Origin of the sequence: Comamonas sp. BIGb0152, assembly GCF_024809975.1 — a bacterium.
Lineage (GTDB): Bacteria > Pseudomonadota > Gammaproteobacteria > Burkholderiales > Burkholderiaceae_C > Comamonas.
Genome location: NZ_JANUDY010000016.1, coordinates 1 through 41,980, shown reverse-complemented (window position 1 = coordinate 41,980; position 41,980 = coordinate 1). Strand labels below are relative to the sequence as shown.

50 protein-coding genes, 5 tRNA genes, 1 pseudogene and 1 riboswitch are annotated in these 41,980 nt (G+C 61.5%); of the genes and pseudogenes, 15 read left to right on the top strand and 41 right to left on the bottom strand.

What is annotated here, in order from left to right:
- The 7 genes from M2375_RS22075 to M2375_RS22045 form a co-directional block, all read right to left on the bottom strand.
- Positions 1 to 149: GTP-binding protein (locus tag M2375_RS22075; protein ID WP_259170423.1), on the bottom strand; the 149-nt coding region annotated here is incomplete at its 3' end.
- 66 nt (positions 150 to 215) lie between these two features.
- Positions 216 to 290 (bottom strand) — tRNA-Thr (locus M2375_RS22070).
- A 39-nt stretch (positions 291 to 329) separates the two neighbouring features.
- Positions 330 to 403, bottom strand: a tRNA-Gly gene (locus M2375_RS22065).
- 53 nt (positions 404 to 456) lie between these two features.
- Positions 457 to 542: transfer RNA gene (locus tag M2375_RS22060), tRNA-Tyr, on the bottom strand.
- Positions 543 to 694: 152 nt separating this feature from the next.
- Positions 695 to 771: transfer RNA gene (locus M2375_RS22055), tRNA-Arg, on the bottom strand.
- 295 nt (positions 772 to 1,066) lie between these two features.
- Positions 1,067 to 1,142: transfer RNA gene (locus tag M2375_RS22050), tRNA-Arg, on the bottom strand.
- A 124-nt stretch (positions 1,143 to 1,266) separates the two neighbouring features.
- Positions 1,267 to 1,902 carry a TetR family transcriptional regulator gene (locus M2375_RS22045; RefSeq protein ID WP_259170416.1) on the bottom strand — a complete coding sequence of 212 codons (636 nt, stop codon included), beginning with the start codon at positions 1,900 to 1,902 and terminating at the stop codon, positions 1,267 to 1,269.
- 230 nt (positions 1,903 to 2,132) lie between these two features.
- Between M2375_RS22045 and M2375_RS22040 the strand changes: the two genes are divergently transcribed.
- The 4 genes from M2375_RS22040 (at position 2,133) to M2375_RS22025 (ending at position 9,196) form a co-directional block, all read left to right on the top strand.
- Positions 2,133 to 3,452, top strand: coding sequence for an efflux RND transporter periplasmic adaptor subunit (locus tag M2375_RS22040; RefSeq protein ID WP_259170421.1), 1,320 nt, complete (start codon positions 2,133 to 2,135; stop codon positions 3,450 to 3,452).
- Between the two features lie 15 nt (positions 3,453 to 3,467).
- Positions 3,468 to 6,686 carry an efflux RND transporter permease subunit gene (locus M2375_RS22035; RefSeq protein WP_259170415.1) on the top strand — a complete coding sequence of 1,073 codons (3,219 nt, stop codon included), beginning with the start codon at positions 3,468 to 3,470 and terminating at the stop codon, positions 6,684 to 6,686.
- Positions 6,679 to 8,118, top strand: a complete 1,440-nt coding sequence (locus M2375_RS22030) for an efflux transporter outer membrane subunit (RefSeq protein WP_259170414.1) — start codon at positions 6,679 to 6,681, stop codon at positions 8,116 to 8,118. Before M2375_RS22035 ends, M2375_RS22030 begins: the two co-directional genes overlap by 8 nt.
- A 193-nt stretch (positions 8,119 to 8,311) precedes the next feature.
- Entirely contained in the window at positions 8,312 to 9,196 is an 885-nt protein-coding gene (locus M2375_RS22025) for a cytochrome c5 family protein (RefSeq protein ID WP_259170413.1), read from the top strand.
- Between the two features lie 51 nt (positions 9,197 to 9,247).
- On the opposite strand, the gene M2375_RS22020 is transcribed toward M2375_RS22025, so the two are convergent.
- A complete protein-coding gene (locus tag M2375_RS22020) occupies positions 9,248 to 9,814 on the bottom strand; it encodes a DUF2946 family protein (RefSeq protein WP_259170412.1) in 567 nt (188 codons plus the stop codon).
- Positions 9,815 to 9,944: 130 nt separating this feature from the next.
- Here M2375_RS22020 and M2375_RS22015 point away from each other — a divergent pair, with 130 nt between their 5' ends.
- The 4 genes from M2375_RS22015 to M2375_RS22000 all read left to right on the top strand — a co-directional run bounded on the left by M2375_RS22015 (position 9,945) and on the right by M2375_RS22000 (position 13,318).
- The gene (locus M2375_RS22015; RefSeq protein WP_259170411.1) at positions 9,945 to 10,547 is read left to right on the top strand and encodes a LemA family protein; all 603 of its coding nucleotides are present in this window, start codon (positions 9,945 to 9,947) and stop codon (positions 10,545 to 10,547) included.
- Positions 10,548 to 10,551: 4 nt separating this feature from the next.
- On the top strand, positions 10,552 to 11,490 hold the full coding sequence (locus M2375_RS22010) for a TPM domain-containing protein (protein ID WP_404979366.1): 939 nt from the start codon (positions 10,552 to 10,554) through the stop codon (positions 11,488 to 11,490).
- Positions 11,490 to 12,008 carry a TPM domain-containing protein gene (locus M2375_RS22005; RefSeq protein ID WP_259170410.1) on the top strand — a complete coding sequence of 173 codons (519 nt, stop codon included), beginning with the start codon at positions 11,490 to 11,492 and terminating at the stop codon, positions 12,006 to 12,008. The genes M2375_RS22010 and M2375_RS22005 overlap by 1 nt, the downstream gene beginning before the upstream one ends.
- A 116-nt stretch (positions 12,009 to 12,124) precedes the next feature.
- Positions 12,125 to 13,318: a DUF1624 domain-containing protein gene (locus M2375_RS22000; RefSeq protein WP_259170408.1), complete on the top strand. Its 1,194-nt coding sequence runs from the start codon at positions 12,125 to 12,127 to the stop codon at positions 13,316 to 13,318.
- A 17-nt stretch (positions 13,319 to 13,335) separates the two neighbouring features.
- Here M2375_RS22000 and M2375_RS21995 read toward each other — a convergent pair whose 3' ends face one another.
- The 6 genes from M2375_RS21995 to M2375_RS21970 all read right to left on the bottom strand — a co-directional run bounded on the left by M2375_RS21995 (position 13,336) and on the right by M2375_RS21970 (position 18,581).
- Positions 13,336 to 13,725 carry a Fur family transcriptional regulator gene (locus M2375_RS21995; protein WP_259170406.1) on the bottom strand — a complete coding sequence of 130 codons (390 nt, stop codon included), beginning with the start codon at positions 13,723 to 13,725 and terminating at the stop codon, positions 13,336 to 13,338.
- A gap of 117 nt (positions 13,726 to 13,842) precedes the next feature.
- On the bottom strand, positions 13,843 to 15,168 hold the full coding sequence (locus M2375_RS21990) for an OprD family porin (protein ID WP_259170404.1): 1,326 nt from the start codon (positions 15,166 to 15,168) through the stop codon (positions 13,843 to 13,845).
- A 32-nt stretch (positions 15,169 to 15,200) separates the two neighbouring features.
- Positions 15,201 to 15,614, bottom strand: coding sequence for a pseudoazurin (locus tag M2375_RS21985; protein ID WP_259170403.1), 414 nt, complete (start codon positions 15,612 to 15,614; stop codon positions 15,201 to 15,203).
- Between the two features lie 48 nt (positions 15,615 to 15,662).
- Positions 15,663 to 16,454, bottom strand: a complete 792-nt coding sequence (locus M2375_RS21980) for an ABC transporter ATP-binding protein (RefSeq protein ID WP_259170401.1) — start codon at positions 16,452 to 16,454, stop codon at positions 15,663 to 15,665.
- Positions 16,451 to 17,518, bottom strand: coding sequence for an iron ABC transporter permease (locus M2375_RS21975; RefSeq protein ID WP_259170400.1), 1,068 nt, complete (start codon positions 17,516 to 17,518; stop codon positions 16,451 to 16,453). The genes M2375_RS21980 and M2375_RS21975 overlap by 4 nt, the downstream gene beginning before the upstream one ends.
- 40 nt (positions 17,519 to 17,558) lie before the next feature.
- Positions 17,559 to 18,581, bottom strand: a complete 1,023-nt coding sequence (locus M2375_RS21970; protein WP_259170399.1) for an ABC transporter substrate-binding protein — start codon at positions 18,579 to 18,581, stop codon at positions 17,559 to 17,561.
- 219 nt (positions 18,582 to 18,800) lie between these two features.
- A riboswitch (cobalamin riboswitch) is annotated at positions 18,801 to 19,035 on the bottom strand.
- A 46-nt stretch (positions 19,036 to 19,081) separates the two neighbouring features.
- Here M2375_RS21970 and M2375_RS21965 point away from each other — a divergent pair.
- Positions 19,082 to 19,612, top strand: a complete 531-nt coding sequence (locus M2375_RS21965; protein ID WP_259170398.1) for a GNAT family N-acetyltransferase — start codon at positions 19,082 to 19,084, stop codon at positions 19,610 to 19,612.
- Positions 19,613 to 19,679: 67 nt separating this feature from the next.
- On the opposite strand, the gene M2375_RS21960 is transcribed toward M2375_RS21965, so the two are convergent.
- The 9 genes from M2375_RS21960 to M2375_RS21920 all read right to left on the bottom strand — a co-directional run bounded on the left by M2375_RS21960 (position 19,680) and on the right by M2375_RS21920 (position 26,825).
- Positions 19,680 to 20,096 (bottom strand): F0F1 ATP synthase subunit epsilon, encoded by a 417-nt coding sequence (locus tag M2375_RS21960; RefSeq protein WP_182325889.1) that lies wholly within the window; start codon positions 20,094 to 20,096, stop codon positions 19,680 to 19,682.
- A 68-nt stretch (positions 20,097 to 20,164) separates the two neighbouring features.
- Positions 20,165 to 21,574, bottom strand: coding sequence for a F0F1 ATP synthase subunit beta (gene atpD / locus M2375_RS21955; RefSeq protein ID WP_259170397.1), 1,410 nt, complete (start codon positions 21,572 to 21,574; stop codon positions 20,165 to 20,167).
- A gap of 34 nt (positions 21,575 to 21,608) precedes the next feature.
- Positions 21,609 to 22,481 (bottom strand): F0F1 ATP synthase subunit gamma, encoded by an 873-nt coding sequence (gene atpG, locus M2375_RS21950; protein ID WP_259170395.1) that lies wholly within the window; start codon positions 22,479 to 22,481, stop codon positions 21,609 to 21,611.
- A gap of 18 nt (positions 22,482 to 22,499) precedes the next feature.
- Entirely contained in the window at positions 22,500 to 24,059 is a 1,560-nt protein-coding gene (gene atpA, locus M2375_RS21945) for a F0F1 ATP synthase subunit alpha (protein ID WP_259170394.1), read from the bottom strand.
- Positions 24,060 to 24,100: 41 nt separating this feature from the next.
- On the bottom strand, positions 24,101 to 24,649 hold the full coding sequence (locus M2375_RS21940) for a F0F1 ATP synthase subunit delta (RefSeq protein ID WP_259170392.1): 549 nt from the start codon (positions 24,647 to 24,649) through the stop codon (positions 24,101 to 24,103).
- Between the two features lie 12 nt (positions 24,650 to 24,661).
- Positions 24,662 to 25,132: a F0F1 ATP synthase subunit B gene (locus M2375_RS21935; protein WP_182325894.1), complete on the bottom strand. Its 471-nt coding sequence runs from the start codon at positions 25,130 to 25,132 to the stop codon at positions 24,662 to 24,664.
- 35 nt (positions 25,133 to 25,167) lie between these two features.
- Complete coding sequence (gene atpE, locus M2375_RS21930; RefSeq protein WP_021025615.1) at positions 25,168 to 25,416, bottom strand: F0F1 ATP synthase subunit C; 249 nt, start codon at positions 25,414 to 25,416, stop codon at positions 25,168 to 25,170.
- Positions 25,417 to 25,467: 51 nt separating this feature from the next.
- Positions 25,468 to 26,331 (bottom strand): F0F1 ATP synthase subunit A, encoded by an 864-nt coding sequence (gene atpB / locus M2375_RS21925; protein WP_259170390.1) that lies wholly within the window; start codon positions 26,329 to 26,331, stop codon positions 25,468 to 25,470.
- Between the two features lie 20 nt (positions 26,332 to 26,351).
- Entirely contained in the window at positions 26,352 to 26,825 is a 474-nt protein-coding gene (locus M2375_RS21920) for an ATP synthase subunit I (protein ID WP_259170389.1), read from the bottom strand.
- Between the two features lie 219 nt (positions 26,826 to 27,044).
- Here M2375_RS21920 and M2375_RS21915 point away from each other — a divergent pair, with 219 nt between their 5' ends.
- The 3 genes from M2375_RS21915 to lipA all read left to right on the top strand — a co-directional run bounded on the left by M2375_RS21915 (position 27,045) and on the right by lipA (position 29,239).
- Entirely contained in the window at positions 27,045 to 27,356 is a 312-nt protein-coding gene (locus M2375_RS21915) for a YbeD family protein (RefSeq protein ID WP_259170388.1), read from the top strand.
- Positions 27,357 to 27,413: 57 nt separating this feature from the next.
- Positions 27,414 to 28,118: a lipoyl(octanoyl) transferase LipB gene (lipB, locus tag M2375_RS21910; protein WP_259170387.1), complete on the top strand. Its 705-nt coding sequence runs from the start codon at positions 27,414 to 27,416 to the stop codon at positions 28,116 to 28,118.
- Between the two features lie 140 nt (positions 28,119 to 28,258).
- Entirely contained in the window at positions 28,259 to 29,239 is a 981-nt protein-coding gene (lipA, locus tag M2375_RS21905) for a lipoyl synthase (protein ID WP_259170386.1), read from the top strand.
- 75 nt (positions 29,240 to 29,314) lie between these two features.
- Here lipA and M2375_RS21900 read toward each other — a convergent pair whose 3' ends face one another.
- On the bottom strand, positions 29,315 to 29,905 hold the full coding sequence (locus M2375_RS21900) for a cysteine hydrolase family protein (RefSeq protein ID WP_259170385.1): 591 nt from the start codon (positions 29,903 to 29,905) through the stop codon (positions 29,315 to 29,317).
- A gap of 132 nt (positions 29,906 to 30,037) precedes the next feature.
- Between M2375_RS21900 and M2375_RS21895 the strand changes: the two genes are divergently transcribed.
- Positions 30,038 to 31,030 (top strand): GlxA family transcriptional regulator, encoded by a 993-nt coding sequence (locus M2375_RS21895; RefSeq protein WP_259170384.1) that lies wholly within the window; start codon positions 30,038 to 30,040, stop codon positions 31,028 to 31,030.
- Between the two features lie 18 nt (positions 31,031 to 31,048).
- On the opposite strand, the gene ptsP is transcribed toward M2375_RS21895, so the two are convergent.
- The 4 genes from ptsP to M2375_RS21875 form a co-directional block, all read right to left on the bottom strand.
- Positions 31,049 to 32,809 carry a phosphoenolpyruvate--protein phosphotransferase gene (gene ptsP, locus M2375_RS21890; protein WP_259170383.1) on the bottom strand — a complete coding sequence of 587 codons (1,761 nt, stop codon included), beginning with the start codon at positions 32,807 to 32,809 and terminating at the stop codon, positions 31,049 to 31,051.
- 226 nt (positions 32,810 to 33,035) lie between these two features.
- On the bottom strand, positions 33,036 to 33,305 hold the full coding sequence (locus M2375_RS21885; protein WP_259170381.1) for an HPr family phosphocarrier protein: 270 nt from the start codon (positions 33,303 to 33,305) through the stop codon (positions 33,036 to 33,038).
- A complete protein-coding gene (locus M2375_RS21880; protein ID WP_259170380.1) occupies positions 33,274 to 33,723 on the bottom strand; it encodes a PTS sugar transporter subunit IIA in 450 nt (149 codons plus the stop codon). Before M2375_RS21880 ends, M2375_RS21885 begins: the two co-directional genes overlap by 32 nt.
- A 137-nt stretch (positions 33,724 to 33,860) precedes the next feature.
- Entirely contained in the window at positions 33,861 to 34,406 is a 546-nt protein-coding gene (locus M2375_RS21875; protein ID WP_259170379.1) for a hypothetical protein, read from the bottom strand.
- 137 nt (positions 34,407 to 34,543) lie between these two features.
- Here M2375_RS21875 and M2375_RS21870 point away from each other — a divergent pair, with 137 nt between their 5' ends.
- Entirely contained in the window at positions 34,544 to 35,056 is a 513-nt protein-coding gene (locus M2375_RS21870; protein WP_259170377.1) for a TlpA disulfide reductase family protein, read from the top strand.
- Between the two features lie 114 nt (positions 35,057 to 35,170).
- Positions 35,171 to 35,665, top strand: coding sequence for a GNAT family N-acetyltransferase (locus tag M2375_RS21865; protein WP_259170376.1), 495 nt, complete (start codon positions 35,171 to 35,173; stop codon positions 35,663 to 35,665).
- A 140-nt stretch (positions 35,666 to 35,805) separates the two neighbouring features.
- Here M2375_RS21865 and M2375_RS21860 read toward each other — a convergent pair whose 3' ends face one another.
- From M2375_RS21860 to M2375_RS21800, 13 genes and pseudogenes are all read right to left on the bottom strand, one after another.
- Positions 35,806 to 36,312, bottom strand: coding sequence for a peroxiredoxin (locus M2375_RS21860; RefSeq protein WP_259170375.1), 507 nt, complete (start codon positions 36,310 to 36,312; stop codon positions 35,806 to 35,808).
- A 128-nt stretch (positions 36,313 to 36,440) separates the two neighbouring features.
- Positions 36,441 to 36,710: a 30S ribosomal protein S17 gene (rpsQ, locus tag M2375_RS21855; protein WP_259170374.1), complete on the bottom strand. Its 270-nt coding sequence runs from the start codon at positions 36,708 to 36,710 to the stop codon at positions 36,441 to 36,443.
- An 11-nt stretch (positions 36,711 to 36,721) separates the two neighbouring features.
- Positions 36,722 to 36,919 (bottom strand): 50S ribosomal protein L29, encoded by a 198-nt coding sequence (gene rpmC, locus M2375_RS21850; RefSeq protein ID WP_021025600.1) that lies wholly within the window; start codon positions 36,917 to 36,919, stop codon positions 36,722 to 36,724.
- Between the two features lie 17 nt (positions 36,920 to 36,936).
- Positions 36,937 to 37,353 (bottom strand): 50S ribosomal protein L16, encoded by a 417-nt coding sequence (gene rplP / locus M2375_RS21845; RefSeq protein ID WP_021025599.1) that lies wholly within the window; start codon positions 37,351 to 37,353, stop codon positions 36,937 to 36,939.
- 2 nt (positions 37,354 to 37,355) lie between these two features.
- Positions 37,356 to 38,219, bottom strand: a complete 864-nt coding sequence (rpsC, locus tag M2375_RS21840) for a 30S ribosomal protein S3 (protein WP_182325910.1) — start codon at positions 38,217 to 38,219, stop codon at positions 37,356 to 37,358.
- A gap of 16 nt (positions 38,220 to 38,235) precedes the next feature.
- The gene (gene rplV, locus M2375_RS21835) at positions 38,236 to 38,568 is read right to left on the bottom strand and encodes a 50S ribosomal protein L22 (protein ID WP_259170373.1); all 333 of its coding nucleotides are present in this window, start codon (positions 38,566 to 38,568) and stop codon (positions 38,236 to 38,238) included.
- Positions 38,569 to 38,578: 10 nt separating this feature from the next.
- Positions 38,579 to 38,854: a 30S ribosomal protein S19 gene (rpsS, locus tag M2375_RS21830; RefSeq protein ID WP_027010580.1), complete on the bottom strand. Its 276-nt coding sequence runs from the start codon at positions 38,852 to 38,854 to the stop codon at positions 38,579 to 38,581.
- Positions 38,855 to 38,864: 10 nt separating this feature from the next.
- Positions 38,865 to 39,689, bottom strand: coding sequence for a 50S ribosomal protein L2 (gene rplB, locus M2375_RS21825; RefSeq protein WP_021025595.1), 825 nt, complete (start codon positions 39,687 to 39,689; stop codon positions 38,865 to 38,867).
- A 2-nt stretch (positions 39,690 to 39,691) separates the two neighbouring features.
- On the bottom strand, positions 39,692 to 40,027 hold the full coding sequence (gene rplW, locus M2375_RS21820) for a 50S ribosomal protein L23 (RefSeq protein ID WP_259170372.1): 336 nt from the start codon (positions 40,025 to 40,027) through the stop codon (positions 39,692 to 39,694).
- On the bottom strand, positions 40,024 to 40,644 hold the full coding sequence (gene rplD, locus M2375_RS21815) for a 50S ribosomal protein L4 (protein ID WP_259170371.1): 621 nt from the start codon (positions 40,642 to 40,644) through the stop codon (positions 40,024 to 40,026). Before rplD ends, rplW begins: the two co-directional genes overlap by 4 nt.
- Positions 40,644 to 41,315 (bottom strand): 50S ribosomal protein L3, encoded by a 672-nt coding sequence (rplC, locus tag M2375_RS21810; RefSeq protein ID WP_259170370.1) that lies wholly within the window; start codon positions 41,313 to 41,315, stop codon positions 40,644 to 40,646. The genes rplD and rplC overlap by 1 nt, the downstream gene beginning before the upstream one ends.
- A gap of 233 nt (positions 41,316 to 41,548) precedes the next feature.
- Entirely contained in the window at positions 41,549 to 41,860 is a 312-nt protein-coding gene (gene rpsJ, locus M2375_RS21805; RefSeq protein WP_021025591.1) for a 30S ribosomal protein S10, read from the bottom strand.
- Between the two features lie 25 nt (positions 41,861 to 41,885).
- A pseudogene (locus M2375_RS21800) lies at positions 41,886 to 41,980 on the bottom strand (elongation factor Tu); the annotation flags it as partial.

The following is a 41,980-nucleotide window of genomic DNA, read 5'->3' as shown; positions in this document are numbered from 1 at the left end:
ATCTGGTCGTAAGCCTTGGCTTCGCCGCCGAACTTCTTCGACAGCACGGTTGCGATAGCAGCCGTCAGCGTGGTCTTGCCGTGGTCAACGTGACCGATCGTGCCCACGTTCACGTGCGGCTTGGTGCGCTCGAATTTTCCTTTTGCCATTCTTGACTCCGAAAAAACCTAAACCTAATGGGATATAGCGCAACAAGAACCGTGCGCACTTAAATATGGTGCCCATGGGCAGGATCGAACTGCCGACCTCCCCCTTACCAAGGGGGTGCTCTACCACTGAGCCACATGGGCAATTTTTTCAAATTGCAACAGGATCGCTTTACTGCAGACTGGAGCGGGAGACGGGAATCGAACCCGCGTCATTAGCTTGGAAGGCTAGGGTTCTACCATTGAACTACTCCCGCATCAACCGCGCCATAAGCGCAATTGCTGCAAAGCTTTCTTCTTCAACCATTTCTGGTGGAGGGGACTGGATTCGAACCAGTGTAGGCGTAAGCCAACAGATTTACAGTCTGCCCCCTTTAGCCACTCGGGCACCCCTCCGAAGAAGAACTAGATTGTAGCATCATTTTTGGCTGTTTTTAGAAACTTCCGATTTCTCGTGAATTTCTTCCGGGAACGCAACCCGAACAAACCCCAAACAAAACTACTCTCTATATAAAAAGCCCCGAGACCTGAATCTCGAGGCTCTTATCTGGTGCGGCTGGCAGGAATTGAACCCACGACCCCTTGGTTCGTAGCCAAGTACTCTATCCAACTGAGCTACAGCCGCTAAGCTGCGTATTGTAGGTGGTTTTTTGGTGCCTCGGCCGAGTTTGCGACATTTTTTCCAAGAATCCCGCGTATCGCCTGCGAAACAGCGCCAAAAGCCAGTCCAAAGCCCCGCCGCCGCCCCGGTTTGCAGACAGGATGCCTACGGCCCAGCCCCAGGACGGCATCAGCGGCGGCGCTGTAGGCATGCCGCTGCGGATTACACCGGGCGCGGCATTGCCAGACAGGCAACAAAAAACCCGCCATGTGAATACATGCGGGTGTTGTGCTGCGCGGCAAGCGCGGAGGTGCTGAATTGGTGCGGCTGGCGGGGATCGAACCCACGACCCTTGGCTTCGGAGGCCAATACTCTATCCACTGAGCTACAGCCGCACACGCTGCAGGCGCAGGGCCCACAGATCAGACTCGGCGATTATGGCATGGCTTGGGTACCCCGACTTGCGACTTGCGCACAACGCAGGCACAAGCCGCATGGCCAGCGTGCGACCAGCCTTCCTCAAGCGACAGCAGGGAGCTTGCTTGGCCCAAAGCCCAGGCCAGCCAGATAAGCCTCTACCGCCTTCTCGCCCATGCTGCGCAGCGGAAAGTTACCCTCATTGAGCACCCAGCCATGGATCAAGCCCACAAACAGCGAATGCAAGCCCAGCGCTGCCTCCTGGGGCGTCATCAGCATCTGCACCTGGTCTCGGCTGGCCGCTTCTTCAAGATCGATGGCGAATTTGCGCTGGGAGCAGGCAAAACTCTCGACATGGCCTTCGCGCACACTCTCCAGCTCGCCCACGTATTCGAGCTTGAACAGCGCCGTGTCAAACACCTTGCGGCGGCGTTCATCCCCATCCATACTGTCAAACACTGCATAAATTGATCTGCGAATTCGATCGAGCGGCGCCAGGTCGCCGTACTTGTCGTCACAAATTTCCTCGAAGGGCATGCAAATGCGATCGAGCATCGATGAAAACACATCGACCTTGTCTTTGAAGTGCCAGTACACCGCACCGCGGGTTGCACCTGCGCGCTGGGCGATTTCGTTGAGCGAGGCGCGCGCCACACCCTTCTCGAAGAACACCTGTTCTGCCGCATCCAGCAGCTTGATGCGTGTCTCATCCGCCTCTGCTTTGGTACGTCGTGCCATGGCTTTTTTTTCCGTTCTTGCAAGCACCTGGCCCCGGTTTGTCAACCTAAAGGCCATGCGATATTGATCAAATTACCACAATTATACATTTACGCATGTATGTATAATCGCGCAGCAATTTCATGGGAATTGAGGATCATCCGCGTCCGGATGTGAGACAAGCCCTACAGGAGCCTCCGGGTTCACCATCTTTCCATTTCTCATCTACCGAAGGGACTTTCATGCAGCAGATGTATGAAGCAAACCAATCTACCGGGAACCTCCCAGCCTCTCCCAGCAAGGGCCGCAAAGCCGGCGTGCTGGCTTTGACGCTGGTAGCCGCCCTGGTCTTGACCGCCTGCGGCAACAAAAAGGACGAGCAAGCGCCTAAGCAAGGCGGTGCACCCAAGCCCCCCGAGGTCAGCGTCCTGACGGTGAAGCTGGAGAGCATTCCCGTGGTGTCCGACCTGCCCGGTCGCCTGGAGCCCGTGCGCGTAGCCCAGGTCGGGGCGCGCGTGGCCGGCATCTTGCAAAAGCGCCTGTTCACCGAAGGCTCGGATGTGAAGGCCGGACAGGTTCTCTACCATATCGATAATGCGCCCTACCGCGCCAACTTGGAAAGCGCCCAGGCGACTCTGGCGCAGGCCCAGGCGACCTTGGCCCAGGCCGCATCCACCGCCCGCCGCTACAAGCCACTGGTAGAGGCCAACGCCATCAGCAAGCAAGAATACGATGTCGCCGTGGCCAACGAAAAAGCTGCGCTGGCCCAAGTCGCCGCAGGCAAGGCTGGCGTGACCAATGCCAACATCAACCTCGGCTATGCCGCCGTGACGGCACCCATCTCCGGCCGCATTGGCCGCTCCTTGGTGACCGAAGGCGCGCTGGTGGGCCAAAGCGGTGTGACCGAGCTGGCCGTGATCCAGCAGATCAACCCGCTGTATGTGAACGTGACGCAGTCCTCTTCCGAGATCCTGCGCATGCGTGAAGCACTCAAGACCGGCAAGCTGGCCAAGGCCGGCGAGAACGCGGCCAAGGTCATCGTCTACACCGATGACGGCAAGCCCTACGCCCACCCCGGCAAGCTGCTGTTTACCGATCTGACGGTGGACCCGACCACCGGCCAGGTAAGCGTGCGCGCCGAGTTGCCCAACCCTGAAGGTCTGCTGCTGCCCGGCATGTATGTGCGCGTGCACATCCAAGAAGCCCAGGTGGACAACGCCGTGCTGGTGCCTCAGCAGGCGGTGACCCGCAATGAGAAGGGCAATACCGTGATGGTCGTGGCCGCCGACGGCTCCGTCAGCCCACGCCCCGTGCAGATCAGCCAGTCCAAGGGCACGAACTGGGTGGTGAGCGAAGGACTCAAGGCCGGCGACCAGGTCATGGTCGATGGCTTTATCAAGCTGGGCATGGGCGCGACACATGTGACGCCGGTGCCCTGGAAGAACCCGAGCGACAAGGCCGCAGCGCCAGCGGCGCCAGCAGCAGGGGCTGCGCCCCAGGCTGATGCGGCCGCCGCGGACAAGCCCGCAGCCTCGGCCGAAGCTGCAGGCAACGCCGCCTCCAGCAAATAAACAGGACACAGCGGAATGTCAAAGTTCTTTATCCATAGACCGATTTTTGCCTGGGTGATCGCGATCTTCGTGGTCCTCGCAGGTATCGTGTCCATTACCCGACTGCCGGTGGCGCAGTTCCCGAGCGTGGCGCCGCCTACCATCACGGTAACGGCCGCCTACCCTGGCGCGACGGCGCAAACCCTGACCGATTCGGTGCTGCAGCTGATCGAGCGCGAGATCAACGGCGCCGAAGGCCTGATGTACATGTCGTCTTCCGCCTCTGCCACCGGCAGCGGCGAGTTGACCGTGACCTTCGAGCCTGGCACCAACCCCGATCTGGCCCAGGTGGATGTGCAAAACCGGCTGGCACGCGCCACGCCGCGCCTGCCCAGCATCGTGCAATCACTGGGGGTGCGCGTCGACAAGTCGATGAGCAACTTCCTGATGATTCTGACCTTCCAGTCAGACACCGGCGAGACCTCGCGTGACGAAATCTCCGATTACGTCAACCGCAATGTGGTGCCAGAAATCCAGCGTCTGAACGGCGTGGGCAAGGCCCAGCTGTTTGCGTCCGGCCGTGCCATGCGCGTCTGGGTCGATCCGGCCAAGCTGCAGGGCTACAACATGTCGATCGCGCAGATCAATGCCGCCATTGCCGCGCAGAACCAGCAGATCTCCGGCGGCGCGCTGGGCGATACGCCGAGCCTGCCAGGCACCATGATGAATGCCACCATCGTCGTGCCGGGCCAGCTGTCCACGCCTGAGGAGTTTGGCGAGGTGGTGCTGCGCTCCAACTCGGACGGCTCAACCGTGCGCCTCAAGGATGTGGCCCGCGTGGAGCTGGGCGCTGAAAGCTATGCCACCAACTCGCGCCTGGACGGCAAGCCCGCCGTGGCGCTGGCGGTGCAGCTGACCTCGACCGCGAACGCGATGGCGACCGCCAAAGAGGTTTACAGCAAGATGGACGAGCTCGAATCTTTCCTGCCTGCGGGCGTGAAGTGGGCCGCGCCGTATGACACCTCGAAGTTCGTCAAGATCTCGATTGAAAAAGTGCTGCACACCCTGCTCGAAGCCATCGTGCTGGTGTTCATCGTGATGCTGATCTTCTTGCAGAACATCCGCTACACCTTGATCCCGACCATCGTGGTGCCTATTGCGCTGCTCGGCGCCTTTGCGGTGATGTACAGCGTGGGGCTGACCATCAACATCTTGTCGATGTTCGCGATGGTGCTGGTGATTGGTATCGTCGTGGACGATGCGATTGTGGTGGTGGAGAACGTCGAGCGGATCATGTCCGAAGAGGGCTTATCACCCAAGGACGCGACCATCAAGGCCATGGGCCAGATCCAGGGTGCTGTGGTCGGTATTACCGTGATTCTGGTGACGGTGTTCATCCCGCTGGCCATGTTCTCGGGCGCTACCGGCAATATCTACCGCCAGTTCTCGCTGGTGATGGCGATCTCGATCTTCTTCTCGGGCTTCTTCGCGCTGACCCTGACGCCTGCGCTGTGCGCCACCATGCTCAAGCCCATTCCCAAGGGCCATGCACATGACAAGAAGACCGGCCTGCTCGGCCCCTTCTACAACTGGTTCAACCGCATGTTCGGCAAGGCCACCAAGGGCTACCAGAAGACCTTGGTGGGCGTGGTCAAGCGCACCTTCCTGGCCTTCTTGGTCTATGCGGCGGTGATCGTCGGTGTGGTGTTCGGCTTCAAGGCCCTGCCCACCGCCTTCTTGCCGGTCGAAGACCAGGGCTACGTGATATCGCTGGTTCAGCTGCCCCCGGGTGCCACCCAGGAGCGCACCAGCGAGACCATGAAGCAGCTGGAAGACTTTGCCTTGGCGCAACCGGAGACGGCCAACATCGTCAGCATTCTGGGCTTCAGCTTTGCCGGTCAAGCGCAGAACATGGGTCTGGCTTTTACCGTGTTCAAGGACTGGTCCGAACGCACGACACCCGGCTCGGATGCTTCGTCGTTCGCCGGCCGCGCCATGGGCGCGATGATGAGCCTGCGCGATGGCTTCATCTACACCCTGGTGCCCCCGTCGATCTCGGAGCTGGGCAACAGCGATGGCTTTACCTTCCGTCTGCAAGACCGGGGCAACCACGGCCATGCAGAACTGCTCAAGGCCCGCAATGACCTGATCGCCAAGGCCAGCAAAAACGACATACTGACGGGTATGCGTTTTGATGGTGTGGACGATGCGCCGCAGTGGCAGGTGGATATCAACCGCAACGCGGTGTATGCACAAAAGGTCAGCATGGGCGACATCGCCACGACCTTGTCGACGGCCCTGGGTTCGAGCAACTCCAGCGACTTCCCGAACAATGGCTACATGCAGCGCGTCACCATCCAGGCCGACGCAGCCACCCGCATGCAGCCAGAAGACGTGCTGAAGCTGACGGTGCCCAATGCCGATGGCAAGCTGGTCGAGCTCTCGACCCTGGTCACCGCCAAGTGGATCACCGGCCCGATGCAGATGTCGCGCTACAACGGCTATCCCTCGATGAGCATCACCGGCCAGGCCAAGCCCGGCTACACCACCGGTGACGCGATGGCCGAGATGGAAAAACTCTCTGCCGAGCTGCCCCAAGGCTTTGGTTATGAGTGGACTGGCCAGTCGCTGGATGAGAAGAAAGCCGGCTCGTCGGGCATGATTCTCTACGCCTTCTCGATCCTGGCGGTGTTCCTCTGCCTGGCTGCACTGTATGAGAGCTGGAGCATACCGCTGGCCGTGCTGCTGGTGGTGCCTCTGGGTGTGTTGGGCGCGGTTGCTGGTATGCACCTGCGTGGCATGCCCAATGACATCTACTTCCAGGTGGCGCTGATCACCGTGATCGGCTTGTCAGCGAAGAACGCCATCTTGATTGTGGAGTTCGCCAAGGACCTGCATGACCAGGGCATGAGTGCGCTCGATGCCGCGCTTGAAGCCGGTCACCTGCGCTTCCGCCCCATCTTGATGACCTCGCTGGCCTTCATCTTGGGCGTGGTGCCGCTGTACATCGCCTCTGGCGCCAGTGCGGTCAGCCAGCACGAGATCGGCACCGGCGTGTTCTGGGGCATGATCATCGGCACCTTCCTGGCCGTGTTCCTGGTGCCCGTGTTCTTTGTCGAGGTCTTCCGCCTGTTCGGCCGCAAGGGCGGACAGGACAAGGGACCGCAGGGCAGCCCGCCCGCGCCGCAGTCCCCTGACCGTGGCCATGACGCTGTGCTGTCTGCCAATGTGGGGAAAGGAACCCACCATGAATAAGAAACTGATCCCAACCGTTTTGGCTGCGGCCCTGCTGGCCTCGGGCTGCTCGCTGATTCCATCCCTGGACAGGCCAGCATCCCCGGTGGCCGTGCAGTACCCGGTGGCCACCGAGCAAACGCAGCAAGCCGCTGCCGATATTGCGTGGCAGAACTTCTTCAGCGATACGCGGCTGCAGCAGCTGATCCAAACCGCGCTGGACAACAACCGCGACCTGCGCGTGGCGGTGCTCAATATTGCCCAGGCCCGCGCGCTCTACCAGATCCAGGACGCCCAGCGCTTTCCGGAAGTGGGCGTCTCCGGCTCGGCTTCGCGCCAGCGCAGCCAGATCACTGGCGGCTATGGCAACGCGTTCAGCGTGGGCGTGGGCATCCAGAGCTGGGAGATCGACTTCTTTGGCCGCATCAGCAGTCTCAAGGAGCAAGCCCTGGCCCAGTACCTGGCCACCGAAGAAGGCCGCAAGTCTGCCCAGATCAGCCTGGTGGCCTCGGTCGCCAATGCCTGGCTGACTTTGCAGGCCGATGAGGAGCTGATCGACATCTCGCGCCGTACTCTGGAGACACGCGAAGAATCGATCAAGCTGTCCAAGCTGCGCCTGGATGCGGGTGTGGCCTCGGAGCTGGATTACCGCCAGGCCCAGTCGCTGACCGAAAACGCCAAGGCCACCTTGGCCCAGCAACTGCGCCAGCGTGCGCTGGACGTCAACGCCCTGACCTTGCTGCTGGGCCAGACGCCCCCCGCCGAGCTGCTGACCAGCCTGCAGGGCAAGCGCCTGACCGATCTGCCCGTGATGGCCGATGTGCCAGCGGGTCTGCCCTCGGACCTGTTGCTGCGCCGCCCCGACCTGCGCCAGGCCGAGCAGACCATGATCGCCGCCAACGCCAACATTGGCGCGGCACGCGCGCTGTTCTACCCGGCCATCTCGCTGACCGCCAGCGCTGGCTTTGCCAGCTCCGAGCTGTCCGATCTGTTCGACTCCAAGTCCAAGGGCTTCTCGATCGCGCCTTCGCTGTACCTGCCGATCTTCAACGCCGGGCGCAACCAGGCCAACCTGGAAGTGGCGCAAGTGCAGACCCAGATTGCGGCTGCGCAGTATGAGAAGGCCATCCAGACCGCGTTCCGGGAGGTGTCCGACGCCCTGGTCAGCCGCCAGACCCTGGCCGACCAGCTGCAATCGCAGCAGGCCCAGGTCGAGGCTGAATCGGCACGCCTGAAGCTGTCGGACCTGCGCTACAAGAACGGCGTGGCCAGCTACCTGGACCTGCTCGATGCCCAGCGTTCGCTGTTCAGCCTGCAGCAAGCCGTGGTGCAAGTGCGCCTGACCCAGTTGCAAAACCAGGTGGGCTTGTACAAGGCCCTGGGTGGCGGCTGGACCGATGCAGCGCCTGCTGACACTGTCGCTCAGGCGGCCCCGACTGCTGGCAAACCATAGGTTGCTGCCCGCGACTGCGGCCCCACAATGGCTTGCCAGACCTGCTGGCAAGCCATTTTTTTATGCGCCCGCGCCGCAAGTGTGGCTGATTGCCTGCAGGTAGTTGCCCGGAGGCCATGCAAAAAGACCCGTCTATATAATGATTTTGGCCTCTGCACGATGAACAACAAGCCCCCGAGAACTTGAGGAAGCCATGAGCGACATCCAGCAAGAAGAAGCACATACAGGCCCCGTCAAATCACCCAAACAATTTTTGTGGACGGTGATATTCGCTTTTGTGGTTCCCGTCTTCGCCATCATTGGCCTGGTGATGTATGTCACCGCAGCCAACAAACCCGCCTCCGGTGCGGCCGATGCGCCCGCCTCCATCGCTGCGCGCTTGCAAAAGGTGGGCTCGGTCGAGATACGCGATGCCAACCGCCCCCTCAAGTCCGGCCAGGAGGTCTACCAGGCCCAATGCGCTGCCTGCCATGCCAGTGGTGCTGCCGGCGCCCCCAAGTTTGAAGATGCCGCTGCCTGGGCACCGCGCATCAAGACCGGCTTGGAAGCGCTGGTGCACTCCTCCATCGCTGGCAAGGGCGCCATGGCCCCGCAAGGCGGCGGCGACTTTGAAGACACCGAAATCGCACGCGGCGTGGTGTACATGGCCAACGCAGCGGGCGCCAAGTTTGATGAGCCCCAGCGCCCCGCTGCCGCCAGTGCCGATGCGGGCAGTGCTGCCCCCGCCCAGCCTGCTGCTGCGCCGGTAGCGGCCACTGCGCCTGCTACAGCAGCTGCCGAGCCGGCTGCAGCCACCGCTGCTGTGGCCGCTGCGCCTGCCGCTGCTGCTGCCAACACCGCCGTCAATGGCAAGGCCCTGTATGACAAGGCCTGTTTTGTTTGCCATGCAGCCGGCGTGGCCGGAGCCCCAAAGTTTGGCGACAAGGCCGCCTGGGCACCTTATATTGCCCAAGGCATCGACAGCATGGTGAAGATCGCCATCAGCGGCAAGGGCGCCATGCCACCACGTGGCGGCTCCAGCGCATCGGACGAAGAGATCCATGCCGCCGTGCAGTACATGGTGGAGCAGGCCCAGTAACGAAGAGTGGTGATGGTAGTGGGGCAGCGAGTGCGCGCCCCGCTTCAATGCTCAGGGCTTGGCTGCATCCAGTGCGGCGGGTGAGCGCACAAAGCCAAATTGCGCCTCCAGCTGCGCACTGCTCAGCTCAGCGGGCTGCGGCAACAAGCCCCGCTCCAGCGCCTGCGACACATCGAGCACATCCTGCGTATGCACCATGCCCAGGCCTTGGGCGGTGTTCAGGTAGACGGCGCCTTGCTCATCGGTAAGCACCGCCCGCACCTGCGTCAGCGCCAGCACATCGCCGGTATGGGCATGCAGTTGCAGCGTCTCATCACGCCATTGCGCGCGCCAGATCCAGGGCGTCGCCTCCAGCTCTACAAACACCTGCTGCGGGCCGTTCTGAAAATACCAGCAGCCCCGCGCATCGGCCAGGTAGTTGCGGGCGATGAACTGCGCGAGTTTCTCGTGCTCCACCCGGGAGCCCTTGGCCCCCGGCTTGCCACTGGCAAAGCCGCCGCTGGCCTGGGCCTGCGCATCGCGCAGCCACCAGTTGCCGCGCGCATCCAGGCCCAGCCAGCCCCAGCAGGCGGGCACGTTGGGCCATTTGGCCATGGCTTGTTTCACAATATCGTCCATCCGGGCATCGTACTGCATGGGCCCGGCGCGGCCTGCGGGTGTTCAGCCCCTCATTCCGTCAATAATCGCTGACAATGGGACGCTGCCAGATGGGTAACAATGGCGGCTCTGAACATGGCAAGGAGCCCTCATGAACGCATGGAAACGATTTCTGGTGGTGACCGCCGCTGCGCTGGCACTGACGGGCTGCGGCTACAACGATTTTCAACGGCTGGACGAAGAGTCCACCGCCGCCTGGAGCGAGGTACTGAGCCAGTACCAGCGCCGCGCTGACCTGGTGCCCAATATCGTGGCCTCGGTCAAAGGTGAGGCTAACTTTGAGCAAGACACCTTGACCAAGGTGATCGAAGCGCGGGCCAAGGCCACCTCGATCCAGGCCACGCCCGAGCTGGTGAACAACCCCGAGGCCTTCAACAAGTTCCAGCAGGCCCAGGGCGAGCTGTCGAGCGCCTTGTCGCGCCTGATGGTGGTGTCCGAGCGCTACCCCGAGCTCAAAGCCAACCAGGCCTTCCGCGATCTGCGAGTCACCCTGGAAGGCACGGAAAACCGCATTGCCGTGGCGCGTGACCGCTACATCGGCACGGTGAAGGCCTACAACATCAAGGCCCGCCAGTTCCCCACCAACCTGACCGCCAAGGTCTTTGGCTACCAGCCCAAGGCCAATTTCACGGTGCAGAACGAGGCACAGATCTCTCAGCCGCCGACCGTGGACTTCTCGTCTGAGCGGAAGTAAGCGCATGGCCTGGATGCCCGCTTGGCGCCCACGGCTGGCCTGGATGCTGGCCCTGGTCGCGGCCGTGCTGCTGCCCTGGCTCACAGCACCAGCGCTGGCCGCCGTGCAGCCGGTGCCGGCACTCAGCGCCCATGTGATCGACCAGACTGCCACCTTGAGCGCGCAGGAGACCGCACAGCTCGAAGCCCAGTTGACGGCACTGGAGCGCGATACCGGCGCGCAGGTGGTGGTCTTGATGGTGCGCAGCACCAGCCCCGAAGACATTGCCGCCTATGCCCAGCGCGTGGCCAGCACCTGGAAGATTGGCCGCAAGGACGTGGGCGATGGCCTGCTGGTGCTCGTGGCCAAGGACGACCGGCGCATGCGCATCGAGGTCGCCAAGACCTTGGAAGGCGCGATCCCCGATCTGCGCGCCGCGCGCATCATTGACCAGACGATGACACCCGCCTTCCGGGCGGGCAACTTTGCCGCCGGCATTGGTGACAGCGTGGCCCAGATTGGCGCCTTGATCAAGGGCGAAGCGCTGCCGCCACCCAGTACCAGCCCGAAAGCCGGCAACCAGGCCGCCTCGGGCTTGCCCGACGACCCGGCGCAGCTGCTGCTGTTCTTCTTCATCTTTGTGATGGTGGGCGGCAGCGTGTTGCGCAGCATGCTGGGCCGCGCGCTGGGTTCGCTGGCCACCGGCGGCGCAGCAGGCCTGGTAGCGGCCTGGCTCACGTCGAGCGTGCTGCTGGGCATTGGCGCTGGCGTCGCCGCGCTGTTTGTGGTCTTGCTGGCCGGCACCATGCGTGGGGGCAGCTCGATTGGCGGTGGTGGCGGAGGCTTTGGCGGCGGAGGCGGCTTTGGGGGTGGTGGATTTGGCGGAGGCCGAGGTGGCGGAGGCGGCTTTGGCTCCGGCGGCGGTGGTAATTTTGGGGGCGGCGGCGCCTCGGGGAGCTGGTGATGGGCCATTGGTTACAACGCTGGGGCCGGCAACTGCGCCACCGCTTTCTGGAACGCGATGCCTCCCATGCCCTGCCCGACGACGCGCGCCAGCGCCTGGCGCAAGCCATTGCCGCTTCTGAGGCCAAGCACAGCGGCCAGATCCGCGTCTATGTCGAAAGTGCCCTGCCCTGGAGCTACATCCGCCGCGATGCCCCGGCACGCGAGCGCGCGGTGATGCAGTTTGGCAAGCAGCGCGTTTGGGACACCGAGCACAACAATGGCGTGCTCATTTACCTGCTGCTGACCGACCATGCGATTGAGATCGTCGCTGACCGGGCGGTGTCGCGCTGCGTCAGCGGGCCCCAGTGGCAGGCGATGGTCGAGAGCTTGGCTACCGACTTGCGCAGCGGCCAGTATGAAAAGGCACTGCTGGCGGCCATCGGCCAGGTCTCGCGCCATTTGGAGCAGCAGTTTCCGCGCAGCGCCCAGTCACCGGCCACGGACAACGAACTGGACGACAACCCCTTGGTGGGCTGAGCGGCACCAGCGCTGCAGATTTCGGGCCCCGAGGTAGATGTGGCGGCCGATATAAATGATAATGCGCAATCAATATCATTTGATACGCTTTTTCGTTCCTCGTCCTTTTCTGCCCCATGTCCTCCGACACTCCCATCGCCCTTCCCCGCAGCCCTGCTGGCGGCACCCCGGGCGCCAGCCGCCTGCAGTCCATCGATGCCTTGCGCGGCCTGGTCATCCTCTTCATGCTGATCGACCATGTGCGCGAGACCTTCTACCTGCACCACCAGGTGCCGGACCCCATGGATGTTTCCACAACGGCACCCGAGCTGTTTTTCAGCCGCTTGCTGGCGCACCTGTGCGCGCCGGTGTTTGTGCTGCTCACGGGTCTGTCGGCCTTTTTGTACGGCAGCAAGTACGAAGACGGGCGTGCGACCGCCTCGGGCTTTCTCTTCAAGCGGGGGCTGTTTTTGGTGCTGCTCGAAGTGACCGTGGTGAACTTTGCCTGGACCTTCCAGTTTCCGCCCGCCAAGATCTTCTTGCAGGTGATCTGGGCCATTGGCCTGTCGATGCTGGCGCTGTCGGCGCTGGTGTGGTTGCCCCGGCGGCTGATCATTCCGCTGGGTCTGCTGCTGGTCGCCGGCCACAACCTGCTCGACCACCTGCACTTTGCGCCTGACCATGCGCTGCACACGCTGTGGGCGGTACTGCATGACCGGGGCTGGATCGAGGTAAGCGAGAACCTGCGCCTGCGCACCTCCTACCCGCTGCTGCCTTGGATCGGTGTGATTGCACTGGGCTATGCAATGGGCCCCTGGTTTGCCAAGGGCGCTGATGCGCTACAGCGCCAGCGCCGCTTGCTGGTCTGGGGCCTGGGGCTGCTGGCGGGCTTTGTGCTGCTGCGGGCCGCCAACTTTTATGGCGACAAACCCTGGGCGGCGGCCGATTCACTGCTGGTCAGCGCCATGGCCTTTTTGAACATCACCAAGTACCCGCCATCGCTGCTGTTCCTGGCGCTGACCTTGGGCATCGGCTTGCTGCTGTTGCGCGCTTTTGAGCGCCGCCCGGGTGCGGCCTGGCTGCTGCCGCTGACGGTGTTTGGCGCAGCGCCCATGTTCTTTTATGTGCTGCACCTGTATGTGCTCAAGTTGCTGTACCTGGGCGCGCAAGCCATCTGGGGCAACAACTACGGCGAGCTGTTTGGCTTTGGCGCGATGTGGATGGTGTGGCTCACCACGGTGGCCCTGGGCTTTGCGCTCTACCCGCCGGTCAAGGCCTTTGCCGCCTTCAAGGCCCGCCGCCGCGATATTGCCTGGCTCAAGTACCTGTAAGCCGTCCGTACCAGCGCTCAGGCTGCTGGGCCTGCGCCGCTGCAGCAGTCCTTGCACTGGCCGTACAAGGTGATCTCATGGCCCTCAACCAAAAAGCCCGGGGGTGCCATGCCTTTGAGGTCGCCCGGGCAGGCCTGGATATCAAATACCCGGCGGCAGCTGTTGCACTGGAAGTGGTGGTGGTGGTCATGCGTGGCCGGCTCATAAAGCGGCAGGCCACCGGGCAAGGTCACCACGCGCAGCAGGCCCTCTTCCGTCATCGATTTGAGGTTGCGGTACACCGTCGCAATGCCCAAGGCCGGTAGCGCAGCGCCCGCAATTTCCAGCACCTCTTGGGGCGAGAGTGGACGGCCTTGCGATGCAAAGGCATCGGCGATGGCGGCGCGCTGGCGGGTAGGACGTTGCATGGTCTGACAGGGGCGTTCCGAAGAACGGATGGGCAATCGAGGGAGCGCCCATCATAGCTGCTCTGACTGCAGCATGCAGGCTGCGCGGCAGCACTGGCGCGCCCTCCTTGCCCAGCGTCAGAAAATCTGCACCGGCATCTCGGCCAGCAGCCGCACTTGGTTCACATTCAGCTCACCCTGGGTTTTGTTGGCCCGGTGCACGCCATAGCGCAGCTGCAGCGCCAACCCCTTGGCCTGGCCTTGCTGCACGGTGTAGCGCAGCAGCATGTCGCGCTCCCAGTGCCGGCCGCCGCTGCCGCTGGCGCCCAGGTAGTTGGTGTACACGCTGCCGGCGCGGCGGTAGTCGATGCCTGAGCCGCGTGTGTAGGCCACACCGGCACGCAGGCCCGGTGTCAGCCATTGGCCCAGATCGGCCTCGTACTTGAGCTGCCAGGACGCCTCGTGTGGCGCATTGAAGTCCGACAGCTGCATCGCGTTTTCCAGCCAGATGGAGCCCCGGTTGACGTAATCGAAGGGCGTGTTCCCATCCACTTTTTGGTAGCCCAAGCCCAGCTGGTGCATGCCTGCCGCATAGGTGGCCATCAGGCTCCAGGTGAGGTTGTCGACCTGGCCGGCCTTGGCGGCACCGGTGTCTTTGTTGCGGTACAGGTTCAGGCTGAGCGAGAGGCTTTGTTTGTCGGCCAGCGCCTTTTTGTAGACCCCGCCCAGGTACCAGGTGTTCCAAACGTTCTCGTATTGGCCGACGTAGCTCGACAGGCTCAGGCCGCTCCAGGGCGTGGCCCAGCTGCCGCCGGCAAAGCTGAAGGCATCGCCCTGCACGCCGGAGTAATTGGCCAGCAGCGGCTGGCCGTTTTTGCGGGCATTGCGGTCGGCCCAGCGGGTAAAACGGCCGGCCTGCAGGCTCAGCTGCGGGATGTCGTTGCTGCTGACCAGCCAGCCCCGGTTGGTCTCGGGCAGCAGGCGCGTGTCGGACGAATGGAAAATCGGGTTCTTGGTGCGCATCTCGCCGACTTTCAGCTCAGTCGATGACCAGCGCAGCTTGAGCGCCGCCCCGGCGCGGCCAAAGCTGTCCTGGAGATCGCTACCGTCCTTGGCGATATAGCGCGGGTTGCTGCGCACCTTGTCGGCATCTGAGCCCAAGTTAAGGCCGCCATAGGCATGGGCATCCAGCCCCAGGCCGATCAAACCCTGTGTGTAGCCCGAGCTGAAGTTGAGCATCAGCCCATAGCCTGCCTCGCGCGCCTGGTCCGAGCGCGCGCCGCCGGACACCACCCGCGTGCTGTCGCCGCGCCGGTAGTCCAGCTGCTCTACCACCATGCGGTTGACGAGGCCCAGGCTGGCGCCTTCGACCAAGCCCTTGGCGTCATCTTGCGCGCCGGCATGGACGGCCAGGGACATGACGGCCAGGCCGCTTAACCGGGCCATCGATTTGAAATATTTCATGCGCTTGTTTGGTAAAAAATCCTGGCAGCCATTCAGCGCGGCGCAGAGGCGCGGCTGACGATGTCCTTGAAGCGCTGCTGCGCACGCTCGGGCACCTCGGCGGGCACCTGCAAGCTGGACAGTGGCGCATCGCCGACCTGCACCAGCATGACCATGCCCATCGCGTAATGGGGCAGACATTGCACGCCATAAAGGCCTGGGGCATCAAAGCTGACTTCGATCTCTTCGTTGATCTTGCCCTTGAAGGGCTTGGCCCCGGCGGGCGCCATGCCCGGAATGCTGACGGCATCGTGGCCGTTGCTGCTGGCCAGAAACTTGATCTTGTCGCCCGGTTTGAGCTTCAAAAACTCGGGCTCGTAGGTCATCGCACCGGTGGCGCTGCGGTTGCGCATCTTGACCTCAAAGGTCTCGGCTGCCACCTGGCTGCAGAGCAAAGCGCCCAACAAAAGGGGTATCCAGGTGCGGAGGTGGGGGAAAGGCATATCGGGTCACCGTCAAGAAGAAGAGAGCGGACGAAAACGCAGCACATGGCTGCCGTCCCAGGGATCGACCAGCGCACTGGCCTGCACGCGGAATACTTGTGCCAGCAGCGCTGCATCCAGCACCTGCGCGGGCGTGCCCAGCGCCACCAGCCGGCCATGCTGCATGACGGCGACGCGGTCGCAGGCGAGGGCCTGGTTCAGGTCATGCAGGGCCACGACCTTGGTGACGGGCAAGGCGCGGACCAGCGCCATCAGCGACAGCTGCTGGTGGATATCGAGGTGGTTGCAAGGCTCGTCGAGCAGCAGCACACCGGGCTGCTGCGCCAGGGCGCGCGCAATGTGTATGCGCTGGCGTTCGCCACCCGAGAGGCTGTGCCAGGCGCTGTGGCGTTTTTCCTCCATGCCGACCGCGCTGAGGGCTTGCTGGACGGCCTCCCAGTCTTGGGTCGAAAAAGGCTGCAGCGCCGACAGCCAGGGGGTGCGCCCCAGTGCCACCGCATCCTGCACGCTGATGGCGTCCTGCGTCTCAGCCATTTGCGCCACCAGGGCCAGCTCGCGTGCGATGGCGCGGCGCCCCATCTGGTGCAGGGGCTGGCCCTGCAGCAGCACCTGGCCTGCGTCGGGATTGATGACACCGGCCAGCAAGCGCAACAGGCTGGATTTTCCCGAGCCATTGGGGCCAATCAAACCCAGCATCTCGTGGCGCTGCACGGACAGCGACACCTGCTCCACAATGCGCCTGCCTTGCAGGCGCAAGCCCAGCGCGCAGGCTTGCAAAACAGCGTCTTCAGGTGCCGCGCTCATCGCTGCCTCCGCTGGCTTCTGAGCAAGATGCCGGCAAACACGGGCGCCCCTACCAGCGCGGTGATCACGCCAATCGGCAGCACCTGACCGCGGATCAAGGTGCGCGACAGCACATCGGCGGCGATCAAAAACACGGCCCCCATCATGGCGCTGGCAGGCACCAGGCGGCGGTGGCTGACGCCCACCAGCATGCGGGCGGCATGCGGAATCACCAGGCCCACAAAGCCAATGGCGCCGACGATGGAGACCATAACCGCCGTCATGAGCGCCGCCACCAGCAGCAGCACCAACTGCACCCGGCGCACTGGCACGCCCAACGCGGCAGCCGACTCACTGCCAAAGGTGAAAGCATCCAGCGCCCGCGTGTGCAGCAGGCAGAGCAACAGGCCGGTGATGGCGATGCAGGCCGTCAACACGGTATCGGGCCAGCGCACACCGCTCAGGCTGCCCAGCAGCCAGAACATGATGCCCCGGGCCTGCTCGGCGCTGCCTGATTTGGTGATGATCAGCGAGGTCAGCGCATTGAACAGCTGCGAGCCCGCAATGCCGGCCAGCACAATCTGCCCGCTGTTGCGCAAGCCGCCACTGCCGGCGGCATGGGCCAGCAGGGCGACCAGCGCAAACGCACAGAGCGCACCCAAAAATGCGCCCACCGTCATCGATATGGCGCCCGCACCAATGCCCACGACCGACACCAGCACGGCACCCGTGGAGGCCCCGGCGGAGATGCCGAGCAAATAGGGCTCGGCCAGCGCATTGCGCAGCAAGGATTGCAAGATGACGCCGGCAACCGCCAGGCCCGCGCCACAGCTGGCCGCGACCAGCGCACGGGGCAGGCGGTAGTTCCAGACGATGCCCTGGCTGATCGGATCAATGGCGTAGCTCGCGCCGAACAGCTTGTTGGCCAGCACCTGCAGCACCAGGCTGGGCGACAGCGCGGTCTCACCAATGGCGATGCCCAGCGCCACGCTCAGGACCAGCGCAAACAAGGCGCCCAGGCCCAGCAACGCCCAGTGCAGCGGCTTGCGCAGCGCCGATGCTGCTGCCACGGGTACAGGGGTCATGGGCATGCCAGGCTTTGCATCCGCAAGCGCGCCACCGGCATCAACGGGAGGCCGGCTGGGGGAGCTTCCGCACCGCATCGCTGATTTGCTCCATTCCATCCACCAGACGGATCGAGCCTTGCAGCGCATCGGCATCGACGATGACAATGCGGTTGTGCTTGACGGCATCCATGTGCTGGGTGACGGGGTCCTTCTTCAGGAACTCCAGCTTTTTCTGGTAGTCATCGGCAGGAAAACGGCGGCGGTCCATGCGGGCAATGACCAGGACCGAGGGGTTGGCCTTGGCAATCGTCTCCCAGCCCACGGTGGGCCACTCTTCGGACGAGTCGACAATATTGCGCAGGCCCAGCGTTTGCAGCATGTAGCCGGCCACGCCGTTCTTGCCGGCCATATACGGGTCGATGGCCAGGTCGGCGCTGGAGAACCACAGCGCCGCCGTCAGATGGGGCTGCTGGGCGGCCTTGACCTTGGCGACGGCCTTGGCCTGGCGCTCACGCAGGTCTTGGACCAGGCGTTCGCCCTGGGGCTGCACATCCAAGAGCTGCGCCAGTTGTGTGATGCTCTTGTAGAGCGCTTGCACATCGTAGGCAGCGATGCGCGTGCCGTCGGCGCCCTTGAGGTTGTTCTTGCCTTCGCAATCAGAGGGCATGGCATAGGTGGCAATGCCCAGGTCATGGAACTGCTCGCGCGTGCCGACCACACCATCCTTGCCCACCATCCACTCGAACTGCGACACCACCAGCGCCGGGCGCTTGCCGATCACCGACTCAAAGCTGGGGTCGTTGTCCGCCAGGCGCGGCACCTTGTCGTTGATGGCCTTGAACTGCGGCAGCACCGTGTTGAACCACAGCGAGGTACCGACCAGCTTGTCGCCCTGACCCAGCGCATACAGCATCTCGGTGCCGGCCTGGCCGATGGTGACGACCGAGGCGGGCGCCTGCTTTAAGGACACCGCGTAGCCGCAGTTTTGCAGCTGCATCGGATAAGGGGCAGCCCAGGCGGACAGGGAAGTGAATACGCAGGCGGCCAACAGGGAGGGCAGCGCAAAACGGCGAACAGACATCGGAATCGTCTCTCCAGGTAGAGGCAAGGCATGCTGGCCGTGCGAGCCGATCCGGTGCGGGGCGCCGCCCAGTTGATTCAGGGCAGTCTTGCGCAGACGAGACGCTGCTCACCGCCCGGACACCCCGCCGGTCATGATCAAAAACATGCGCGCATCCGCCAAAGCCGGGCCTGCATGGCAGGCCTGCTCCAGGGGAGCCAACCGGCGGCGCCGGCCAGCTGTTGAACGCATGGCTTTGGCAGGTTTCCTGACTGGCCGGTCAACGCAGGCCATCGCCTTCCCAAACCGAAAGGTTCAGTGGCAGATGGATGGCATGCTCGCGGCCTACAGTTGCGGGGGCAGTTCCGTTGAAGGGCGCTGGCTTTTGGCAGTTGGCTGGCCCTGCTGGATTCCCTCATGCAGTGGCCATGTGCCGGCCGCATGTTCTGGCGAAACCAAAGTGGCTGTAATGTAGCCGATTTCTGTGGCCTGCATGCTAAGCTCGCCTGCGCATGCCTGCCATGAACCACGCTCCAGACCCGTCCCCTCCATTCCATATCGTGCGCATCGATGCGCTTGCGCAGATCGCCGATTTTTTGCAGGCAGCGCGCCAAGCGATGTTGGGCGACCGGGTCGCAACCAGCGCACCGCAGGCGGATCTGCGCGACTTCGCCGCGGTCTATGCCTCGCCCGGCGGCTGCATGCTGGCCGCCCGTGACAGCAGCGCTGCGGTGGTGGGCAGCATTGCCTACCGGCCCTATGACGGGCGCTTTGCGCACTTGGACGTTCCTAGCGCCGACACGGTGGAGGTCGTGCGGCTTTTTATTGCACCAGCCTGGCGCAGGCGGGGGCTGGCGGGAGAGCTGTTTGCCCATCTGAAGCAGCATGCGCTGCAGCAAGGCGTGCAGCGGATGTACCTGCACACCCACCCTTTTTTGCCCGGCGCCCTGGGCTTTTGGCAGCAGCAGGGCTTTGTCGTGCTGCACCAGGATGCCGACCCGCTGTGGCAAACCATCCATATGCAGATGGCCAGCCTATCGCCCCAAGGCTGACCCCACTCGCGCACAAAAAAGCCACCGCATGCGGTGGCTTTTCAGGGGTAGTCGCGCAGACAGCGGATCAGCGCTTCTTGCGGTATTTTTGCAGGGCTGCAATCTGGGCTGCCATGACGGACAGCTCGGATTGGGCCTTGGCCAGGTCAAGCTCGCCCTTGGCGTTCTTGAGGGCTTCTTCCGCCTTTTGCTTGGCTTCAACCGCCTTTTGCTCGTCCAGGTCCTTGCCGCGCACAGCGGTGTCGGACAGCACGGTCACGCAGTCGGGTTGCACTTCGAGAATGCCACCAGCCACGAAGATGAATTCTTCGCTGCCGTCGGCCTTCTCAATGCGCACCGAACCCGGCTTGATACGGGTGATCAACGGCGTGTGGCGGGCGTAGATACCGAGTTCGCCCATTTCACCAGGCAAAGCCACAAAACGGGCTTCACCGGAGAAGATGGATTCTTCAGCACTGACCACATCAACGTGGAAGGTGTTCATCTTTGATCCTCAGAGTGAAAAAAAAACAAGTCCGCTGGGATGGGCTGCATGACTGCAGCCCGACCCAGTTAGGCTTGGATCTTCTTCGCCTTCTCGATGGCTTCGTCGATCGTGCCAACCATGTAGAAGGCTTGCTCGGGCAGGTGGTCGCACTCGCCGTTGACGATCATCTTGAAGCCGCGGATGGTTTCCGACAGCGGCACGTACTTGCCTGGAGCGCCCGTGAACACTTCAGCAACGTGGAACGGCTGCGACAGGAAACGCTGGATGCGGCGAGCGCGGGCCACGACGAGCTTGTCTTCGGGAGCCAACTCGTCCATACCCAGAATCGCAATAATGTCGCGCAGTTCGGTGTAGCGCTGCAGCGTACCCTGCACTTGGCGGGCTACGGCGTAGTGCTCTTCACCCACCACTTGGGGGTCCAGCTGGCGGCTGGTCGACGACAGCGGATCGACCGCAGGGTAGATACCCAGCGAGGCGATGTCACGCGACAGGGCCACGGTGGAATCCAAGTGGGCGAAGGTCGTTGCTGGCGATGGATCGGTGTAATCGTCCGCTGGCACGTAAACGGCCTGGATCGAGGTGATCGAACCCACCTTGGTCGAGGTGATACGCTCTTGCAGACGGCCCATTTCTTCGGCCAGCGTAGGCTGGTAGCCCACCGCCGAAGGCATACGACCCAGCAGTGCGGACACTTCGGTACCGGCCAGCGTGTAGCGGTAGATGTTGTCCACGAAGAACAGCACGTCCTTGCCTTCGTCACGGAAGGCTTCGGCCATGGTCAGACCGGTCAGCGCAACGCGCAGACGGTTGCCCGGTGGCTCGTTCATCTGGCCGTACACCATGGCAACCTTGGAGTCGTTGAGCGACTCCTGGTTCACCACACCGGCGTCCGACATTTCGTGGTAGAAGTCGTTACCTTCACGGGTACGCTCACCCACACCAGCAAACACGGACAAGCCGCTGTGTGCCTTGGCGATGTTGTTGATGAGCTCCATCATGTTCACGGTCTTGCCCACACCGGCACCACCGAACAGACCCACCTTGCCGCCCTTGGCGAACGGGCACACCAAGTCAATCACCTTGATGCCGGTTTCCAGCAGCTCTTGCGCAGGTGCCAGCTCGTCATAAGCGGGCGCCTTGCGGTGGATAGATGCGGTCAGCGTCTGGTCCACAGGACCGCGCTCGTCGATGGGGTTACCCAGCACGTCCATGATGCGGCCGAGCGTTGCCTTGCCCACGGGCACGGTGATCGCCTTGCCGGTGTTGGTGACCATCAGGCCACGCTTGAGACCGTCGGACGAACCCAGCGCAATGGTACGCACCACGCCGTCACCCAGCTGCTGCTGCACTTCCAGCGTCAAGGCAGTGCCTTCGAGCTTCAGTGCGTCATACACGCTAGGCACGCTGCCGTGGGGGAACTCAACGTCCACCACCGCACCGATACATTGAACAATCTTGCCTTGTACTTGAGCCATTTGTTGCTCCAATATTGATTTCAGTCGAGCTGTATTACACAGCCGCGGCGCCTGCGACGATTTCCGACAACTCGGTCGTAATCGCAGCCTGACGCGTCTTGTTGTAGATCAGCTTCAACTCGTTGATGACGTTGCCCGCGTTATCGGTAGCGGCCTTCATGGCCACCATGCGTGCAGACTGCTCGGAAGCCATGTTGTCTGCAACGGCTGAATAGATCAGCGATTCCACATAACGCACGAGCAGCTCGTCGATCACACTTTGCGCATCGGGCTCGTAGATATAGTCCCAGCCGTGGGATGCAGCCGGTGCCGTACCCTGGATCGCATCTTGCGACAGGGGCAGCAACTGCTCCACAACCGAGTCCTGCTTCATCGTATTGATGAACTTGGTGTAGCACAAATAGACCGCGCTCAACTTGCCCTCAGCGTACTGATCGAGCAAGACCTTGGCCGGGCCGATCAGCGCATCGAGATGCGGCGTATCGCCCAAAGCAGTAGCGTTGGCCACCACCTTGACACCCACGCGCGTCAGAAAGCCCAGGCCCTTGCTGCCAATGGCGACGGCTTCCGTGCTGACACCCGCAGATTGCAGTTCCTTGAGCTTGTTCGTCACGGCACGCAGCACATTGGTGTTCATGCCGCCGCACAGGCCCTTGTCAGTCGTCACCACGATCACGCCCACCTTCTTGACGTCATTCGACACCATGAAGGGGTGAACATATTCGGGGTTTGCCTGGCTCAGGTGAGCTGCAATTGCGCGAATCTTTTCGCTGTATGGACGGGCTGCCTGCATCCGCTCCTGCGCCTTGCGCATTTTGGATGCGGCAACCATCTCCATGGCTTTGGTGATCTTCTTGGTGTTTTCCACCGATTTGATCTTGCCGCGTATTTCCTTGCCTGCTGCCATGATGACTCCTCGCCCGGCTTAAGCGAAGGACTTCTTGAATGCAGTGATGGCTGCAGTCAGTTCAGCTTCGTCCTTGCCTTCCTTGTCGAAAGCCTTCTTCTCGTTCAGACGTTCCACCAAGGCGCCGTAGCTGGTCTTGAGGAATTGGTGCAGACCCGATTCAAAGGACAAAACCTTCTTGACTTCGATGTCGTCCATGAAACCCTTGTTCACGGCAAACAGCGACGAAGCCATCAAGGCGACTGGCAGTGGGCTGTACTGGGCTTGCTTGAGCAGCTCAGTCACACGGGCACCACGGTCCAGTTGCTTGCGGGTTGCATCGTCCAAGTCAGAGGCGAACTGCGCGAACGCAGCCAGCTCGCGGTACTGTGCCAAGTCGGTACGGATACCGCCGGACAGGCCCTTGATCAGCTTGGTCTGTGCAGAACCACCCACGCGGGACACCGAGATACCGGCGTTGATAGCGGGACGGATACCGGCGTTGAACAGGCTGGTTTCCAGGAAGATCTGGCCGTCGGTGATCGAGATCACGTTGGTAGGCACGAAGGCCGACACGTCACCGGCTTGGGTTTCGATGATCGGCAGTGCCGTCAGCGAACCCGTCTTGCCCTTGACTTCACCCTTGGTGAAGGCTTCCACGTAGTCAGCGTTCACGCGAGCTGCGCGCTCAAGCAGACGGCTGTGGAGATAGAACACGTCGCCGGGGAATGCTTCGCGGCCTGGTGGGCGGCGCAGCAGCAGCGAGACCTGGCGGTAAGCCACGGCTTGCTTGGACAGGTCGTCATACACGATCAGGGCGTCTTCGCCACGGTCGCGGAAGTACTCACCCATCGTGCAACCCGAGTAGGCCGACACGTATTGCATCGCTGCAGATTCAGAAGCGGTCGCTGCCACCACGATGGTGTATTCCATCGCGCCGGCTTGTTCCAGCGCGCGCACCACGTTCTTGACCGACGAGGCCTTCTGACCAATGGCCACGTACACGCAGGTAACGCCTTGGCCCTTTTGGTTGATGATGGCGTCGATGGCCACAGCGGTCTTGCCGGTCTGGCGGTCACCGATGATCAGCTCGCGCTGGCCACGGCCCACGGGCACCATAGCGTCGATGGACTTGATACCGGATTGCAGAGGCTGGTCCACGGATTGACGTGCGATCACACCAGGAGCGACCTTTTCGATCACGTCGGTCATCTTGGCGTTGATCGGGCCCTTGCCGTCGATAGGCTGACCCAGTGCATTGACCACGCGGCCAATCAGTTCTGGGCCCACGGGCACTTCCAGAATACGGCCGGTGCACTTGACGATGTCGCCTTCCGAGATATGGGTGTATTCACCCAAGATCACGGCGCCCACCGAGTCGCGCTCCAGGTTCAGAGCCAGACCGTAAGAAGCTTGGCCGTCAGCGCCTGCTGGAAACTCCAGCATTTCGCCCGCCATCACATCGGACAGTCCGTGCACGCGCACGATACCGTCGGTCACCGACACAACCGTACCTTGGTTACGGATATCGGAATTGTCTGACAGACCCTCAATGCGGCTCTTAATCAGTTCAGAAATTTCTGCGGGATTGAGTTGCATTACTCACTCCTTTTCATGGTTTAGCCGAATCCTCGATCTGCTTACGCAGTGAGGGTTGCTTTCATTTGTTCCAGACGGGCTTTGACGGAGGTGTCGAGCACCTCGTCGCCGACCACAACGCGCACGCCGCCAATCAGCGACTCGTCCACGGTGGTGCTCAGATTCAGTTGGCGGCCAAAGCGTTTTTCCAGCACGGAGCCCAGCGCATTCAATGCGGCGTCATCCATGGGGAAGGCGCTGACCACCAGCGCATCGGACGAGCCGTTGCCGCTGTTGACCAGTGCGCGAAATTGCTTGGCCACTTCAGGCAGCGCTTCCAGACGACGGTTTTGCACCATCGTGCGCAGGAAGTTGCGCGCCAGGTCTGACAAGGCCCAACCGCGTGCCAGCGTCACACCGGCCATCACATCGATCACCTGTTCGTTGGTGATGTTGGGATTGTCGGCCAGTTGGCGCATTTCCGGATCGGCGGCAATCGCCGCCAGTTCGTCCGTCCAAGACAGGGCATCGTTCAGGCCAACACTCTTTTCAGTGCAGGCCTTGAACAAGGCTTCAGCGTAAGGACGGGCAATGGTGGCGAGTTCTGCCATTTCGTTGCTTCCTTACAGCTCAGTCTTCAGGCGATTGAGCAAATCACTGTGAACCGCAGGATTGACTTCCTTGCGGAGAATCTGCTCGGCACCCTTGACCGCCAAAGCAGCAACTTGCTCGCGCAGCGTTTCGCGCGCTTGGATCACTTGCTGCTCGGCATCTGCACGAGCGGCGGCAATGATCTTGTTGCCTTCTTCGGTAGCACGGGCCTTGGCCTCTTCTACGATTGCTTGGGCACGACGGTCTGCGTCCGCGATCCGCGACGCTGTCTCATTGCGGGTTGCGGAAAGTTCTTCCTCAACGCGCTTGTTCACAGCTGTCAACTCGGACTTTGCCTTATCGGCAGCAGCAAGACCATCGGCGATTTTCTTTGCTCGCTCATCCAACGCCTTGGCAATAGGTGGCCACACGAATTTCATCGTGAAGAGCACCAGAATCAAGAAGACAATGGCCTGAACGAACAGGGTCGCGTTAATACTCACGGCAACACCTTTCTATCTGCGGCGTTGATCGGAGCTTAGGCCAGTTGGAATGGGTTGGCGAAAGCGAACAGCAGAGCGATAGCAACACCGATCAGGAATGCAGCATCGATCAGACCAGCCAAGATGAACATCTTGGTTTGCAGTTCGTTGATCAGCTCAGGCTGACGTGCCGACGATTCCAGGAACTTGCCGCCCATCAGAGCAATACCGATCGAAGCGCCGATAGCACCCAGACCAACAATCAAACCACAAGCCAGAGCGACGAGACCGAGAACGTTTTCCATGATGACTCCTGAGAAAAAAAGAAAGGTTAAGAGAAAAAGGAAAGGAAACAGTTAGTGAGCTTCATGTGCTTGGCCGAGGTAAATCAGCGTCAGCATCATGAAAATGAAGGCTTGCAGAGTAATCACCAAAATATGGAAGATCGCCCAGATCGTGCCTGCAATGATGTGCCCCACAGGGAGCAACGCACCAGAGAGCGACATAGCCGCTGCGCCACCCATCAGGGCAATCAGCATGAACACCAACTCACCAGCGTACATGTTGCCGAACAGTCGCATACCGTGCGATACCGTCTTGGCAACGTATTCAATAATCTGCATCAGCAGATTGACAATGCCGAGGATCACGGCAAAGACAGGATTCTTGCTGGTACCGAACGGTGCAGACACCAGTTCGTGCGCCCAGCCGCCCAGACCCTTGATCTTGACGCTGTAGTACAGGCACAGGATCAGCACGGCCGTCGACAGACCCAGGGTGGTCGACAAGTCAGCGGTAGGCACCACACGCAGATAAGCGTGGTGGTCACCGGTGGCGCCTTGCCACAGCACGGGCAGCAGATCCACTGGCAGCATGTCCATCGCGTTCATCATGAAAATCCAGACGAAAACGGTGAGCGCCAGGGGGGCAATAAATTTGCGCGATTGGGCGTTGTGGATATTGGCCTTGGCCTGGTTATCCACCATCTCGACCAGCATCTCGACCGCTGCCTGGAAACGACCAGGAACGCCGGATGTGGCATTACGGGCTGCCAGCCACATCACGAAGATGCCCAGCAGGCCCAAGATCACGCTCACGGAGATCGAGTCAAGGTTGACCACCGAGAAATCGATGATCGACTTTTGCTTGATATTCTGAAGATGCTGCAAGTGGTGAACGATGTATTCACTTGCAGTGGGTGCATTCGCTTCTGCGGCCATCGGACAACTCTTCTTCTCAATTACAAAATTTTTGCAGATCTGGTCAGCCGCCAAAGCGCCAGCCAGTACGTCTTCATCACTACAACCAGACCCAACACCAGAGCCAACCAGTTGAGTCCCGGCACTACCAGGGGCGCCAGCAGTAGCAGCACCACGGTCAGCACCAATTTTGCGATCTCCAAACCAAAGAACCGGACCATGGCAAGATTCTCTTGCCCTGCCCCCAGATGCAGCCGCAATCCACGTGCAAAAAAGGCAGCAGGAATGACCACCGCCGCCGCACCGTATGCCACCGACCACATCCACCCGGCCCGTTGCGTCACCAGACCCACCAATACCGTGAGCACCACCCCGACGACCAACTGCCACTTCACCACACGCACCACCGATACCGGCGGGTGACGTTGGCGCCACTCAGCTGCTTCTTGTGCAGTCAGGGGCTTGAAGTCCGATTCTTCGGCCACATGTTCTTCTTCTGGAGCATTTGTTGTCATAGTGATGGCTCCCGGGCAGAACAACCTAGCCAAAGCCTGCGATTATAAGGATAAACCCGTTGCAATCGGGAAGCGTTTTGTTGCGCGTCTGTTTTTTTGCAGCACAGCGGCACCTGTTCGTCCGCTTTTGGTGTCAGCCCCATCCGACAAATTCCACAACAGGAAGATGGCTTATGGACTGATACCACACCACTTCACAGCTTCTGTTTTAATAGCAAAATGACCACCCCTACCCCTTCTGCTGACACTGGCGACACCAGCACAGATCCCCGCAAAGATTCGCTGATTGAATACCCCTCAGACTTTCCGATTAAGGTGATGGGGCTCAACCAAGAAGGCTTTGTGCATGCGGTCACCGCCATTGCCAAGGAACATGACCCCTTCTTTGACGCCAGCTCGGTCGAGCTGCGCCCTAGCAGTGGCGACAAGTACCTGGGCGTCACCATCACCGTGACAGCGACCAGCCGCGAGCAGCTGGACAACCTTTACCGGGCGCTGACCTCCAACCCCCTGGTCAAGGTCGTACTGTAAGCGCCCCTTGTTGTCACCTTTGTGAACCCTGCCGGCTTTCCCTGCCGGCTATTTGCCATGCAAACCCGCTTTCTTGGCCAGGCCGATTACGCGCCCACGCTGCAAGCCATGCAGCAATTCACCGCGCAGCGCACGCCGCAAACGCCCGACGAGCTCTGGCTTTGTGAGCATGCGGCCACTTTCACCCAAGGGGTCGCCGGCCTGCCCAGCCATCTGTTGCAAACAGGCGACATCCCCGTGGTGCAGACCAACCGGGGCGGCCAGGTGACCTACCACGGCCCCGGACAAGTGGTCGCTTACCCCCTTATCGATCTGCAGCGCGCGGGTTACTTCGTCAAGGAATTTGTGTTCCGCATCGAAGAGGCCGTGATCCGCACCCTGGCAGCCTTTGGCGTGACCGGCCACCGCGTGGCGGGTGCCCCTGGCATCTATGTGCGCCTGGACGATCCCTTCTCCCACACCATGCTGGCCCAGCGCCCCCAACTGCGCGCGCCCGGCAGCAGCGCGCCGGCGCCCGTGTTCGATGGCCTGGGCAAGATTGCCGCGCTGGGCATCAAGATCAGCCGCCACTGCAGCTACCACGGCGTGGCGCTGAATGTAAAGATGGACCTGGAACCCTACCACCGCATCAACCCTTGCGGTTATGCCGGGCTGCAAACCGTCGATCTTTCTACAATCGGGGTTAACGCCGACTGGGAGGACGTGGCCAAGACCTTGGCCCGCGAGCTTTCCTCCCGTTTGGCGACCGCCGGTTCTGCATAAGCTGGTGCCGCAGCGCACGCCCCGTTCCCCACGCAGGGCGGCGCAGCAGCCTGGGCCCGTCTTTGCTCAGAGCCTACGGTCACACCGGTTTTGTGTGCGCCTGTCGCACAAGACGCGGTGAAACAACTAAAGTGAGCACCATGAGCACCAATGAAGTCGTGCGCGAAGCACAGTCCGCCGCTACCTACAACCCGCTGGCCAAGCAAAAGGCTGCGGCCAAGCTGGCGCGCATTCCGGTCAAAGTCCAACAAGCCGAGGTGCTGAAAAAGCCCGATTGGATTCGCGTCAAGGCTGGCAGCCCAACAACCCGCTTCTACGAGATCAAGGACATCCTGCGCCAGAACAATCTGCACACCGTGTGTGAAGAGGCCAGCTGCCCCAATATCGGCGAATGCTTTGGCAAGGGCACGGCCACCTTCATGATCATGGGCGACAAGTGCACGCGCCGCTGCCCGTTCTGCGACGTGGGCCATGGCCGCCCCGACCCGCTGGATATGGACGAGCCGCTGAACCTGGCGCGTACCATTGCCGCCTTGCGCCTGAAGTACGTGGTGATCACCAGCGTGGACCGCGACGACCTGCGTGACGGTGGCTCGGGCCACTTTGTCGAGTGCATCAAGAACATCCGCGAGCTCTCTCCCACCACGCAGATCGAAATCCTGGTGCCCGACTTCCGGGGCCGCGATGACCGCGCGTTGGAGATCCTCAAAGCCGCGCCGCCCGATGTGATGAACCACAACCTGGAAACCGCGCCGCGCCTGTACAAAGAGGCCCGTCCCGGTTCCGACTACCAGTTCAGCCTGAACCTGCTCAAGAAGTTCAAGGACCTGCACCCCAGCGTGCCGACCAAGAGCGGCATCATGGTCGGCCTAGGCGAGACGGATGAGGAAATCCTGCAGGTGATGCGCGACATGCGCGCCCACAACATCGACATGCTGACGATTGGCCAGTACCTGGCGCCGTCGAACAGCCATCTGCCGGTGCGCCGCTATGTGCACCCCGACACCTTCAAGATGTTTGAGGAAGAGGCTTACAAGATGGGCTTCAGCCACGCCGCCGTGGGCGCCATGGTGCGCTCCAGCTACCATGCGGACGAGCAGGCACACGCTGCCGGCGTTTAAACCACTAAACGGCTGCTGAACAAAGAGGCTGCACCCCGGCAACAGGGTGCAGCCTCTTTGGTTTGCGGGCTGGTATTAACCCAGCTCGGCGGCGCTGCCAACCACCACCGCGTACAGGTCACCAATGGTAGCCATCGCGCTTTGGTGCAGCTGCTGGGCCGAGACCGCACCTGCGGCTGATTGCAACGGGCGGGTGGCGCAGGCATTGGCCACCACGGTGACGCGGTTGCCGCGCAAGAAAGCACCTTCGGCAGTGAAGGTGACGCACATATGGCTCATGAAGCCGATGATCACCACCTGCTCGTTGCCGGCGGCGTCCACTTCCTGGGCCAAGGTGGTGTTGAAGAAGGAATTGGGCGCGGTCTTGACCACCACCGGCTCACCCGCCAGCGGTGCCACGCTGGCGTGGATCTGGCCGATCTCGGCGCGGATGTCATAAGGCGAGCCCGCGCCACCATCGTGCTGCACATGGATCACCTTGGCGCCGGCGGCCCGGGCCTGGGCCAGCAGCCTTGCGGCGGCATCCAGGGCGGCCTGCCAGCCCTGCAGCTCCATGACGCCACGGGAATAGGTGTTCTGGTAGTCCACCAAAATGAGGGTCGATTGCGCCAGGACCGCAGGCTTGGCGTCCAGGTTGTTGAGTTCGCGTAAAGTGCTGGTATGCATGGTTTGGGCCTTGTGTTCTGTGGGCGATGCCACCCAAGCGGGTGACGACATGGACGCATCTTAGGCACAGCCTCCGCTGTCGGCAATGCCGTCTTTGCCGCAGAAACCGACACCCTCCCTATGAAAGCCTGCATGCCGCACCCCGACCGCCTGATCGTGATCCTGCTGTTTGACCGGGTTGATTTGCTCGACGTTACCGGCCCGCCCGAGGTGTTTGCGCTGCTGCAGCGCGAGATGGAAGAGCCCTGTGGCTACCGGGTGCTGCTGGCGGCCGAGTCGCTGGAGCCGGTGACCACGGCCGCAGGCGTGCGCGTGCTGCCCGACATCCGCCTGGACAGCCTGCAGCACCAGCCCATCGATACCTTGATCGTGCCCGGCTCGGTCACCGTGGATGCCAAGGGCCGCGCGCATGCCCTGGCCGATCCCGCCGTCGTGCAATGGGTGCTGTCACTGGCCGACCAGTCCCGGCGCGTGGCATCGGTCTGTGTGGGGGCGCATATCCTGGCCGCTGCCGGTTTGCTCGACGGCAAGGAGGCCACCACGCACTGGTCCACTGCCGCGCAACTGGCCCAGGACCATCCCAACATACGGGTCGATGCAGACCGCATCTACATCCAGCAAGGGCGCATCTGGACCGGCGCCGGCCTCACCACCTGCCTGGATCTGGCGCTGGCCCTGGTGGCGGACGATTTTGGCAACCCCCTGGCGATGCGTGTGGCACGCCAACTGGTGATGTTCTTGAAACGCACCGGCGGCCAAAGCCAGTTCAGCGTGATGCTGGAGCCGCTGTCCAGCACGCGCCGCATCGAGAACCTGCGCCAGTACATCGCCCAGCACCTGGGCGAGCCGCTGTCCATGCCCGACTTGGCCGAGCAAATGCATGTCAGCGAGCGGCAACTGGCCCGCGTCTTCAAGACCGAGCTGGGCACCACGCCGGCGGCTTACCTGGAGGCCGCGCGGGTAGAGGCGGCACGCCAGCAATTGGAGGCCACCGATGCCTCGCTGGAGCGGGTCGCACAGACCTGCGGCTTCAACACCACCGATACCCTGCACCGCGCCTTTCGCCGCCAGCTGGGCACCACGCCAGGCCAGTACCGCAACCGTTTTCGCGCGCCCACAGAATGAGGCGGGGCCGAGCGGCCTTTAACTCTCCAGCACTCCAGCCGGATCTTCCGACGCAATCACCTGCTGGGCCCAGCCTGCCAGGCGGCGCGTGTCGGCACGCAGCACCTCCTGCTTGATCGCCAGGATCTGCGCAGGCTGCATGGAAAAACTGCGCAAACCCAGACCCAGCAGCAGCCGGGTCATGGCGGTATCGCCGGCCATTTCGCCGCAGACACAGACATCCTTGCCCGCCGCCGTGGCGGCCTGAATCACCTCGGCCACCAGGCGCAGCACGGCCGGATGGAAAGGGTCATACAGTTGCGAGACGGCCTCGTCAGCCCGGTCAATGGCCAAGGTGTACTGGATCAGGTCGTTGGTGCCGATCGACAGAAAATCAAAGTACTTCAAAAAGGTGCGGACGGTGAGCGCGGCCGCCGGTATCTCGATCATCGCGCCCATCTTGACCAGGCCCTGGGGCACATTGCGGTCGCGCAGCTCCTGTGAGGCCTGCTCGACCAGCGCCAGGGTCTGCTTGATCTCACTGACATGGGCCAGCATCGGAAACAGCAGCTGCACGGGCCCGTGCACTGCCGCCCGCAAAATGGCGCGCAGCTGGATGCGGAACATGTCCGGGTCCGCCAGGCTGAAGCGGATGGCGCGCAGGCCCAGTGCGGGATTGAGGTAGTAGTCCTTGGGCTGGGCCTTGTCCAGCGGCTTGTCGGCACCGATATCCAAGGTGCGGATGGTCACCGGCATGCCCTGCATGCCCGCCAGCGCCTCGCGGTACGCACGGTACTGCTCTTCTTCGCCCGGCACTTTTCCGCCCCGGCCCATGAACAAAAACTCGGTGCGGAACAGGCCCACGCCCACGGCCCCGGCCTTGACGGCTGCCGGACCATCGCCGGGCAGCTCGATATTGGCCAACAGCTCGATGCGCTCGCCATCGATGGTGATCGACGGCGTATCCCGCAGCCGCGACAGCCGCTCGCGCTCCAGGCGCATCTGGCGCTGCTTGAAACGGTATTCCTCCAGCAATATCGGCGAGGGATCCACAATCACCTCGCCGGCATCACCATCGATGATCACCAAGTCATCGGCCCGGATCAGCTGGCTGGCGGTGCGCGCGCCCACGACGGCAGGAATATCCATGCTGCGCGCCACAATGGCCGTGTGGCTGGTCCTGCCACCCACGGCCGTCACAAAACCGGCAAACACGCTTTGCTTGAACTGCAGCATGTCGGCAGGGGACAGGTCGTTGGCGATCAAGACCATGGGCGCGTCGCGCTCATCGACGACCCAGTCGTGCTGGCCCTCCTGCACCGCCAGCGGCGGGCTGACCGGTGCCGCCACCGGGCTGGAGACGCCGCGCATATGGCGCAGCACCCGCTCCACCACTTGCTGCAGGTCCCCTTTGCGCTCGCGCAGGTACTCGTCATCCATCTCATCGAACTGGCGGCAGAGCAGCTCCAGCTGCGCTGTCAGCGCCCATTCGGCGTTGTAGAGGCGCTCGCTGATCAGCTGGCGCACACCCGACGAGAGCATGTCGTCTTGCACCAGCATCAGGTGCACATCCAGCAGCGGCTCCAGCTCCTGCGGGGCATCTGCGCCAAGCTCACCGCGCAAGCGCTGCAGCTCCTCAATCACGGCCAGACGGCCGCTGCGCACCCGCTCTATCTCGCGCGCCACCTGGTCGGGCTCGATCAGGTAATGGGTGACTTCCAGGTGGCTGGAGGCAGCCATGACTGCCCGGCCAATGGCGATCCCCCGGGCCACTGCAATTCCATGGATGGCAAATGTCATGCGGAACTTCCTCGTCGATGGCGCGTTCTGCGCCAACCTGGTTTATACGCTTGTCTCAGAGGGCTGCACAAGCACAGGGGCCTGCGAAAGGCCCTGGCCTGCGTCTAGGTCGCCAGGTGTGCTGCGCCGCACGGCAGGCTGCTGCCCTCACCGCGACCGCGATAGCGATAGCGCTAGGTCGCTACGGCCAGCCGCACACCCGCGGCGCGGTGCACGCTATCGGCGCTTATTCGCCTTCGCCAAACTTGTCGTTGACCAGGGCCAGCAAAGCCTCCATGGCCTGCTGTTCGTCGGCGCCATCGGTCTCAATGGTCACCTCGGTGCCGATGCCGGCAGCCAGCATCATCACGCCCATGATGCTTTTGGCGTTGACGCGGCGCTCGCCCCGTGTGATCCAGACCTCGCAGCCAAAGCTGCCGGCAAGCTTGGTGAGTTTGGCAGACGCGCGGGCGTGCAGGCCCAGTTTATTGCTGATGGTGACTGCGGTCTTGATCATGTGCTCGGGTATTTTGGTTCTGTGGCGTGTTCTGCGTCACCTGCATGATGCCCTGGCTGCCACCGGCGATGGCCCGCGCCACGAGGCTGTCCAACTCCTCATTGCGGTAGCACAGCGCACGCAGCAGCATCGGCAGATTGACACCGGTGACCAGCCGCGTCGATGCACGGCGCTTGGCCAACTCCTGCGCAATATTATGCGGGGTGGCGCCGAACACATCGCTGAGCACCAGCACCGGTCCGCTGTGGCTGTGGTCGAGCATGGCCTGGGCCTCTTGCAGGCAGGCGACCGGATCGGCACTGGCAGCCACATCCAGCGCCATCAGGTGCTCCCCGCTGTCGGGAAACACATGCGCGGCGCATTGCACCAGGGCCTGGGCCAGGGGTGCATGGGCGATCAACAATATCCGGTTGCTCATCAATACAAGAGGTGGTGTTTAACGGAGGCTCGGTGAGGCCGCAATCCCGGCCCACCTGCACCCTTTGCCAGTGTAGCGATTTTGCGGCAGCGCAACATTGGTAGTGTTGCTTAGCCAGGTGGCGCGCAAGTCTCCCCTCATCGCAGCTCCAGGCCCTGCACAAAGCCCTGCAGCGCGGCAGCCGCTACAGGCTTGCCGGGCGACAATACCATGGCCTGGTAGACACGCAGCTGCGGACCCTCGGTCCGCGCAAACCAGCGCGCATCAGCGTACATCGCCTGCCCCTGGCCATTTTTCCCCTGCCATTGCAGCTGCCGCGCCTGCGGCAGCTCCAGGGTGCCGGGCCAGACAAAGGCTTGACCGGGCAGCGGCTGCCAGGCATCGGGCATCTGCAGCTGCTGGTGCAAGGCCTTCTGCCAGTCGGTCATGATGGCTGCGGCATCCTGGGGCTGCCCCACGGCCACATGGGCCACGGCATAGGTCGCGCCATCGGCCTCGCAGCCCACCATCGATACGGACAGCTGCTGTGTCCCCCAGGGCAGCTTTCGCACCGCCCGGTCCGGTTTGCAGGGCAGCATCAGCTCCAGCGGTGCATCGTCCAAGGCCACGGCTCGCCAGTTCAGCGCCGGGCTACAAGCCCCCAGCAGGGCAGCGGTCAGGATCAGGCAGCGGGCCATCGTCATCCGGGCATTATGGGTGCTGCGCTGCGATGGTCAAGCAGCGCAGGCAGGTATGCCCCGCCGCCTGACCAGCGCTGGACAGCCTGGTCGCATAATGGCCGGGTTGCCGAACTTTTCGCAGCGCTTTGACTCCGAGCCCCATGCCCAAAAAATCTGCCACCACCGTCTTCACCGCCATCGCCATTGCTGCGGCCCTGGGCGTGGGTGCCTATGTGTACCAAGGCAGCGGGCAAACAGCAGCCCCCGAGAGCCAATTTGTGCTGCTCAACGGCAGCACCCAAACCACCGCCGACATGAAGGGCAAGGTCACCCTGGTGAACTTCTGGGCCACCAGCTGCACCACCTGTGTGGCAGAGATGCCCGAGATCATCAAGACCTACGACAAGTACAAGGACCGGGGCTACGACACCATGGCCGTGGCCATGCACTACGACCCGCCCAGCTATGTCGTCAACTTTGCCGAGTCCCGCAAGCTGCCGTTCAAGGTCGCGATCGACAACACCGGCAAGATCGCCAAGGACTGGGGCGATATCCAGCTCACGCCCACCACCTTCATCGTCAACAAGCAGGGCCAGGTGGTCAAACGCTATGTGGGCGCACCCAACTTTGACGAGCTGCACAAGCTGATCGACAAGCTGCTGGCCGAGACCTGAGCCAGCACTGCGCCATGATCCCCGTCAAAACCGTCCTCCAGGGGCGGTTTTTCTTGGGGGGCTCGCCTGCATGTGGGCGCTACACTGCGCATTCCTTTACTAAGCGCATTCGCTGTGGACCGACCTGAGATAACGTTTCTGCATCCCACCACGCCGGAGGAATTCGCGGTGACCCGTGAGATTTTTCTGGAGTACGCCCAGTCACTGGACATTGACCTGGGCTTTCAGGGATTTGAGGAAGAACTGGCTGAGTTGCCAGGTGAGTACGCCTCGCCCCGGGGCGATTTGGTACTGGCTTTGGTGGAGGGCTCGGTGGCCGGCTGCTGCGCGCTGCGCCCCATGGACGATGTGGACTACAGCAATGCCTGTGAGATGAAGCGCCTCTACGTGCGCAAGGCCTTCCGGGGCTTTGGCCTGGGCCGGCAGCTGGTGGACTACACCATGTCCAGCGCCATCCGCTTGGGGTACGACTGCATCTTGCTCGACACCCTGGACAGCATGGAGTCAGCCCGCGCGTTGTATGCCGATTTTGGCTTTGAAGAGATTCCGCCTTACTACCACAACCCGGTATCCGGCACGCACTACCTCAAGGCAGACGTGCATCCCTGAGCGCTGGCACCTTCATCCAGAAAAAAAGCACGCCTAGGCGTGCTTTGGTGTTTTTGGTGGTTGGCGCATTGGTGCATTAACGCGTTCGCCCATTGGCCTGCCCGGGTGGGGCAGATTCAGACGCAGCGCCTACCAGCGGCTTAGCCCTTGGCTTGGGCCAGGATCGTGTCCGCATCGCTGACCGTGAACTGGCCAGGGGCTTCCACGTTCAGTTGCACCACCTTGCCATCCTTGACCAGCATGGAGTAGCGGTTGCTGCGCAGGCCCAGGCCCTTGCCGTTCAGGTCCAGGGTCAGGCCGGTGGCCTTGGCAAAGGCGGCATCACCGTCGCCAATCATGCGTACCTTGCCGTCGGTGTGCTGGTCCTTGCCCCAAGCGCCCATCACAAAGGCGTCGTTGACGGACAGGCACCAGATCTCATCCACACCCGCAGCCTTGAAGGCTTCTGCCTTTTCCACGTAGCCAGGCAGGTGCTTGGCCGAGCAGGTCGGCGTGAAAGCGCCGGGCACTGCAAACAGCGCAATGGTCTTGCCAGCCGCTTCCTTGCTCACATCAAAGGCATTGGGGCCCAGGCTGCAACCATTGCCTTCCACAGCCACAAACTCGCTCAGGGTTGCTGCGGGAAGCGAATCGCCAACTTTGATCATGGTGTACTCCTTGTAAATTGCCAATCTGGCAGTGAGCCCGCTGGCCAGATGGCCAAAACGGGCATAAAAAAACGACCCACAGATTGTGGGCCGTTTTTCAAGTTACGTTGGTGCAAGTCGCAAAAGACTTAAACCAAAGCAGCCTTTTGCACCAAGCGGGTAGCAACCCAGTTCTTGGTCTTGGAGAGCGGACGGCTCTCGGTGATCTCGATGGTATCGCCCGTGTTGTACTCGCCATTTTCATCATGGGCGTGGTACTTGCTGGACTTGATCATGATCTTGTCGTAGATCGGGTGCTTCACGCGACGTTCTACCAGAACGGTCACGGTCTTTTCACGCTTATCGCTGACCACCTTGCCAATCAAGGTGCGCTTGAGGGATTTTTTAGCTTCCGTCATGTCGGCTCCTATTACTTGGCGGCTTGCTTTTCAGCAAGAATGGTCTTGGCACGTGCCACATCGCGGCGGGTAGCCTTGATGGTGGCGGTGTTACCCAGTTGTTGCGTTGCCTTTTGCATGCGCAGACCAAAGTGAGCCTTTTGCAAGGACTTGATCTCGGCTTCCAGGCCAGCAACGTCTTTTTGGCGCAGTTCAGCAGCTTTCGTCATATCGATTTCTCCTGAATTTAAGCGCCAAGCTGACGGGTGACGAACGTGGTGCGCAGCGGCAGCTTGGCGGCAGCCAGGCGGAACGCTTCACGGGCCAGTTCTTCGGGCACGCCAACGATTTCGAACACCATCTTACCGGGCTGAATTTCAGCCACGTAGTACTCTGGGTTACCCTTGCCGTTACCCATACGGACTTCAGCAGGCTTGGTCGAAATTGGCTTATCAGGGAACACGCGGATCCAGATACGGCCACCACGCTTCACGTGACGGGAGATTGCACGACGTGCAGCCTCGATCTGGCGGGCCGTCAAGCGGCCACGGTCCGTGCATTTCAGGCCGAAATCACCGAACGCTACCGTGTTACCACGGGTTGCGATACCAGTGTTGCGACCCTTTTGCTCCTTGCGGTATTTGCGGCGAGCAGGTTGCAGCATAGTTATTCTCCTTTACCGTCCGCTGCTGTAGCGGGCGCGTCAGTCTTGCGAACGCGCTTAACGGAATCAGCACCAGCGCCGGCGGGCTTGTCGCTACCGTCTGCAGGAGCCGTGTTACCACCAGCGGGGCGACGAGGGCCACGCGATGGACGATCGCCATTGCGGTTGTCACGACGAGGACCACGTGGACGACGCTCATCATCAGGACGTGGCGTTTCTGCGGCTGGCAGATCGTTACGACCCAGAGTGTCACCCTTGTAGACCCACACCTTCACGCCGATCACACCATAGGTGGTCTTGGCTTCGGAGGTGCCGTAGTCGATATCGGCGCGCAGGGTGTGAAGTGGCACACGACCTTCGCGGTACCACTCGGTACGTGCGATTTCGATACCGTTCAAACGACCCGACGACATGATCTTGATACCTTGAGCGCCCAGACGCATCGCGTTCTGCATCGCACGCTTCATGGCGCGACGGAACTGGATACGCTTTTCGAGCTGCTGGGTGATCGAGTCAGCGATCAGCTTGGCATCGATTTCAGGCTTGCGCACTTCTTCGATGTTCACAGCCACTGGCACGCCCAGACGAGCAGCGAGTTCCTTCTTCAAGGCCTCGATGTCTTCGCCCTTCTTGCCGATCACCACACCAGGACGAGCCGAGTAAATGGTGATACGGGCGTTCTTGGCAGGACGCTCGATCAGAACGCGTGCCACGGCAGCGTTCTTCAGCTTCTCTTTGAGGTACTCACGAACCTTGATGTCTTCGGCAAGCATGCCGGCGAAATCACGGTTGCTTGCGTACCAGCGGCTAGACCAGTTACGGCTGACCGCCAGACGGAAGCCGGTAGGATGGATTTTTTGTCCCATGTTCTTCCTTTAGGCCTCAGTTACCCACGGTCACATAAATGTGGCAGGTAGGCTTGCTGATGCGGTTGCCGCGGCCCTTGGCGCGAGCGGTAAAACGCTTGAGCGTGGTGCCTTGCTCGACGAAGATGGTCGTGACCTTCAGTTCGTCGATATCAGCGCCGTCGTTGTGCTCAGCGTTGGCGATAGCGGACTCCAGAACCTTCTTGAGGATCACAGCAGCTTTTTTCTGCGTGAACTCGAGAATGTTCAGAGCTTGGTCAACCTTCTTGCCGCGAATCAGATCCGCAACCAGACGGCCTTTGTCAACCGACAGGCGAACGCCGCGGAGGACTGCACGTGTTTCAGACATGGTCTACTCCTTATCGTTTCGCTTTTTTATCAGCGGGGTGACCCTTGAAGGTGCGCGTCAGGGCGAATTCGCCGAGCTTGTGGCCCACCATCTGGTCGGTTACATACACAGGTACGTGTTGCTTGCCGTTGTGCACAGCAATGGTCAGACCGATGAAATCGGGCAGAACCATGGAGCGACGCGACCAAGTCTTCACTGGTTTCTTGTCCTTGGTGGCAATGGCCTTTTCGACCTTCGCCAGCAAATGATGGTCAACAAACGGACCCTTTTTAAGAGAACGAGTCATTTGCTACCCCTTACTTCTTACGGCGCGACACGATCATTGTCTGTGTGCGCTTGTTGTTACGGGTACGGTAGCCCTTCGTCAGATTGCCCCATGGGTCAACTGCGTGACGGCCTTCACCGGTCTTGCCTTCACCACCACCGTGTGGGTGGTCGACAGGATTCATTACCACACCGCGAACGGTAGGACGAATACCCATCCAACGCTTGACACCGGCCTTGCCCAATTGGCGCAGGCTGTGTTCTTCGTTGGCGACTTCACCAATGGTTGCACGGCATTCGATATGGATCTTGCGAACTTCGCCCGAACGCATACGCACTTGGGCGTAAACGCCTTCGCGAGCCAGCAAGGTAGCCGAGGTACCGGCAGAGCGGGCGATTTGTGCGCCAGCGCCGATCTTCAGCTCGATGCAGTGAATGGTCGAACCCACAGGGATGTTGCGGATCGGCAGGGTGTTACCCACGCGGATCGGTGCTTCAGAGCCACTGATGATGGTTGCGCCCACTTCCAGGTTACGCGGAGCGATCACATAACGACGCTCGCCGTCTGCATAGCACACCAGAGCGATGTGAGCGGTACGGTTTGGATCGTATTCAATACGCTCAACCTTGGCGGGGATACCGTCCTTGGTGCGCTTGAAGTCCACCACGCGGTAGTGGTGCTTGTGACCACCGCCCTTGTGACGGGTAGTAATGTGACCGTTGTTGTTGCGGCCAGCCTTTTGGAACTGAGGCTCCAGCAGAGGAGCGAAGCCTTCGCCCTTGTGCAGATGGCCACGGGTCACCTTCACCACATGGCGTTGGCCGGGCGAAGTTGGTTTGAGCTTAATAACAGCCATGATTACGCAGCCTCCCCAGAGAGGTTCAGCTCTTGACCTGGCTTGAGCAGCACATAAGCCTTGCGAATGTTGTCGCGGCGGCCGATGGTCTTGCCAAAGCGCTTGGTCTTGCCCTTGGTGTTCACCACAGACACAGCCTTCACTTCGACCTTGAACAGCAGCTCAACAGCGGCCTTGATCTCGGGCTTGGTGGCGTTCTGCAGCACCTTGAATGTCACAGCGTTGGACTTTTCAGCAACCAGCGTGGCCTTTTCGGACACGATAGGAGCAACCAGCACTTGCATCAGACGACCTTCGTCGAACTTGCGTTCGGCGGGAGTAGGGTTCACACGGCTCATGCGAACATCTCCTTGAGTTTGTCGAGAGCGCCCTTGGTAACGAGCACTTTCTTGAATTGCACCAGCGACACTGGATCAGCGTAACGTGGTTCAACCACGAACACATTCTTCAGATTGCGCGAAGCGAGGTACAGGTTTTCGTCCACTTCGTCGGCGATCACCATCACCGAGTCCAGGTTCATGGACTTGAACTTGTCAGCCAGTACCTTGGTCTTGGGCGAATCAACCGTCAGCGAATCAACCACAGCCAGGCGACCTTCACGGGCCAGCTGCGAGAAGATGGATGCCATACCGGCACGGTACATCTTCTTGTTGATCTTCTGCGTGAAGTTTTCATCAGGCAGATTCGGGAAGATGCGACCACCGCCACGCCACAGAGGCGAGGAGGTCATACCAGCACGTGCGCGACCCGTACCCTTTTGTTTAAAAGGCTTGGCGGTCGAGTGACGGACTTGTTCACGGTCTTTTTGAGCGCGTGTGCCTTGACGGCCGTTGGCGCGGTAAGCAACGATGATCTGGTGAATCAGGTCTTCATTGAAATCGCGACCAAACACGGTCTCAGGAGCGTCCACTTGGGACGCTGCCTTACCTTGTTCGTTCAGGAGTTCGAGCTTCATTAGTTCGCTCCTTTAGCAGCTGCCTTGACAGCAGGACGCACGGTCACGAAGCCATTCTTCGAACCGGGGATTGCGCCCTTGATCAGCAGCAGTTGACGGGCTTCGTCGATACGAACCACGTCGAGATTCTGGGTAGTCACGGTCTCATCGCCCATGTGACCAGTCATGCGCTTGCCGGGGAACACGCGACCTGGGTCTTGTGCCATACCGATCGAGCCGGGAACGTTGTGCGAACGGCTGTTACCGTGCGACGCGCGTTGCGACTTGAAGTTGTGACGCTTGATGGTACCGGCGTAGCCCTTACCGATCGAGGTACCTTGCACGTCGACCTTTTGGCCCACTGCGAAGATCTCGGTCACTGGCAGGGATGCACCTGCGGCGTACTTGCCGGCGGTGTCAGCTGCAACGCGGAATTCCTGGGTGATTTCACCAGCTTCCACGCCTGCTTTGGCCAGGTGGCCAGCGGCTGGCTTGGTCACGCGCGAAGCGCGGCGTTGACCAAAGGTGACCTGCAGGGCCACGTAGCCGTCGTTCTCTTGGGTTTTAACCTGGGTCACGCGGTTGTTAGACACATCCACCACGGTGACAGGCACTGCATCGCCGTCATCCGTGAACAGGCGCATCATGCCTACCTTACGGCCCAGCAACCCGAGGGAGTTGCTTTGACTCATTTGTTGCTCCAAAACTCTCGCCACCGAAACTGCAATTGGCTCGGTGTTGCCCCTGGGTTTGACGCCATCGGCACGAAAGAAGGTTAATAAAAACTTCGCCCCATACCACCAAAATGCCAGGCAAATTGGATATATGGATCACGAAGCCATAAATTCTAACGCGAACTTCCCAAATAGGCAAGTTCGCGTCAGAAAGGGCTAGCAACCACACCGGAAGGTGTGGCTTTCAGGCCTTATTGCAGTTTGATTTCGACGTCCACGCCGGCAGCCAGGTCCAGCTTCATCAGCGCGTCAACGGTCTTGTCGGTAGGGTCGACAATGTCCATCAGGCGTTGGTGGGTGCGGATTTCCAGCTGGTCACGCGAGGTCTTGTTCACGTGGGGCGAACGCAGAATGTCGAAACGCTTCATGCGGGTCGGCAGTGGCACGGGGCCCTTGACGATCGCGCCGGTGCGCTTGGCGGTTTCAACGATTTCGGCAGCAGACTGGTCGATCAACTTGTAATCGAAAGCCTTCAGGCGGATGCGGATTTTTTGCTTGGACATGGTTAATTCCCAGTTGTTCTAAGAATTAAGCAATGATCTTGGCAACCACGCCAGCGCCCACGGTACGGCCGCCTTCGCGAATAGCGAAACGCAGACCTTCTTCCATAGCGATGGGGTTGA

What these genes read in the sequence shown, in the direction of transcription:
- M2375_RS22045 (WP_259170416.1), bottom strand. Translation starts at nt 1,902, where the DNA reads ATGGCACGACGTACCAAAGCAGAGGCGGATGAGACACGCATCAAGCTG.
- M2375_RS22040 (WP_259170421.1), top strand. Translation starts at nt 2,133, where the DNA reads ATGTATGAAGCAAACCAATCTACCGGGAACCTCCCAGCCTCTCCCAGC.
- M2375_RS22035 (WP_259170415.1), top strand. Translation starts at nt 3,468, where the DNA reads ATGTCAAAGTTCTTTATCCATAGACCGATTTTTGCCTGGGTGATCGCG.
- M2375_RS22030 (WP_259170414.1), top strand. Translation starts at nt 6,679, where the DNA reads ATGAATAAGAAACTGATCCCAACCGTTTTGGCTGCGGCCCTGCTGGCC.
- M2375_RS22025 (WP_259170413.1), top strand. Translation starts at nt 8,312, where the DNA reads ATGAGCGACATCCAGCAAGAAGAAGCACATACAGGCCCCGTCAAATCA.
- M2375_RS22020 (WP_259170412.1), bottom strand. Translation starts at nt 9,814, where the DNA reads ATGGACGATATTGTGAAACAAGCCATGGCCAAATGGCCCAACGTGCCC.
- M2375_RS22015 (WP_259170411.1), top strand. Translation starts at nt 9,945, where the DNA reads ATGAACGCATGGAAACGATTTCTGGTGGTGACCGCCGCTGCGCTGGCA.
- M2375_RS22010 (WP_404979366.1), top strand. Translation starts at nt 10,552, where the DNA reads ATGGCCTGGATGCCCGCTTGGCGCCCACGGCTGGCCTGGATGCTGGCC.
- M2375_RS22005 (WP_259170410.1), top strand. Translation starts at nt 11,490, where the DNA reads ATGGGCCATTGGTTACAACGCTGGGGCCGGCAACTGCGCCACCGCTTT.
- M2375_RS22000 (WP_259170408.1), top strand. Translation starts at nt 12,125, where the DNA reads ATGTCCTCCGACACTCCCATCGCCCTTCCCCGCAGCCCTGCTGGCGGC.
- M2375_RS21995 (WP_259170406.1), bottom strand. Translation starts at nt 13,725, where the DNA reads ATGCAACGTCCTACCCGCCAGCGCGCCGCCATCGCCGATGCCTTTGCA.
- M2375_RS21990 (WP_259170404.1), bottom strand. Translation starts at nt 15,168, where the DNA reads ATGAAATATTTCAAATCGATGGCCCGGTTAAGCGGCCTGGCCGTCATG.
- M2375_RS21980 (WP_259170401.1), bottom strand. Translation starts at nt 16,454, where the DNA reads ATGAGCGCGGCACCTGAAGACGCTGTTTTGCAAGCCTGCGCGCTGGGC.
- M2375_RS21975 (WP_259170400.1), bottom strand. Translation starts at nt 17,518, where the DNA reads ATGACCCCTGTACCCGTGGCAGCAGCATCGGCGCTGCGCAAGCCGCTG.
- M2375_RS21970 (WP_259170399.1), bottom strand. Translation starts at nt 18,581, where the DNA reads ATGTCTGTTCGCCGTTTTGCGCTGCCCTCCCTGTTGGCCGCCTGCGTA.
- M2375_RS21965 (WP_259170398.1), top strand. Translation starts at nt 19,082, where the DNA reads ATGAACCACGCTCCAGACCCGTCCCCTCCATTCCATATCGTGCGCATC.
- M2375_RS21960 (WP_182325889.1), bottom strand. Translation starts at nt 20,096, where the DNA reads ATGAACACCTTCCACGTTGATGTGGTCAGTGCTGAAGAATCCATCTTC.
- atpD (WP_259170397.1), bottom strand. Translation starts at nt 21,574, where the DNA reads ATGGCTCAAGTACAAGGCAAGATTGTTCAATGTATCGGTGCGGTGGTG.
- atpG (WP_259170395.1), bottom strand. Translation starts at nt 22,481, where the DNA reads ATGGCAGCAGGCAAGGAAATACGCGGCAAGATCAAATCGGTGGAAAAC.
- atpA (WP_259170394.1), bottom strand. Translation starts at nt 24,059, where the DNA reads ATGCAACTCAATCCCGCAGAAATTTCTGAACTGATTAAGAGCCGCATT.
- M2375_RS21940 (WP_259170392.1), bottom strand. Translation starts at nt 24,649, where the DNA reads ATGGCAGAACTCGCCACCATTGCCCGTCCTTACGCTGAAGCCTTGTTC.
- atpE (WP_021025615.1), bottom strand. Translation starts at nt 25,416, where the DNA reads ATGGAAAACGTTCTCGGTCTCGTCGCTCTGGCTTGTGGTTTGATTGTT.
- atpB (WP_259170390.1), bottom strand. Translation starts at nt 26,331, where the DNA reads ATGGCCGCAGAAGCGAATGCACCCACTGCAAGTGAATACATCGTTCAC.
- M2375_RS21920 (WP_259170389.1), bottom strand. Translation starts at nt 26,825, where the DNA reads ATGACAACAAATGCTCCAGAAGAAGAACATGTGGCCGAAGAATCGGAC.
- M2375_RS21915 (WP_259170388.1), top strand. Translation starts at nt 27,045, where the DNA reads ATGACCACCCCTACCCCTTCTGCTGACACTGGCGACACCAGCACAGAT.
- lipB (WP_259170387.1), top strand. Translation starts at nt 27,414, where the DNA reads ATGCAAACCCGCTTTCTTGGCCAGGCCGATTACGCGCCCACGCTGCAA.
- lipA (WP_259170386.1), top strand. Translation starts at nt 28,259, where the DNA reads ATGAGCACCAATGAAGTCGTGCGCGAAGCACAGTCCGCCGCTACCTAC.
- M2375_RS21900 (WP_259170385.1), bottom strand. Translation starts at nt 29,905, where the DNA reads ATGCATACCAGCACTTTACGCGAACTCAACAACCTGGACGCCAAGCCT.
- M2375_RS21895 (WP_259170384.1), top strand. Translation starts at nt 30,038, where the DNA reads ATGCCGCACCCCGACCGCCTGATCGTGATCCTGCTGTTTGACCGGGTT.
- ptsP (WP_259170383.1), bottom strand. Translation starts at nt 32,809, where the DNA reads ATGACATTTGCCATCCATGGAATTGCAGTGGCCCGGGGGATCGCCATT.
- M2375_RS21885 (WP_259170381.1), bottom strand. Translation starts at nt 33,305, where the DNA reads ATGATCAAGACCGCAGTCACCATCAGCAATAAACTGGGCCTGCACGCC.
- M2375_RS21880 (WP_259170380.1), bottom strand. Translation starts at nt 33,723, where the DNA reads ATGAGCAACCGGATATTGTTGATCGCCCATGCACCCCTGGCCCAGGCC.
- M2375_RS21875 (WP_259170379.1), bottom strand. Translation starts at nt 34,406, where the DNA reads ATGACGATGGCCCGCTGCCTGATCCTGACCGCTGCCCTGCTGGGGGCT.
- M2375_RS21870 (WP_259170377.1), top strand. Translation starts at nt 34,544, where the DNA reads ATGCCCAAAAAATCTGCCACCACCGTCTTCACCGCCATCGCCATTGCT.
- M2375_RS21860 (WP_259170375.1), bottom strand. Translation starts at nt 36,312, where the DNA reads ATGATCAAAGTTGGCGATTCGCTTCCCGCAGCAACCCTGAGCGAGTTT.
- rpsQ (WP_259170374.1), bottom strand. Translation starts at nt 36,710, where the DNA reads ATGACGGAAGCTAAAAAATCCCTCAAGCGCACCTTGATTGGCAAGGTG.
- rpmC (WP_021025600.1), bottom strand. Translation starts at nt 36,919, where the DNA reads ATGACGAAAGCTGCTGAACTGCGCCAAAAAGACGTTGCTGGCCTGGAA.
- rplP (WP_021025599.1), bottom strand. Translation starts at nt 37,353, where the DNA reads ATGCTGCAACCTGCTCGCCGCAAATACCGCAAGGAGCAAAAGGGTCGC.
- rpsC (WP_182325910.1), bottom strand. Translation starts at nt 38,219, where the DNA reads ATGGGACAAAAAATCCATCCTACCGGCTTCCGTCTGGCGGTCAGCCGT.
- rplV (WP_259170373.1), bottom strand. Translation starts at nt 38,568, where the DNA reads ATGTCTGAAACACGTGCAGTCCTCCGCGGCGTTCGCCTGTCGGTTGAC.
- rpsS (WP_027010580.1), bottom strand. Translation starts at nt 38,854, where the DNA reads ATGACTCGTTCTCTTAAAAAGGGTCCGTTTGTTGACCATCATTTGCTG.
- rplB (WP_021025595.1), bottom strand. Translation starts at nt 39,689, where the DNA reads ATGGCTGTTATTAAGCTCAAACCAACTTCGCCCGGCCAACGCCATGTG.
- rplW (WP_259170372.1), bottom strand. Translation starts at nt 40,027, where the DNA reads ATGAGCCGTGTGAACCCTACTCCCGCCGAACGCAAGTTCGACGAAGGT.
- rplD (WP_259170371.1), bottom strand. Translation starts at nt 40,644, where the DNA reads ATGAAGCTCGAACTCCTGAACGAACAAGGTAAGGCAGCGTCCCAAGTG.
- rplC (WP_259170370.1), bottom strand. Translation starts at nt 41,315, where the DNA reads ATGAGTCAAAGCAACTCCCTCGGGTTGCTGGGCCGTAAGGTAGGCATG.
- rpsJ (WP_021025591.1), bottom strand. Translation starts at nt 41,860, where the DNA reads ATGTCCAAGCAAAAAATCCGCATCCGCCTGAAGGCTTTCGATTACAAG.